54 protein-coding genes (1 of these 54 cut by a window edge) are annotated in these 56,638 nt (G+C 61.2%); 34 read left to right on the top strand and 20 right to left on the bottom strand.

The genetic code is table 11. From position 1 onward, the window contains the following. On the top strand, positions 1–416 hold the final stretch of the coding sequence (gene lon / locus NKI05_RS23355) for an endopeptidase La (RefSeq protein ID WP_023682304.1). 1,996 nt of this gene lie to the left of the window's left edge; 416 of the gene's 2,412 nt are visible here — the last part of the coding sequence; the start codon falls outside the window, past its left edge; its stop codon occupies positions 414–416. Between the two features lie 196 nt (positions 417–612). Beyond that, positions 613–885 carry an HU family DNA-binding protein gene (locus NKI05_RS23350; RefSeq protein WP_023669423.1) on the top strand — a complete coding sequence of 91 codons (273 nt, stop codon included), beginning with the start codon at positions 613–615 and terminating at the stop codon, positions 883–885. A 90-nt stretch (positions 886–975) separates the two neighbouring features. Here the strand turns inward: NKI05_RS23350 and NKI05_RS23345 are convergent, their stop codons facing one another. Further along, entirely contained in the window at positions 976–1,998 is a 1,023-nt protein-coding gene (locus tag NKI05_RS23345) for an aldo/keto reductase (protein ID WP_023669424.1), read from the bottom strand. Positions 1,999–2,182: 184 nt separating this feature from the next. Here NKI05_RS23345 and NKI05_RS23340 point away from each other — a divergent pair, with 184 nt between their 5' ends. Both NKI05_RS23340 and NKI05_RS23335 read left to right on the top strand, forming a co-directional pair. Continuing rightward, positions 2,183–2,749, top strand: coding sequence for an SIS domain-containing protein (locus NKI05_RS23340; protein ID WP_023689464.1), 567 nt, complete (start codon positions 2,183–2,185; stop codon positions 2,747–2,749). Between the two features lie 3 nt (positions 2,750–2,752). Further along, positions 2,753–3,496, top strand: coding sequence for a creatininase family protein (locus NKI05_RS23335; RefSeq protein WP_023689463.1), 744 nt, complete (start codon positions 2,753–2,755; stop codon positions 3,494–3,496). Positions 3,497–3,729: 233 nt separating this feature from the next. Here the strand turns inward: NKI05_RS23335 and NKI05_RS23330 are convergent, their stop codons facing one another. The 3 genes from NKI05_RS23330 to NKI05_RS23320 form a co-directional block, all read right to left on the bottom strand. Further along, a complete protein-coding gene (locus NKI05_RS23330; RefSeq protein WP_023669427.1) occupies positions 3,730–4,647 on the bottom strand; it encodes a carbohydrate ABC transporter permease in 918 nt (305 codons plus the stop codon). Between the two features lie 9 nt (positions 4,648–4,656). Beyond that, complete coding sequence (locus NKI05_RS23325; RefSeq protein WP_023689462.1) at positions 4,657–5,772, bottom strand: carbohydrate ABC transporter permease; 1,116 nt, start codon at positions 5,770–5,772, stop codon at positions 4,657–4,659. Positions 5,773–5,870: 98 nt separating this feature from the next. Further along, entirely contained in the window at positions 5,871–7,535 is a 1,665-nt protein-coding gene (locus NKI05_RS23320; RefSeq protein ID WP_023669429.1) for an ABC transporter substrate-binding protein, read from the bottom strand. A gap of 272 nt (positions 7,536–7,807) precedes the next feature. Between NKI05_RS23320 and NKI05_RS23315 the strand changes: the two genes are divergently transcribed. The 5 genes from NKI05_RS23315 to NKI05_RS23295 all read left to right on the top strand — a co-directional run bounded on the left by NKI05_RS23315 (position 7,808) and on the right by NKI05_RS23295 (position 12,134). Then, positions 7,808–8,863, top strand: a complete 1,056-nt coding sequence (locus NKI05_RS23315) for an ABC transporter ATP-binding protein (protein WP_023697414.1) — start codon at positions 7,808–7,810, stop codon at positions 8,861–8,863. A 42-nt stretch (positions 8,864–8,905) separates the two neighbouring features. Next, positions 8,906–9,358: an RbsD/FucU family protein gene (locus NKI05_RS23310; protein ID WP_023669431.1), complete on the top strand. Its 453-nt coding sequence runs from the start codon at positions 8,906–8,908 to the stop codon at positions 9,356–9,358. Positions 9,359–9,362: 4 nt separating this feature from the next. After that, positions 9,363–10,292 carry a ribokinase gene (gene rbsK / locus NKI05_RS23305; protein ID WP_023689460.1) on the top strand — a complete coding sequence of 310 codons (930 nt, stop codon included), beginning with the start codon at positions 9,363–9,365 and terminating at the stop codon, positions 10,290–10,292. A 231-nt stretch (positions 10,293–10,523) separates the two neighbouring features. Continuing rightward, a complete protein-coding gene (locus tag NKI05_RS23300) occupies positions 10,524–11,369 on the top strand; it encodes an alpha/beta fold hydrolase (RefSeq protein ID WP_023730893.1) in 846 nt (281 codons plus the stop codon). Between the two features lie 129 nt (positions 11,370–11,498). Next, positions 11,499–12,134 (top strand): SGNH/GDSL hydrolase family protein, encoded by a 636-nt coding sequence (locus NKI05_RS23295; RefSeq protein WP_023669434.1) that lies wholly within the window; start codon positions 11,499–11,501, stop codon positions 12,132–12,134. Between the two features lie 60 nt (positions 12,135–12,194). On the opposite strand, the gene NKI05_RS23290 is transcribed toward NKI05_RS23295, so the two are convergent. Next, positions 12,195–13,208, bottom strand: a complete 1,014-nt coding sequence (locus NKI05_RS23290) for an NADP-dependent oxidoreductase (RefSeq protein WP_023669435.1) — start codon at positions 13,206–13,208, stop codon at positions 12,195–12,197. 92 nt (positions 13,209–13,300) lie between these two features. On the opposite strand from NKI05_RS23290, the gene NKI05_RS23285 reads away from it, so the two are divergent. The 5 genes from NKI05_RS23285 to NKI05_RS23265 all read left to right on the top strand — a co-directional run bounded on the left by NKI05_RS23285 (position 13,301) and on the right by NKI05_RS23265 (position 18,316). Further along, entirely contained in the window at positions 13,301–14,233 is a 933-nt protein-coding gene (locus NKI05_RS23285; protein WP_023730894.1) for a LysR family transcriptional regulator, read from the top strand. A 195-nt stretch (positions 14,234–14,428) separates the two neighbouring features. Then, on the top strand, positions 14,429–14,833 hold the full coding sequence (locus tag NKI05_RS23280) for an MAPEG family protein (RefSeq protein ID WP_023682292.1): 405 nt from the start codon (positions 14,429–14,431) through the stop codon (positions 14,831–14,833). Positions 14,834–15,346: 513 nt separating this feature from the next. Further along, on the top strand, positions 15,347–16,393 hold the full coding sequence (locus NKI05_RS23275; protein WP_155927357.1) for an SMP-30/gluconolactonase/LRE family protein: 1,047 nt from the start codon (positions 15,347–15,349) through the stop codon (positions 16,391–16,393). A 68-nt stretch (positions 16,394–16,461) separates the two neighbouring features. Continuing rightward, positions 16,462–17,634: an alpha-hydroxy acid oxidase gene (locus NKI05_RS23270; RefSeq protein WP_032894240.1), complete on the top strand. Its 1,173-nt coding sequence runs from the start codon at positions 16,462–16,464 to the stop codon at positions 17,632–17,634. Continuing rightward, positions 17,627–18,316, top strand: a complete 690-nt coding sequence (locus tag NKI05_RS23265) for an RraA family protein (protein WP_023730897.1) — start codon at positions 17,627–17,629, stop codon at positions 18,314–18,316. The genes NKI05_RS23270 and NKI05_RS23265 overlap by 8 nt, the downstream gene beginning before the upstream one ends. Positions 18,317–18,329: 13 nt before the next feature. On the opposite strand, the gene NKI05_RS23260 is transcribed toward NKI05_RS23265, so the two are convergent. The 7 genes from NKI05_RS23260 to NKI05_RS23230 all read right to left on the bottom strand — a co-directional run bounded on the left by NKI05_RS23260 (position 18,330) and on the right by NKI05_RS23230 (position 26,730). Further along, positions 18,330–19,283 (bottom strand): response regulator, encoded by a 954-nt coding sequence (locus NKI05_RS23260; RefSeq protein WP_023669440.1) that lies wholly within the window; start codon positions 19,281–19,283, stop codon positions 18,330–18,332. 64 nt (positions 19,284–19,347) lie between these two features. Beyond that, positions 19,348–20,367 carry a chemotaxis response regulator protein-glutamate methylesterase gene (locus NKI05_RS23255; protein ID WP_023693323.1) on the bottom strand — a complete coding sequence of 340 codons (1,020 nt, stop codon included), beginning with the start codon at positions 20,365–20,367 and terminating at the stop codon, positions 19,348–19,350. A 22-nt stretch (positions 20,368–20,389) separates the two neighbouring features. Next, positions 20,390–22,663, bottom strand: coding sequence for a hybrid sensor histidine kinase/response regulator (locus tag NKI05_RS23250; RefSeq protein ID WP_023815638.1), 2,274 nt, complete (start codon positions 22,661–22,663; stop codon positions 20,390–20,392). Then, on the bottom strand, positions 22,660–23,364 hold the full coding sequence (locus NKI05_RS23245; protein ID WP_084569959.1) for a chemotaxis protein CheW: 705 nt from the start codon (positions 23,362–23,364) through the stop codon (positions 22,660–22,662). The genes NKI05_RS23250 and NKI05_RS23245 overlap by 4 nt, the downstream gene beginning before the upstream one ends. Continuing rightward, positions 23,364–24,605: a CheR family methyltransferase gene (locus NKI05_RS23240; RefSeq protein WP_023734098.1), complete on the bottom strand. Its 1,242-nt coding sequence runs from the start codon at positions 24,603–24,605 to the stop codon at positions 23,364–23,366. The genes NKI05_RS23245 and NKI05_RS23240 overlap by 1 nt, the downstream gene beginning before the upstream one ends. After that, positions 24,602–25,069 carry a chemotaxis protein CheW gene (locus NKI05_RS23235; RefSeq protein ID WP_023730900.1) on the bottom strand — a complete coding sequence of 156 codons (468 nt, stop codon included), beginning with the start codon at positions 25,067–25,069 and terminating at the stop codon, positions 24,602–24,604. The genes NKI05_RS23240 and NKI05_RS23235 overlap by 4 nt, the downstream gene beginning before the upstream one ends. 23 nt (positions 25,070–25,092) lie before the next feature. Then, positions 25,093–26,730, bottom strand: a complete 1,638-nt coding sequence (locus NKI05_RS23230) for a methyl-accepting chemotaxis protein (protein ID WP_023693326.1) — start codon at positions 26,728–26,730, stop codon at positions 25,093–25,095. A 1,102-nt stretch (positions 26,731–27,832) separates the two neighbouring features. On the opposite strand from NKI05_RS23230, the gene nanR reads away from it, so the two are divergent. From nanR to ligD, 13 genes are all read left to right on the top strand, one after another. Next, on the top strand, positions 27,833–28,540 hold the full coding sequence (nanR, locus tag NKI05_RS23225; RefSeq protein ID WP_352793247.1) for a transcriptional regulator NanR: 708 nt from the start codon (positions 27,833–27,835) through the stop codon (positions 28,538–28,540). Further along, positions 28,540–28,845 (top strand): putative quinol monooxygenase, encoded by a 306-nt coding sequence (locus NKI05_RS23220; RefSeq protein WP_023669450.1) that lies wholly within the window; start codon positions 28,540–28,542, stop codon positions 28,843–28,845. Before nanR ends, NKI05_RS23220 begins: the two co-directional genes overlap by 1 nt. Before the next feature lie 47 nt (positions 28,846–28,892). Next, positions 28,893–29,669: an HpcH/HpaI aldolase family protein gene (locus NKI05_RS23215; protein ID WP_023726880.1), complete on the top strand. Its 777-nt coding sequence runs from the start codon at positions 28,893–28,895 to the stop codon at positions 29,667–29,669. Between the two features lie 14 nt (positions 29,670–29,683). Continuing rightward, positions 29,684–30,736 (top strand): NAD(P)-dependent oxidoreductase, encoded by a 1,053-nt coding sequence (locus NKI05_RS23210; protein WP_023689444.1) that lies wholly within the window; start codon positions 29,684–29,686, stop codon positions 30,734–30,736. A gap of 120 nt (positions 30,737–30,856) precedes the next feature. Further along, the gene (locus tag NKI05_RS23205) at positions 30,857–32,512 is read left to right on the top strand and encodes an extracellular solute-binding protein (protein ID WP_023689443.1); all 1,656 of its coding nucleotides are present in this window, start codon (positions 30,857–30,859) and stop codon (positions 32,510–32,512) included. Between the two features lie 84 nt (positions 32,513–32,596). Continuing rightward, positions 32,597–33,538 (top strand): carbohydrate ABC transporter permease, encoded by a 942-nt coding sequence (locus NKI05_RS23200; protein WP_023700503.1) that lies wholly within the window; start codon positions 32,597–32,599, stop codon positions 33,536–33,538. Then, positions 33,538–34,386, top strand: coding sequence for a carbohydrate ABC transporter permease (locus NKI05_RS23195; RefSeq protein ID WP_023827582.1), 849 nt, complete (start codon positions 33,538–33,540; stop codon positions 34,384–34,386). The genes NKI05_RS23200 and NKI05_RS23195 overlap by 1 nt, the downstream gene beginning before the upstream one ends. A gap of 12 nt (positions 34,387–34,398) precedes the next feature. Next, positions 34,399–35,493 carry an ABC transporter ATP-binding protein gene (locus NKI05_RS23190; RefSeq protein ID WP_023669457.1) on the top strand — a complete coding sequence of 365 codons (1,095 nt, stop codon included), beginning with the start codon at positions 34,399–34,401 and terminating at the stop codon, positions 35,491–35,493. Continuing rightward, on the top strand, positions 35,490–37,469 hold the full coding sequence (locus tag NKI05_RS23185; protein WP_352762277.1) for a D-apionate lactonase family protein: 1,980 nt from the start codon (positions 35,490–35,492) through the stop codon (positions 37,467–37,469). The genes NKI05_RS23190 and NKI05_RS23185 overlap by 4 nt, the downstream gene beginning before the upstream one ends. Before the next feature lie 13 nt (positions 37,470–37,482). Next, positions 37,483–37,866 carry a DUF6894 family protein gene (locus NKI05_RS23180; protein WP_352762279.1) on the top strand — a complete coding sequence of 128 codons (384 nt, stop codon included), beginning with the start codon at positions 37,483–37,485 and terminating at the stop codon, positions 37,864–37,866. Positions 37,867–37,902: 36 nt separating this feature from the next. Then, the gene (locus tag NKI05_RS23175; protein WP_352762281.1) at positions 37,903–38,397 is read left to right on the top strand and encodes a YidB family protein; all 495 of its coding nucleotides are present in this window, start codon (positions 37,903–37,905) and stop codon (positions 38,395–38,397) included. A 55-nt stretch (positions 38,398–38,452) separates the two neighbouring features. Beyond that, a complete protein-coding gene (locus tag NKI05_RS23170; RefSeq protein WP_023669460.1) occupies positions 38,453–38,812 on the top strand; it encodes a DUF4112 domain-containing protein in 360 nt (119 codons plus the stop codon). A gap of 96 nt (positions 38,813–38,908) precedes the next feature. After that, positions 38,909–40,678: a DNA ligase D gene (gene ligD, locus NKI05_RS23165; RefSeq protein WP_352762283.1), complete on the top strand. Its 1,770-nt coding sequence runs from the start codon at positions 38,909–38,911 to the stop codon at positions 40,676–40,678. A gap of 81 nt (positions 40,679–40,759) precedes the next feature. On the opposite strand, the gene NKI05_RS23160 is transcribed toward ligD, so the two are convergent. The 5 genes from NKI05_RS23160 to NKI05_RS23140 all read right to left on the bottom strand — a co-directional run bounded on the left by NKI05_RS23160 (position 40,760) and on the right by NKI05_RS23140 (position 45,400). Next, the gene (locus NKI05_RS23160) at positions 40,760–40,882 is read right to left on the bottom strand and encodes a DUF3606 domain-containing protein (RefSeq protein ID WP_348529184.1); all 123 of its coding nucleotides are present in this window, start codon (positions 40,880–40,882) and stop codon (positions 40,760–40,762) included. A gap of 577 nt (positions 40,883–41,459) precedes the next feature. Further along, a complete protein-coding gene (locus NKI05_RS23155) occupies positions 41,460–42,497 on the bottom strand; it encodes a sensor histidine kinase (protein ID WP_031199112.1) in 1,038 nt (345 codons plus the stop codon). Then, the gene (locus NKI05_RS23150; RefSeq protein ID WP_352671936.1) at positions 42,497–43,984 is read right to left on the bottom strand and encodes an ATPase domain-containing protein; all 1,488 of its coding nucleotides are present in this window, start codon (positions 43,982–43,984) and stop codon (positions 42,497–42,499) included. The genes NKI05_RS23155 and NKI05_RS23150 overlap by 1 nt, the downstream gene beginning before the upstream one ends. Before the next feature lie 174 nt (positions 43,985–44,158). Next, the gene (locus NKI05_RS23145) at positions 44,159–44,362 is read right to left on the bottom strand and encodes a CsbD family protein (protein WP_023669466.1); all 204 of its coding nucleotides are present in this window, start codon (positions 44,360–44,362) and stop codon (positions 44,159–44,161) included. 273 nt (positions 44,363–44,635) lie between these two features. Further along, positions 44,636–45,400 carry a CGNR zinc finger domain-containing protein gene (locus NKI05_RS23140; RefSeq protein WP_155929636.1) on the bottom strand — a complete coding sequence of 255 codons (765 nt, stop codon included), beginning with the start codon at positions 45,398–45,400 and terminating at the stop codon, positions 44,636–44,638. Between NKI05_RS23140 and NKI05_RS23135 the strand changes: the two genes are divergently transcribed. Further along, positions 45,387–46,358 (top strand): DMT family transporter, encoded by a 972-nt coding sequence (locus NKI05_RS23135; RefSeq protein WP_352762287.1) that lies wholly within the window; start codon positions 45,387–45,389, stop codon positions 46,356–46,358. The genes NKI05_RS23140 and NKI05_RS23135 overlap by 14 nt on opposite strands. A 276-nt stretch (positions 46,359–46,634) precedes the next feature. On the opposite strand, the gene NKI05_RS23130 is transcribed toward NKI05_RS23135, so the two are convergent. The 3 genes from NKI05_RS23130 to NKI05_RS23120 all read right to left on the bottom strand — a co-directional run bounded on the left by NKI05_RS23130 (position 46,635) and on the right by NKI05_RS23120 (position 50,262). Next, positions 46,635–46,895, bottom strand: a complete 261-nt coding sequence (locus tag NKI05_RS23130; RefSeq protein WP_245260004.1) for a hypothetical protein — start codon at positions 46,893–46,895, stop codon at positions 46,635–46,637. Positions 46,896–47,926: 1,031 nt separating this feature from the next. Further along, complete coding sequence (locus NKI05_RS23125) at positions 47,927–48,817, bottom strand: adenylate/guanylate cyclase domain-containing protein (protein ID WP_023669471.1); 891 nt, start codon at positions 48,815–48,817, stop codon at positions 47,927–47,929. A gap of 416 nt (positions 48,818–49,233) precedes the next feature. Next, positions 49,234–50,262 carry a LacI family DNA-binding transcriptional regulator gene (locus NKI05_RS23120; RefSeq protein WP_023669472.1) on the bottom strand — a complete coding sequence of 343 codons (1,029 nt, stop codon included), beginning with the start codon at positions 50,260–50,262 and terminating at the stop codon, positions 49,234–49,236. Between the two features lie 355 nt (positions 50,263–50,617). Between NKI05_RS23120 and NKI05_RS23115 the strand changes: the two genes are divergently transcribed. The 6 genes from NKI05_RS23115 to NKI05_RS23090 all read left to right on the top strand — a co-directional run. Next, positions 50,618–52,231, top strand: coding sequence for an extracellular solute-binding protein (locus NKI05_RS23115; RefSeq protein ID WP_023700495.1), 1,614 nt, complete (start codon positions 50,618–50,620; stop codon positions 52,229–52,231). A gap of 81 nt (positions 52,232–52,312) precedes the next feature. Then, positions 52,313–53,173, top strand: coding sequence for a carbohydrate ABC transporter permease (locus NKI05_RS23110; protein ID WP_023700494.1), 861 nt, complete (start codon positions 52,313–52,315; stop codon positions 53,171–53,173). Continuing rightward, entirely contained in the window at positions 53,170–54,126 is a 957-nt protein-coding gene (locus NKI05_RS23105; RefSeq protein ID WP_023700493.1) for a carbohydrate ABC transporter permease, read from the top strand. Before NKI05_RS23110 ends, NKI05_RS23105 begins: the two co-directional genes overlap by 4 nt. Then, positions 54,123–55,214, top strand: coding sequence for an ABC transporter ATP-binding protein (locus tag NKI05_RS23100; RefSeq protein ID WP_352762291.1), 1,092 nt, complete (start codon positions 54,123–54,125; stop codon positions 55,212–55,214). Before NKI05_RS23105 ends, NKI05_RS23100 begins: the two co-directional genes overlap by 4 nt. A gap of 1 nt (position 55,215) precedes the next feature. Further along, positions 55,216–56,277, top strand: a complete 1,062-nt coding sequence (locus NKI05_RS23095) for an ABC transporter ATP-binding protein (protein ID WP_352793245.1) — start codon at positions 55,216–55,218, stop codon at positions 56,275–56,277. Between the two features lie 35 nt (positions 56,278–56,312). Continuing rightward, positions 56,313–56,638, top strand: a 326-nt coding sequence (locus NKI05_RS23090) for a Gfo/Idh/MocA family oxidoreductase (protein ID WP_352793243.1), incomplete at its 3' end; no start/stop codon positions are given.

Here is a 56,638-nt window from a genome sequence, read left to right as displayed (position 1 = left end):
ACGTCCACTTGCCCGAAGGCGCCACGCCGAAGGACGGTCCGTCTGCAGGTGCTGCCATGGCGACGGCCATCGTGTCTGTCATGACTGGTATTCCGGTCCGGGCCGATGTGGCGATGACTGGCGAGATAACGCTTCGCGGCCGCATCTTGCCGATCGGCGGCCTCAAGGAGAAGCTGCTCGCCGCACTGCGCGGCGGCATCAAGAAGGTGCTGATCCCGGAAGACAACGCCAAGGATCTGGCGGAGATACCGGACAATGTGAAGAACGGTATGGAGATCATTCCGGTCTCACGTGTCGGCGAGGTTCTGAGGCACGCGCTGGTGCGCATGCCGGAGCCAATTGAGTGGGTCGAGCCAGTCAATCCGCCGGCTTCCACCGATACCGTTGACGATGCTGGAAAGTCGCTTGCACATTAGAAACTACTAAAGTTGCAGTGCACAAAGAGAGAGCCGGGCCTTGAGCCCGGCTTTTTCATGTGAAAAACCCACCATTTCCGGGCTTTTTTCAACTTTTTTCCGGCTTTTTGACTTGGGTTTGCGAGCGCTTCTTTCTAAAGTCCCTCTCCTGCCGGATGAGTCGAAAGTTCCGGTTTTCTCATGGAAGGGAATTTTTATGAACAAGAACGAACTGGTTTCCGCTGTCGCTGAATCCGCGAGCATTTCGAAGGGTGACGCACAGTCGGCGGTTGAGGCGGTGTTCTCCGTCATCACTGGCGAACTGAAGAAGGGCGGCGATGTACGGCTCGTCGGCTTCGGAAATTTCACCGTCTCCAAGCGTGCGGCATCGACTGGCCGCAACCCGCAGACTGGCGCGGAAGTGAAGATTCCGGCGCGTACCGTGCCGAAGTTCTCGGCCGGCAAAGGCCTCAAGGACGCGGTCAACTAAAAATTTTTCAGAGAATGTTGAAAAGCCGGGTTCGCCCGGCTTTTCTTTTGCCTCGATGGCGGCAGGCCGTCAGCCCGCTGAGGCGAGCCTTCAGCCCACCGGCGCATCCGCGCGCATCAGGCCTTCCTGCTTGAGGTCCGCCCACAGCGCCGCAGGCAGCTTGGCATCGAGCAGGGCGCGGTTGCTTTCGACTTCACTCGGCCGCTGGCCGCCGGGGATGACCGACACCACGGAAGGGTGCAGCAGCGGAAACTGCAGCGCCGCCTCGATCAGCCTGACGCCATGGCGCTGGCAGACGGCCTCGATGCGCCCGACGCGATCCATGATGTCCCTTGGCGCCTCGGAGTAATTGTAATAGGCGCCTGGCTTCGGCCCGGTCGCCAGGATGCCGGAATTGTAAGGACCGCCGAGAACGATGCCGATGCCGCGTTGCTCACAGAGCGGCAGGAAGGTGGCAAGCGCTTCCTGTTCCAGCAGCGTGTAGCGCCCGGCCAGCAGGAACAGGTCGAAGTCGCCACGCTCCGCCAGCGTCTGGCAAACCTCCCATTCGTTGATGCCGCCGCCGAAGGCCTTGATCACGCCCTGGTCGCGCAGCGCAACCAGTCCGTTGTAGCCCGAGGCCATGAATTCCTCGATGCGCTGGTCTGACGCCTCCTTGCTGCCATGGGTGAAGATGTCGAGGTCATGGACGAAAAGGATGTCGATGCGGTCGACGCCAAGCCGTTCCAGCGACGCCTCGAACGAGCGCATGACGCCGTCGTAGCTGTAGTCGTAGACCTCCTTGCGCGTCGGTGTGTCGAAGAACTTGCCGATGCCGGTTCGTTCCTCCGGCGGGCAGGCGCGCAACAGGCGACCGACCTTGCTCGACAGCACATAATCGTCGCGCTTCCTGCCGCGCAGGAAGGCATTGAGCCGTGTTTCGGCAAGGCCCAGGCCATAGAGCGGCGCGGTGTCGTAGTAACGGCAGCCGGTCGCCCACGCCGCCTCCAGCGTGGCGTTGGCATCCGCGTCGGGGACGGCGCGGTAAAGGTTGCCGAGCGGCGCGCTGCCGAAGCCAAGCTCGGTGAAGTCGAGGCCGCCATTGCCGATGCGGTCGAAATGCCGTGTCTTCATGTCGTGCTGATTTCCTGGATTGATTGTCTGACATGACACTATCACGCCGCTGGCTCAGCAAAAGCCGCCATGGCCGTTGGACAGGCATTTTCGCGGTGATAGCATGAACAAAAACAAGCCTTTTTCCGAAAGCGCGCAACCCGAAATCACCGGCCACAAACCCAGCCGGACAGATGGGACTCTCATGACGAATGCCGGCTCGGATATGTTTTCGACCGCCCTGCAAGAGCTGGGCGCCGTACTGGCGCGCGTCGACGAAGCCGGCATCGACACCGCCTGCGAAACCCTGGCCCGCGCGCAAAAGATCGTCGTCTATGGCTGCGGCCGCGAGGCCTTGCAGCTCAAGGGTTTCGCCATGCGCCTCTATCACCTTGGCCTTGAGGTGTCGGTGGTCGGCGACATGAACACGCCACCGCTTCGCCCAGCCGATGTCTTCCTGGTCAGTTCCGGCCCGGGCGAGACGACGACGGTGCTTACCTTGATGCAAGTCGCCCGCCAGGCCGGCGCCACCGTGCTTTTGCTCACCGCCGAGGCAGGCAGTAGTGCGGTCGCGCTTGCCGACTTCACCTTGCTGATCCCGGCGCAGACCATGGCGCGTGACCAGGGGCCACAAAAGACATCGCTGCTGCCGATGGGCTCGGTCTTCGAAGGGGCGCTGTTCCTGCTGTTCGAGGTGATGGTGCTGAAGCTCAAGGCGCTGACCGGCCAGTCGTCCGAGGCCATGCGCACCCGCCACACCAACATGGAATAGATCATGCGCTACGAACTGATGTTGCCGCACCAGATCCGCAAGGCGATCGCCGAGAACTGGCCGGTCGCTCTCCCGCTCGGCGTGCTCGAATATCACGGCGAGCACATGGCTGTCGGCATGGACACGCTGGCCGTCGTCAAGACGCTGGAGCTCTACGAGAAGGAGGCCGACATCGTCATCCTGCCGGCTTTCTACTACGGTGCGGCGAGCTATGTGGTGGCAGCACCTGAAGGCAACGGCTCGGTGCAGGTCGGCGGCAACCAGCTGGCGCCGTTCGCCGAAGAATTGTTCTACAGCCTGCTGCGCATCGGCTTTCGTAACATCAACGCCATCATCCACCACCAGACCGAGAACTTTGCCGCCGGCATGCCGACCGATCTCGCCTTCAAGGCCGCCGGCCGCCAGGCGATTTTCCGCTTCCTCGAGAAGCAGCGCGGCGAGGGCTGGTGGGGCTCAGACGAGATGGCCGATTATTATGCCGGGCACGCCGCCGGCGAGAATTTCTTCAACTGGGTGCAGGTGCACCCGCTAATGTCGGCTGCCATGAACGGGAAGTATCCGTTCGATCACGCCGGTGTTGGCGAGACATCATTGATGCTGGCACTGTGTCCGGAAGCGGTCGATGCCGGGCGTTTTGGCGAGAATACCGCGTGGTATACGGCCAGTGCGCCGGAGGCCTCGGCGGAGCTAGGGCAGAAGGGCGTCGCGATGATCATGGATCACCTGAGGGCGATATTGGGGCGCTAGCAGACAAAGTCGCTCTGTAGCGATCCTTCACACCCCCTCTGTCCTGCCGGACATCTCCCCCGCAAGGGGGGAGATCAGATGTCATTTCCGCTTTCGCCAATCACCTACGTCGCAAGAAAAGCGATGCAGCCAAAGCTGCCGATCTCCCTCCTTGCGGGGGAGATGGCCGGCAGGCCAGAGGGGGGGTGCTGTCCCGCCGAGGTCAACAGTAGAGGGGCACGCCGCCTCTCGCCCTACTTCACCGCGCCCGCCGTCATGCCCATGATCAGATACCGCTCAAGCGCAATCCCGATGACCGCCAGCGGTGCGATCGCGGCGGTGGCAAGCGCCGCCATCGACCACCAGTTGATGCCTTGCGAGCCGGTCTGGCTCGCCACCATGACCGGGATGGTCTTGGCGTCGGTCGAGGTCAGCAGCGCGGCGAAAAAATACTCGTTCCAGCACAGCACCATCGCCAGGATGAAAGCGGCGACCATGCCCGGCAGCGCAATCGGCATGACGATGCGGAAAAAAGCGCCCCAGATCGAGAGGCCGTCGACCAGCGCTGCCTCCTCGAGCTCGACCGGGATCGAGTTGAACTGGTCGCGCATGATCCAGATGACGATCGGCAGCACCATCAGCGTGTAGAGCAGGATCAGGCCGATGCGTGTGTCGAGCAGACCGACTTCCCGGTAGAGCACCAGGAAGGGCAGGGCCAGCACCACCGGCGGCAGGATCAGCTGCGACAGGAAGAAGAAGGAGATGTCCTCGTTCTTGAACCAGGCGAACTGATAGCGGTAGCGGGTCAGCCCATAGGCGGCGAGGCTGCCGATGACGATGGCGAGGCTCGACGCGCCGACCGAGGTGATGACCGAATTCATGAAGCGCTTGAAAAACTCCTCGCGCACCGTCGAGGTCTGGAAGATCGAATCCGGCGACAGGCCGAGCGAGCGCCAGCCCTTCCAGTCCGGCTGGAAGTCGACGAACGGGATGAGGTGTCCTTGCGTGACGTCGACCGCGGTCTTGAACGAGGTGGTGATGGTCCAGTAGATCGGGAACAGGCAGATGAAGGCCCAGAACGCCAGCGCGCCATAGATGAAGATGCGATTGGCCAGAAAACCCAGCGGTGAGCGGATTTCCGAGGCAGCATAGTCGGTGGTCTGGACGCTCATTGTGCCTCGTCAGTTCACGTTGCGCACGAAGCGATTGGCGAATTTCAACAGCCAGGTCACGAACACGACGATGATGACGAGATAGGCCATCGCCAGCATGGTGCCGTAGCCGACATTCGAGCGGTCGCGGTATTCGCGGTAGATGAAGCTCGACACCGAATCGGTGGCGCCGCCAGGCCCGCCGGAGGTCACGGTGATGATGATGTCGGCGAGCTTCAACTTGAAGATGATGCGCAGGATCACCGCCGTGACCGACACCGGCAGCATCAGCGGGAAGGTGACCTGCCAGAAAGTCTGCCAGGGCGTGGCGCCATCGACGCGCGCCGCTTCCAGCACGTCGCGCGACATCGCCTGCAGGCCGGCAAGCAGCATGATCATCATGAACGGGATGAAGGTCCAGGCGTCGAGCACCATGATCGAGATGCGGGCGGTGATCGGGTTGGAGAAGAAGGCGGGGTTCTCCCAGCCGAGATGGCGCGCCAGCGTCGCCGCCGGCCCGAAACGGTACTCCATCAGCGATTTGCCGATCATCCAGGATACCGCGACCGGCGACAGCATCAGCGGCATCAGGAAGACGACTCGGAAGAATTTGCGCGCCCGGATCTGCGCGTTGAGCAGCAGCGCCAGGCCGAAGGCAATCACATACTCAACCAGCACGGCGAGCACATAAAGCACCATGTTGAACAGCGCGTTGCGGTAGTAGGGATCGGCCAGCATCTGCCAGAAATTGTCGAGCCCGTTGAACTTGCGGCCGGAAAAGGACGACAGGTTCCAGTCGGTCAGCGCGATATAGAAGCCGAACAGCGTCGGGAAGATCACCATGGCGATGGTGAACAGCAGCGCCGGCAGCAGGAACAGCGCGCGCTGGCCGTCCTCGCCGCGCGTCAGCACCTGGCCGATGCCGAGCGCCACGCCCCACAGAACATAGGCGTAGACGATCGGACGCCAGGTCTCGAAGCCGAGCGTGGTGATCTCGTTCTTGTAGAGGATCTCAAACGCGATCACCGCCAGCAGGCCAAGCGTGGCGGCCGCCATCAGGGCAAAACCCGCCCGCTTGCGGGCCGGCGAGATCAGATCGGCTGGGCCGGCGTTGGCCGGCCATGCATTGGTGGTCTGGTCTGCCACGCGTCCCCGTCCGTTTAAAAAATCAAGCCTGCGACCGGCCCGAGCCGGTCAGGTCCGGCGGCTTGCACCGCCGGACCTGTTGTCACGATAGGATCAGCCTACACGCCGAGCGAGGCCTTGTAGAGCTTGATCTGGTTTTCGCGGCCGATCTGGTCGGTCAGCTTCTCCCAGGCCGCGGCAATGGCGTCGGCGCCTTCCTGCGCCTTCATCTTGCCGGCGAATGTGTTGGCCAGAATGTCCTCGGCAGCCGAATAATACTGGAAGATGCCGGGGATGCGCGGCTCGATCGCCGCGTTCGGATGGTTGTAGCTGTCGGCTTCCGACTTCAGATACGAGGTGATGAACGCCTCGTCGTAGCCTGCCGCCACCCATTCGGGAATGTCGAAATGCGAGTTGCGGTAGGGCTGGAAGCCGGACGGATACATCGCCGTCCAGATTGACAGGTCCTTGCCGCCGAGATGAGCGGCGGCCGACCATGCCGCTTTTTTCTTCTTTTCGTCAGTATCGACGCGGGCCATGACGTAGACGCCCCAGCCGAGATAGGCGCAGTTCGGCGCATAGTTCGGGCCGCTGGCGAGTTTGTCCCAAGCGCCGGTCTTGGCATTGTAGACGTCGTCGGACCCCGGCAGGATCGAGAAGCCGGTGACGTCGCCGATGACCGAGCTATCATTGGTCTTGACGTTGGAGCCGACGTCGCCCCACCAGGTGACCATCGAACCGGTGCCGGCCAGGAACTGCTGGAAGGCTGTCGTGTTCGGGTCGGCGTTGATCTGGTCGGCGGGCTCCGACGGCAGCGCGTCGATGACGTCCTGGATGGCGCGCACCCAGGCCGGATTGTTGATGCGCGGCTTCATCGTGTCGGCATCGAACAGCCAGGCCTTGTCGTCGGGATGCTTGGCATAGGCGGTGGCGCGGCTGCCGAGGAAGTAGAAGCCGAAACCGCCCCAGGCCTTGGGCGCATCGAGATAGCCGAAGACGTCCTGATCCTTGAACTTCTTGCCCTTGAGGAATTTTGTGACGGCCTGGACTTCCTGCCAGGTCTTCGGCACACCCCATTCGGTGGCCGCGCCGCCGTCCTTCCACGCCTTGGCGAGGTCGGCATCGGCAAAAACGTCGGTGCGGTAATTGAAGTTGTGCGCATCGCCATCGACGGTGATCCGGTACTGCTTGCCGTCCCAGGTGCCGACCGGCGGCTGCAGATAGGCCACGACATCCTTCATGTCGATCTGCTCTTTGACCCAGTCGGGCATCTCGGACGTCAGGCCCTTGCCGCAGACATCGCCTTCGAAGGGCGCGCCCATCTCGATGATGTCGAAGTCGACGGTGCCGGTGGCGATCGACTGCTGCAGGCGGGCATTGTAGTCGGCCTGCGCCAGGTCGATCCAGCTGATCTTGGCGCCGGTATAGGCCTCCCACGGCTTCAGGAAGCCGCGGAACAGCACATTGTGCAGGTTCTGGTTGTTGAGGCCCATGAAGGTGAGCTCGACGCCGGCGAATTCGCCTTCCTTGACGTTGGCCTTGGTGGCTTCCAGGCAGAGTTCGCCGACCTTCTGGAAATCGGCATCCGTCGGCTGACCCTTGCCGACGCCGGGGATCTGCAGAATTTTGGAGCGTAGCTCGCTGGCGGCTTCAGCCGGGCGGGTGAAAGCGCCGAGCCCAGCGCCCGATGCGGCGGCGATCGCGGCCATCGAGGCCGCGCCTTTGAGTATGTCACGCCGGGTGGCACCCGCGCGGACGAGTTTTTCGTACAGACCGACTCTCATCTATTCCTCCCAGAACAACAGTCGTGAATTAAATGCCAATCCCTCCGACGCCGAAACGTCGGCGGTTCTCCTTTATCATACGGGGACGTGGGACCCCACCCTGCGTCGCCTGGAGCTCCGATTTTCGGATAAAAATCCGACTGCCGGATTGGCAACAGCTAATATTTGCGTAATCGATTACCTTGTCAACACGAATGGCTTTTTATCGATAACATACCGACTTGCCCTTGCCGTTGGCAATGGCTAGCTTCACCGCGAGAAAAGGGGGGACGATGGCTCAAGTCGCGATCAGCAATGTGGCCAAGGCGTTCGGAACCGTCAAGGTCCTGCACGAGGTCAGCGTCGATATCGCCGATGGCCAGTTCGTGGTGTTGGTAGGCCCGTCGGGCTGCGGCAAGTCCACGCTGCTCAGGATGGTGGCCGGGCTGGAGACCGTCTCCGGCGGCACGATCGCCATTGGCGAGCGCATCGTCAACAATCTGCCGCCGGCCAAGCGCGACATCGCCATGGTGTTCCAGAACTACGCGCTCTATCCGCACAAGACGGTGGAGCAGAACATGGCGTTTGCGCTGAAGCTGCGCAAGACCGATCCGGCCGTGGTCGCCGAGCGGGTCAAGCGCGCCGCCGACATTCTCGACCTCAATCCGTACCTGAAACGTTATCCGCGCCAGCTCTCCGGTGGCCAGCGCCAGCGCGTCGCCATGGGCCGCGCCATCGTGCGCAATCCGCAGGTCTTCCTGTTCGACGAGCCGCTCTCCAATCTCGACGCCAAGCTGCGCGTGCAGATGCGCACCGAGATCAAGGAACTGCACCAGCGGCTGAAGACCACCACCATCTACGTCACCCACGACCAGATCGAGGCCATGACCATGGCCGACAAGATCGTCGTCATGCGCGATGGCCGTATCGAGCAGGTCGGCGCGCCATTGGAATTGTTCGACCGGCCGGCCAATCTGTTTGTCGCCGGCTTCATCGGCTCGCCGTCGATGAACCTGCTCAAAGGCGTGGTGCGCAAGGGCGACAAGGTCGAGATAGCAGGCACGCTGTTCCCGATTGCTGCCGGCAGCGCCGCCAAGGAGGGCCAGGCCGTGGTCTATGGCGTGCGGCCCGAGCATCTCGAAATCCATCCCGACGGCGTGCCGGCAAAGATCTCGGTGGTCGAACCCACGGGTTCCGAAACGCTGGTCTTCGTGCGCTTCGGCGACAGCGGCGAGATGGTGGCGCTGTTTCGCGAGCGCCACGACTTCAAGCCCGGCGACACGCTCAATCTCAAGCCGCGCCTCGACCAGGTCCATCTCTTCGACGCCGAGACCGGCAACCGGCTCTGATTTCCAATCGACTTTGACCAAACCTGTTTGACGAGGACTGCCATGCTCAAAGGGATCAACCCATTGCTCAATGCCGATGTGCTCCAGGCGCTCAGGGCAATGGGACACGGCGACGATCTGATCATCGCCGACACCAATTTCCCCGCCGATTCGGTGGCAAAGCAGACCGTGCTCGGCAAGCTGCTGCACATCGACGCCTCGGCGGCCGATGTGGTCAAGGCGGTGCTGTCGCTCTATCCGCTGGACACTTTCGTCGACGATGCGGCCGCGCGCATGGAGATCGTCGGCAAGCCGGACGAGATCCCGCCGGTGCAAAAAGAGGTGCAAAAGGAGATCGACAAGGCCGAGGGCAAGGCCTGGCCGATGATCTCGGTCGAGCGCTACGCCTTCTACGAGCGCGCCAAGAAAGCCTATTGCGTCATCCAGACCGGCGAGCGCCGCTTCTATGGCTGCTTCGCCTTTCGCAAGGGCGTCGTGCCGCCGGACGCCGAGTAGGGCCATGGCGTCGGGCAAACCTGTCGTCATTCTGGGCGTTTTCGTCGCCGACACCGCCTACCGCGCCGATCGACAGCCGCGCATGGGTGAAACCATTCTTGGTAATTCCTTCAAGCTGGGACCGGGCGGCAAGGGCTCGAACCAGGCGGTGGCGGCAGGCAAGCTCGGCGCGGACGTCACCTTCCTGACCCGGCTTGGCGTCGATGCTTTCGCCGACATGGCCAAGGCGACCTGGGCAGAGGCGAGCGTCAAATCCGCCGTCATCGAGACGCCGCAAAGCTATACCGGCGCGGCCTATATCTTCATCGAGGAGACAACCGGCAACAACGCCATCATCGTCAGCCCGGGTGCGGCGATGCTGATCTCGCCTGAAGACATCGAGGCCAACGCCGGCCTGATCGGCGGCGCCGGCGTCTTCGTCACCCAGCTCGAGCAGCCGATCGACGCGGCACTGCGCGCACTCGAAATCGCGCGCGGTGCAGGGGTGACCACCATCCTCAATCCGGCGCCGGCGGCCAAGCTGCCGGACCGCATCTATACGCTTTGCGACTATGTCACCCCCAACGAGACCGAGGCCGAAGAGCTGACCGGCATCAAGGTTTCTTCGATCGACGAGGCTCGCCGCGCCGCCGACAGCCTGCTCAAAAAGGGCGTCGGCTCGGTCATCATCACGCTCGGCGAAAAAGGCGCGCTGCTGCACACGGCCGCTCGGTCCGACCATGTTCCCGTGGTCAGTGCCGGTCCGGTGGTCGAAACCACCGGCGCGGGCGATGCCTTCAATGGCGGCCTGGCCGCCGCACTCGCCAAAGGCGTGGAGCCGCTGCAAGCCGTCCGCTTCGCCTGCGCCGTCGCCGGCATTTCGGTGACAAGGCCGGGTACGGCGCCATCCATGCCGACGCTGCATGAGGTCGAGGCGCTGCTGGCCGAGGGGTGAGGTCGTTGCGGGAGAGATCGAGTTCAGATCCGACCGGATCTGAATTGCCTCATGCAAGACCATGATTCTAGACGATTATGTCACATTTCTCCTGAGGAGAAATGGCGCGAGTGACGGGGCTCGAACCCGCGACCTCCGGCGTGACAGGCCGGCGAAAACGCCTGATTCATCAACGAATGGTTTCAATTCCTCACGCTCTCGAATTTGCGGGAAAAAGCGCGAAATTGAAACTTGCTTATCAGAACTCCTCGTCAACTCCGCGAGATATTAACTCTGATCGACGCCTCCGCTGCTGCCAGCCTAGCGGCTGGACCGGGACAGACTGCTCCCGGCGACTTCTGGATCGGCTGGAGACGGCAGATCGATGCGCTCGCTTCCGCCGGATTCCGGGTCATCGTCCCCGACCAGAGGGGCTACAACACCAGTGACAAGCCGAAAGCCATCCGTGAATACACGCTCCCCAAGCTCGTCGGCGATGTCGTTGCCATCGCCGACGCGCTCGGCATCGGAAGGTTTCACCTCGTCGGTCATGACTGGGGCGGTATCGTCGCCTGGGCGGCAGGCGCAAAGCTGCCGCACCGTCTGGAAAGGCTCGTCATCCTGAACGCGCCCCATCCCGAGGTGCTGCTTGCCCATTCCTTGCGATCTCCGACCCAGTTCCTGCGGAGCAGCTATGCGGCCTTCTTCCAGTTCCCCTTGCTGCCGGAGGCTGTTCTGGGAGCAGGGCACTCGGCTCTGCTGGCACGGGCGCTCATCAAATCCAGCCGAACAGATGCCTTCACGGCGGAGGAAATCGCAGAGTATCGGCAGGCCTGGGAACGGCCGGGGGCGCTGACCGGCATGCTCAACTGGTATCGGGCGCTGCGCTTCCGCCCAAGCCTGAAGCAGCGGATCAGGACACCGACCCTTGTACTGTGGGGGATGCAGGACCAAGCTCTGGAATATGGCCTGGCCGAGCGCAGTCTGGCCTTTTGCAACGATCGGGGCCTGCAGACGTTCGAGAAGGCAACGCATTGGGTACAGCGCGAAGAGGCCAGCGCGGTGAATGCCGCGCTTCTGGCGTTCCTGGACGGCTGAGATGCCGTTCCGTTCTGCAGGTGGCCTGACTCGCCGTGATCTCCTGACCGTGCTCGCTGCCGCGGTCACAACCCACCACCTTACCTCCTCTGCTGATGCAGCATTGCAGAGGCCTCAACGGAGCATCCGATGCCACACGTCGTCCTTCTCGGGGATTCGATCTTTGACAACGCTGCCTATGTCGCGCACGGGCCCGACGTAGTGCGGCAGCTGCGGGAGCGCTTGCCGGAGGGGTGGCGTGCAACGCTAAACGCCGTCGACGGCGCCGTCACAAGCGGCGTCGAGCGGCAGCTTGAACGGCTCCCCCAGGATGCTAGCCATCTTGTCGTCAGCGTCGGTGGCAATGATGCTCTTCGTCATGCAGGGATTCTGGAGCAGGGGGCCTGTTCGGTGGCCGAGGTTCTGGACAGGATCAGCGATATCCGGGAGGAATTCGAGCACGACTACTGTACGATGCTCGAGGGGGCGCTGGGCCAAAACCTACCCACCGCTGTCTGCACGATCTACGAGGCGCGCTTTCCCGACCCACAGCGTCGTAGACTTGCCGCAACTGCCCTGACGGTCCTCAACGACGTCATCACCCGGGCGGCGTTCTCGCGCGGTTTGCCGCTCGTCGACCTGCGCTTGGTATCGAATGAGGACGCGGACTTCGCCAATCCTATCGAACCGTCAGTGCAAGGCGGCGCGAAGATCGCGGCAGCCATCGCGGCACTTGTAGTCGAGCACGATTTAGCCGGACGTCGGTCGGTGGTCTTCGTCGGCTGAACGGCGTAATCCCGCCCGACCGTCTGCACTCCCGATGGTCGGGCGACTGAAAGCAACAATTCAGACGGCCAGCACGATCTTGCCTTGAATACTGCCGTCGGCGGCGCGCTCATGTGCGCGCGACGCCTCGGCCAGAGGGAATGTGCTGTCGATGACGATACGCACAAGGCCGTCGTCGAGCAGGCGGGCGGCTTTTGCCAACTGCGCGCCATTGGATCGGACCTGTGCGGATGAGACCGTGATCCCCAGCCTCTCTGTCTCTTCGTGACCAGCGAAGCCCAGCGGGTTGACCAGGAACAGCGCGCCGCCCGGCTTCAGAACCTGGAAGAAGCGCTCCATGTCCGCGCCGCCCACCGCGTCGAGGACAAGGTCGACGTCTCGGACGACATCTTCCGCCCCGGTCGTCTTGTAGTCGATGAACTGATCCACGCCGAGACCGCGCATCAGCGCCTCGTTCTTCGCCGATGCCACGGCGATGACGCGAGCGCCCCGCCATTTCGCCAACTGGACGGCCAGATGCCCGACACCGCCTCCGGCACCATTGATGAGCACCGTCTTGCCGTCGAGGGGCACCGGCTCATGCGGTAAGGGCTGGAACGGATTCGGCTCGTCGTGGCCAAGTTCGATCAAGAACTGCCATGCCGTCAGAAGCGACATCGGCGCACCAGCCGCATGAATATGGTCGATGCCGGCTGGTTTCAACGCAACATGCGATGCCGGCACACTGACATAATGCGCGTAGGCATTGCTACCCGTCATCAAGTTATCGGGGAAGCGAACCATTGCGTAGACCTCGTCCCCGATGCTGAACTCAGCGACGTCAGCGCCAACCGCTTCAATGACGCCCGACACGTCCGTGCCGAGAATCAGTGGGAAGGACGCGTTGGGTCGCCATTCTGGCGGCAGTGCGCGATAGCCATCCCGCAGATACCAGTCGGGCGGATTAAGCCCGGCCGCCTGGACACGGACAAGCACCTCGCCGGGCTTCACACCCGGCCTAGGCGCGTCTTCGTACACCAGCATCTCGGGACCACCGAATGCGTGCAGACGGACTGCCTTCATCTTATCGCTCATTGGTGAAATCTCCAATCATCCATGTCATTGGAGCGAATCTAGCGGCATGACCGCCGGTTGATAATCGGTGCCGATGGCGGTTAAGTAATGCCATGGCGGAACATATCACTTTGGATCGGCTCACTGGCATCATCGCCTTCGCGCGTGCGGGATCGCTGGGCAGCTACACGGCAGCGGCGCGCGCGCTGTCGATTTCCCCGTCGGCGGTCAGCAAGAGCGTCCAGCGGCTCGAGCGGCATTTAGGAGTGTCGCTGTTTACCCGTACAACGCGCTCGCTCACCTTCACGCCCGAAGGGCGCGACCTGCATGAGCGCGCGCTGCGTCTGCTACGCGAGGCGGAGGAAATAGAGCAGGCGGCAATGACCGCGCGCTCCGAACCATCGGGCACGTTGCGCGTGGCCGCGTCGCTGCCGATCGGACTGCATCTGATCGCTCCGGCTTTACCGGCTTTCCGTCGGCTCCATCCGAACCTGATCGTCGATCTCAGGCTGGGTGACCAGATGGTGGACATGATCGAGGAAGGGATCGATGTCGCCATACGCATCGGTGATCTGGCTGACACCCGGCTACTATCACGCAAGCTCGCACCCCATCGGCTTTGCTGCTTCGCCTCGCCAGCCTATCTCGAGGAACGCGGCACACCGACCCATCCCGATCACCTGGAAGGGCACGACACCGTCAACCTTCGATATCAGAGCACAGGCCAGGCCTTTCGCTGGCCCTTCCGGATTGGCGACCGTGAAATCGAGATCGTGCCCAATTCCGGTGTGGTCGCCGATGCCAGCGATGCCGTGCTCATCATGCTGGCAGCCGGCGGTGGGATAGGCATAGGCGCCTCCTTCATGGCGGCTCCCTATGTGAAGCGCGGCGAACTGGTCCCAGTGCTGTCCACGTTCGCGGTCGAGCGAAACAATGTCACCGTGCTCTGGCCGGCAAGCCGACGCGCCAACCCCGCCGTGCGCGCCTTTCTGATCATGCTCGACGCCGCTTTCACTCTGCGAATGGCAGCTTCAAGCATCGACTGATCTGGCGCGGAAGGGTCGCTAAAGGGCGAAAGCGGTCAATCACTGCTAATTGGCTGAACGGCAGCTATTCCGGGCACAACGTCCAAAAGCTGCTATTCCGTTTCGGCCCCACTACAGGCCGCCCCTCCTCGTCGAATAGCATTAGACTAGTTGATCGGCTACAACGACCTAGAGTGCTAGCAACGGGGAGGGCACATGTCGGCGAGTGCTTACGCATTGACTGGCTTCATCTCGTGGGCGCTGGCCCTGCTGATCGTGATGGAAGTTATCCGGAGCTACCTGGTGATCTCTGGGCAAGTCCCGGCAAACGGCTTTACGCCAGATAACGGAGCCCTCTCCCCGTTTATGCGGAGGTTAGCCCGTGCCCACGCCAACTGCATTGAAGGGCTTCCAATCTTCGGAGGTCTGCTCGGAGTCGCGATCATCATTTCAAAGACAGATGTCACGGATCCCTTGGCCTCCACGATGTTAGGCGCACGTATAGTGCAGTCGGTGATCCACCTCGTCTCAACCAGCCAACTCGCGGTCAGTCTCAGGTTCACCGCGTTCGCTGTGCAAATGGTGATTGGTGCGTATTGGTGCTGGTTGCTGTTGATCTGAAGAGTGGCGGAGCCCCGACGCAAAAGTGGGCCACCTCGATTCCGGGAGCCTTGGCAAACCCACTCCGGATCGTGACCCGAAAGACTGTCCCTTTTGACAGGCGAGCGAACCGCAAAACTGGCAGTGGCAAAACCGCCGTTGAGGCATGATATTGCTGTTGGATTTTGGGGCTACTCCCCAGCTTCGGAGAAGGATCGGCGTTCAGAGAGCAATTTGCACGCCTGGGCGCTGCGGCGCTCCCCAGCTTTTGGCCACACGCACGCCCTGCAAACGCTCGGCTCAAGAGCGCCTGGCAGCGGAGCAGAGAATTGTTGGACTTTGTGAGTGTTAGAGGGAGAGGAACTGAGATTCAACCTTCTCCACCTGCACTTGTTCATTGCACGCTGGCCTCAGCAGCACCTAATCCTGCCACGCAACCTGGAGGAGCAAGCCAGTGCTACCGAGCTGTGTAGACACCGATCGGCTCGCGCTGTAGCCATAGGCCTCCGCCCGTCGGGGTTCACCGGCGTCGGGGTGGGGGCCGGCCTAGGGGGGCCCAGCAACGCGCACGTCAGCCTGGCTATCTTTCGAGTCGCCGGGTCCGGTGACCGCCAGATCGTCAGGCTGGATTATACCCGACAAATCTTGATAGGCTGCCGTTCTGGGGGTCGCACGATGAACGAGGTTGAAAAGCTGGCCGTCGAGGTTGTCGCGACCGGCCTTGGCTGGCCCGAGGGCCCGACGGTGCTGCCCGGTGGCCGAATTGTCATCGTCGAAAGCTATCGCAGCCAGCTGACGGCCATAGATCGCGACGGAAGTGCTCGCCAGTTCGCGTATGTTGCAGGAGCGCCCAACGCCTGCGTTCTCGGATCGGATGACCTGCTCTATGTCTGCCAGAACGGCGGCACGACAGGACCTTGGCGGGCCGCGGAGATGACGACACCGTCCATCCAGCGGGTTGCCGAAGGCGGAAAGCCGGAAATCCTGCTGACCGAAGTTGCAGGCATCCGGCTCAATGGTCCAAACGATCTCGTATTTGCTGCTGATGGCCGGCTTATCTTCAGCGATCCCGGCACATACAACCCGGGGAACCCGGACCCCAGCTACATCTTCGCCGTCAACCCCGATGGCAGTGCGTACCTTGCTCTCGGTTTCGACGAGCCGACCTTCCCGAATGGTGTGGCGATCGAAGCCGACGGCTCGGTCATTTGGGGAGAGTCCTATACGGGGCGCGTTAAGCGGCAGCGTCCGGATGGTTGCGTCGAAGACCTTGGCCGCTTGCCTGGGGTCAATCCGATCCCGGACGGGCTGAAGGTCGGTGCGGACGGCCGCCTTTACGTAACGGATATTGCCGCCAACGGCATTCATGTGCTCAGGCCGGACGGAACAGCGGAAGGTTTCTTCGTCTGCGGCAAGGCAACGACCAACTGCGTCTTCTTGGGCGAGACGCTTTGGGTGACAAATGCCGGCGTGCTGGCGACCGGCAGCGATCCATCCTTTGAGGGAACAGTCTCCCGCGTGCGTGTTCCGGGAGGCGGTGGACCGACGCATCATGGTCGCATCGGCGGAAAGCAACCGTGAGTAGCTCCTCGTCAGCCTCAAACACAGGCGACGACCGCGGCGCCGGCGGTGCGGCATCGTCTGCTTCGATGGCGGCGTTGAAGCGCCTGTACAGCGTGGCCGCGGTCCGCGTCGCCGCGCGGCGGACTTTGCCACGCCCGGTGTTCGACTTCGCCGATGGCGGTGCCGAGGATGAGCGAACGCTGCGCCGGAACGAGCAGGCTTTCAGTGAGGTTGCCATTCTGCCGCGACCACTCAACGGTGCAACGACGCGAGACCTTTCCCTTGACCTCTTCGGCGCGAAACTTGCCATCCCGCTGGGCATCGCGCCAACCGGCCTGGCTGGGCTGTTCTGGCCCGACGGCGAGCGCGCAGCCGCCCGAGCCGCAGCGGCCGCAGGGACATTCTACTGCGCCAGCCACGGATCGGTCTGCACGCTGGAGGATATAGCAGCCACCGGAAGTAGCCCACGGTGGATGCAGGTGTTCGTCTATACCGATCGCGGCTTCACCCGAGAAATGGTGGATCGGGCGCGTGCCTCAAGCTACGACGCGCTGGTGCTCACCATTGATAACCAGATGCTTGGCAACCGTGAACGCGACATCCGCAACGGTTTTGCCATCCCGCCGCGCTTCGGTGTGGCCGGAACCCTCGCGGCCGCCACCAAGGCGGCGTGGCTTCTTCGTATGCGCACCCGACTCCCGAAACTGACTTTCGGCAACTACGCGCGCCCCGGAGATACGGCGACGGTCGGTGCATTGGCGGGCCGAATGGCCGCAATGCTCGATCCCGGACTCTCCTGGGCCGATGTCGACTGGCTGCGCACTGTCTGGTCCGGACCGTTGTTGCTGAAAGGCGTCCTGCATCCCAGCGAAGCCGCCGAGGCTGTAGCCCGAGGAATCGACGGCATCATCGTATCCAATCATGGGGGACGTCAGCTTGACGGCGCCGCCGCATCCCTGGACGCGTTGACGGCGGTTGTCGCGGCTGTCACCGGCCGCGTACCAGTGCTTATCGACGGCGGCATCAGGCGAGGCTCTGACGTCGTCAAGGCCCTGGCGCTCGGCGCCTCCTGCTGTCTGATCGGGCGGCCGCAGTTGTGGGGGCTCGCGGTCGCCGGCGAGGAGGGGGTACGCCACGTGCTCGAACTCTACCGCAAGGAGATCGACCGCGTCATGGGACTGATGGGCGCGCGGAGCCTGCGCGACCTCGGGCCGGACTGTATTTCGTTCGTTCAGGGAATGGGGCCGCTACATGATTGAAGACCCACCACTGCTCACCATCAAGCGCCGTTTCGAACGGCCCGCAGCAGAAATCATCAGTGCTTTTGCGGGCGTGCCGGTTAGCCAGGTCGTAGACGCGATGGGGGGACGCGGCGCCTTGCATTATACGATCAAGCCACTGTCGCCAGCTACTGCGACGATGGTCGGCGTCGCCGTGACCTGTCACTGCGGTCCCGCCGACAACCTCGCCCTGTTTGGAGCACTGGATGCCGCAGCAAGTGGCGATGTCATCGTCGCGGCCACCGACAGCTTTGCCGGTACCGCGGTAACTGGCGATCTCGTGCTCGGCATGGCGCGCAACAAGGGGGTCGCCGGCTTCATCACTGACGGCCTGGTGCGCGACGTTGTCGGGATCGAGGCGGTCGGGTTGCCGGTTTACTGTGCCGGGGTCATTGCGAATTCGCCTGCGCGAAATGGTCCAGGCACGGTCGGATTCCCGGTGGTGCTGGGAGGAGTGACTATCTCGCCGGGAGACATACTGGTGGGCGACCGCGACGGTGTCGCCGTGGTGCCTCGCCTGGAGGCTGAGACTGTGCTGGCCCGGCTCTCCGCCATCAGGGCGGCTGAGAAAACTCTTGATGGCCTGGTGCGGCAAGGTCTCGAGATGCCCGACTTCGCCAAGGTCGTCCTCAAATCGAACAGGGCGCGCTTCGTTGACTGAGATGTGAGCTTCTCTAGCTGCGGGACATATGAAGCGCAACACGATTTCGTCCTTCCGATTTGGCACGAAACAGAGCCAAATCGGCGGCATTGACGAAATCGTTTGGCGTCTCGTTCTCGGTGGGCACCGCTGTTGCGACGCCGACGCTGATGGTCACGCGATCCGGGCCGTGGGGTATGTTCAACTCTCGCACGCTCTGGACGAGCCGCTCGGCGATCGCACTGGATTGTTCCAGTATGGTGTCGACCAGCACGATGACGAACTCTTCGCCTCCGTACCGCGCAGCGAGATCGGTGGAGCGGCCCGAACCGCTCTGGATTACGCGGGCGATTTGCTTCAGCACATCGTCGCCGGCCATATGGCCATAGGTATCGTTGTATCGTTTGAAGTTATCGGCATCGATCATCAACAGCGACAGTGGGGACTGTGCGCGAAAAGCGCGTTTCCATTCAGCCGCCAGATATTCGTCAAAATAGCGCCTGTTACCGAGACCTGTCAGGCCATCGATCCGCGTCAGACGTTCAAGCTCTAGATTTGCACTGATCAGCTGTCGCTGGCTTTCCCTCAGCGCTCGGTGTGCCGAGTCTCGCTGGACGTGATCCAGATAGGCCCGCGTGTGATATCGAATGCGTGCAATCAACTCGATACGATCCGGCAGTTTGACGAGATAGTCGTTCGCGCCCGCAGCGAAGGCTTCGCCCTTGGTGGCTGGATCTTCCTTGCTCGACAGCACAATGACTGGAACCGCGCGTGTCGACGCATGCTTCCTGTATTCTCGCACCAGATGTAGCCCATCCACCCCGGGCATGACGAGATCCTGCAGGATGACGGTTGGCTTTACCTCATCCGCGACCGTCATCGCTCTCAACGGGTCGGTGCAGAAGTGCAAGGAAATATCGGGCTCGTTGGCTAGGGCGCGCCTGACCGCCTCGCAAACCATGATCTGATCATCGATGAGCAGAACCATGGATGAATAGTTATCTGCGAGTGGCGGGACCAACTCTGGTTCTTGCGTCATCGGAAGGGGCCTTTCACGTGGAGCGCTCGCAGGCTTCGATTATACGTGAGCCGATCGCACCCAAAGGAAGAATATCAACAGCCGCGCCGATGTCGGCGGCGGCCTTCGGCATGCCATAGACGGCACTGGTTGCTCTATCCTGCGCGATTGTGAGATGTCCCTTGTCACGGAGCTGTCTCAGCCCGCGCGCACCATCCCTGCCCATGCCTGTGAGCAGAACACCAATCACCGAGCCAGGCCACCATTGCGCCGCACTTTCGAAGAACACATCTACCGACGGCCGATAAACATTGTCCTTGGGGCTGGGCGTATAGCCAAGTTGCTGAGCTGACTTGAAAACCAGATGATCCGCAGAACTGGCAACGAGAACGGTGCCCGCTTGAGGACTATCCCTTTCCCCCGCCGGACGGATCGGGAGACGCGTATGCTGCCCTAGCCAATCAACAAGGCCTGGAACGAACTGAGCATCGAGATGCTGGACGAGCACAATCGCGCCGCCAAAATCAACGGGAAACGCGCTCAGGACTGCGGCAACGGCAGCCGGCCCGCCCGCAGAGGCGCCGATTGCTATCAGGCGTCGAGTTGACGGCTCAGCCGCACGTGACATCCGCCTTTTTGCCTGGGTAGGCGCATCACCGATCAACTTGCCTATCGTTCGTATCTTGTTCGTCAAAAGCCGGGCGGATTGCGAGGACGCGTTGCCTTCGATGCCCACCGACGGAATATCGACTGCGTCAAGCGCGCCATGACCCATTGCTTCGTAGACGCCGGCGAGGTTGGCTTCGATACTGGCGGTCACCAGCAAGATTGAGCACGGGGTTTCCGCCATGATTCTGCGCGTCGCTTCCACGCCGTCCATCTCTGGCATCGCTAGATCCATGAGTATCAGATCCGGCAGATCACGTCTGCAGACCTCGACCGCCTCACGCCCATTGGTCGCGATCCACGCGACCTGATGTTCGCCGGTCGACAGGACCAGTCGACGCAGAAGTTCAACCGCCATCGGCATGTCGTTGACTACGCCGATTCTCATTCGCTGGCTTCCAATCTCGATCTCATCCAGCCGCCTCGCCAATCATGTCCACGACGGCATGGATCAGCGCCTCGTCCTGAAAACTACTCTTGGTCAGATAATAGTCCGCACCTGCGTCGAGCCCGCGCGCGCGATCTTCTTCCCGATCCTTGTATGAAACGATCATAATGGGTGTGTTCTTGAGATCAGCGTCCTTTCTGATCAAACTCACTAGCTCGATGCCATCCATGCGAGGCATGTCGATGTCGGTGACGACGAGATCGAAAGGACCAGACCGGACGGCATTCCACCCGTCCATGCCGTCTACCGCCACTTCGACCTCATAACCGTAATTGCCGAGCATCTTGCGCTGGAGTTCGCGAACCGTCAGTGAATCGTCAATAACGAGCACGCGCTTGCGCCTGCTCGCTTCGGGACCGCCCGCGGCGCGCCGAAGAGCTCGAAATCCGCTGGACGATGCAAGCTTTTCCACCGATCGGATCAGATCGTCGACGTCGAAGATCAGAACAGGCGAACCGTCTTCCATCAGGGCCGCTGCGCTGATGTCCTTGATCTTGGCAAACCGTGGATCGAGAGGTCTGATCACTAACTCGCGTTCCCCGAGAAAACGGTCAACGATCAGGCCGTACGAATCGCCCCGACCCGCATCCACGACGACGACCGATAGTTCGTTCGGTTCCGATCCGGGCTCACCTCGATCGAGCACCTCGCGAGCGGTGACCAGCCCGATCTGTCGATCGTTCAATCGAAAATGCGGCCGGCCCTGCAGGACGTTGATCTCCGTCCGCTGCAGTTTCAAAGTCTTGGAAATGGCAGCGAGTGGAAAAGCATAGGGCTCTCCATCGACATCGACGAGCAGCGTGCGCAGGACCGACAGTGTCAGCGGCAATTGCAGTTGAAATCGGGTTCCGTGGCCAAATTCTGAGGAGACGCTTGCGACTCCCCGGACTTCCTTCGTCATGGCTTGTACTGCATCGAGCCCCACACCGCGACCTGAGACGTCGGTAAGGCCCGCTTTCATGGAAAAGCCTGGCAGAAACAGAAACGCGAGCAATTCGCTTTCGCTGAGTGTTTCAGCACTTTCCCTGGTTGCAAGTTGCCGGGCGACGACGGTCTCGCGCAGCTTCGAGAGCTCTATCCCCCTGCCGTCGTCCACCACGGCTATCTGCAGCAGCCCGGCATTGTGCCTCGCTTCGAGCCTGATGAGCCCCTCTTCGGGTTTGCCCATCGCGAGGCGCTCCTCAGGCGGTTCAAGCCCATGGTCTACAGCGTTGCGCAGAAGGTGCCCCAAAGGGGCATCGAGCTGCTCGAGGATATCGCGGTCGATGCCGGTCGAGCCGCCTACGATCTCCAGTCGCACCCGCTTGCCAAGGGTACGACCGAGGTCGCGGATCATTCTCGCATAGTGTCGCACGCCGTCCTCAAAGGGCCGCATCCGGCTCGCCAACGTTTCGTCGTACAATCTGTTGGCAAGATCGGTCGCTTTCCGATCCACTGAATCCAACTCATCGAAACGCTCCGCCAGGAACGCTTGGCTCAACCGAAGCTTTCGCTGCGCTTCAGCCAGCGCCTCCACCACCGCCGCATCGTTTGAAACCGGCGGCAGCACTGCATGAAGATTGTCGAACGCACTTGCGAGGTCCGATTGAAGTCGCTTCAGCCGTAGCAGCCCGTCAGCGAATGGCCTGAGCCGCCGAGCTTCCATCAGCGACTCGCCAGCCAGCCCGAGCAATCGGTTCAGGCTGTCTGCCGTCACCCGAACCATTCTATCAGAGCCGATGCTGCCGTGGGCTTGCGGTACCGCCTCAACGAGGAGGTTCGCTGAAGAGGTCGTCGCCAGTTGCTCCTGGGCATGATCTGGAGTTGCGAAATCAGCTGCAGAATCTTGGGGCCCGGGCTTTGCCTGGGGGAGGGACAACCCCTCGAACTTCGCGAGAAAGGTTTCGACTTCTGAGTTGGCGCTCTCGCTCGATGATCCCGATGCGATCAATTTCAAAAGGTCAGAACCTTGCAGAAGCGCATCTATATGCTCCCGTCGCACCCTCAGATGCCCGCGTTGCGCTGCGACCAGGCAGTCTTCCATCGCATTTGCAACTTTGACTGCGGGCATCAGGTCGATGATGCGGGCAGCTCCTTTCAGAGAATGCGCGGCACGCATGCATGCTTCCAGAGCGTCGGCGGCGATAGGATCGCGTTCGAGTGCCAGAAGTCCAGAGGTTAGAGCCCGTGACTGCGTCTCCAGTTCGGCCTGGAAGAGGCTGAGCATCGAAACCTGGCTGAAGTCTTCATCTGTCATGCGATGCTCCGATCCAGCATCGTGAGCAGTTGTCGTGGATCGAGACAGCCAACAGCTCGTCCTTGCCATGGCAGCACGGCAACCGTAGCGGCCGACAGTGCCTTGCCAATCATGGCCGGAACAGCGAGAGTGTCGCGTTCCTGGTACCGATGTAAGCCGTGGATCTCATCAACCATAAAAGCAACCCGCTTGTCGCGCTCGCCTACCACGACAAGGCGGCGAAATACCTTGGTTCGTGTGCCTTGTTCCCCTTCCTTGCGCTCGTCTATCCCGAGCAATTCGGCCAGGGACAGGCAAATGAGCAATTCACCACGGACATTCGCAATGCCGAGCAGTGCACTGTTCCTGCGATGTGGAAGTGAATGAACGCGACGAGATTCAGCCACTTCATGAAAAATACCGACCGGAAGTGCCAGCCATTCCTCCCCCAAACGGAAGAGAACGGCCGTCTGCAGCGCGTCGCTGTCTGCCGAATCGATCCCTGCACGACCAGCGTTGTCAGGCCATTCGTCGCGAGATGCCGAGGGAGCTGCACGGTCGAGGAGGCGTCGTGCGACCTTCTTGTAGGTCGGGCAATTGCGGCAGTGGAGATGCTGCTCTAGTAGCGGACATGACTTGTCACCCCGTACGCCTATTTGCCGCCAGCAGTCGTTGATTTCGATCTCCTCCACCGGCTGAGCGATCCTTGTCGAAGCCGCCATCAACTGCCGCTCCTTTTCTGGACCCGACCCAGCCGGCCGGCCAGCGCCTCGGCGCCGTTATGGTCGCCTTGCTTGCTAAGCAGCAAGGCCAGATGGACAAGAGCTTCTCGATGATTTGGCGCGAGATAGAGCGCCTTGCGATAACTTTGCGCGGCTTCGGGTGCAGAACCATCCGCATCCTGGACGAGGCCCAGCAGGTAGAAGATTTCTGCGGAAGGACCGAACTCCCTGAGATGCGCCAGGGCGACCTCCTGTGCCTCCTTTACGCGTCCTGCATTGGCGATCCGTTCAACCGCGATGAGGCTTTCCGAGGCGCGTGCAAGCGGCTTGGCCGGAGCCTGCCCGCGGCCTTCATTGCCAATTGTCGGTCGGAACGGACGAAGAGGCTCGCTCTTGTTGACCTTAGGGCTTGGCGTCCGCACCGGGACGGCGGCCGAAACCTTCGGCGCCGTGGTCTTGACGGGCTCCGATTTCAGAAAGGCGAAGGCCAATGGCCATTCAGCGGAAAGAAAGCCATGCACCCTTGGAAGAGCTGCTTCCGCCGGACCGACCAGAAGAAGTCCATCTTTGGCCAGCAGGTCCTTCAGGCAGATCAATGCGCGATCCTGCAGCTCTCGATTGAAATAGATCAGCAAATTGCGGCAAAGCAGGATGTCATAGACCTCTTGCCCGAAAGGCGCGTGAGAACCGAACAAGTTTCCTACCATGAACCGAACCTGTTTCAGCACCCCAGCAACAGGCCGCAACCCGCCCTCGGCCGCTTCGAAATAGCGATCCTTGAATTCTAAATGGCTGCCGCGAAACGAATTGCGGCCATAGATGGCGTGTTCAGCCGTCGCGATATTGCGGCTGCTGACGTCCACGCCATCGATCTTGAACTCATGCGCCTCAAAGCCGGCATCGAACATGGCCATGGCGACCGAGTAAGCCTCTTCGCCGGTTGAACATGGCAGGCTCAGGATTCTTATCGGCTGAGCAGGCTTGTGCGCGCGCGCATGCCGCGCCAGCATCGTGAACGCTTCTCGGTCGCGAAAGAACCAGGTCTCTGGGATCACCACCGCATTGATCAGCTCCTGCAGCTCCTGCGAGGAACCGGCCAAGTGTTGCCTATAGGCCTGAGGGTTGGTTATCCGGCATGCTTCCATCCGTTCTCTGACCGCCTGACGAACCACTGTCGGACCAACGCTGGCACTGTCCAGTCCAATCGTTTCCGTCAGGAGCTTTTCTATTGCTCCGGTCATTGATCACCTATTGCCGCCTGGCGGAGCAATGCGGTACGAATCTCTTCCGAAAGCAGCGCTTCCACTTTGACCCACTGAATGATCTCCAAACCATCGGAAGCCACCGGCCCAAGATAGGGCGGGGTTCCTGGTTCCAGTCCGAACGGCGCGAAATCGGCCGGGTCTCGCTCGATCGTATCCGTCACCCGTTCCGCGATCAGCCCCAGCAGGCGTCGCTCGCCATCATCCGCCGGATAGCGCGTCACAACGATCCGGGTGCTCAACAGGCGCTCCGATGGTCGGCCAAGCGCAAGAAGGGTGACATCGATCAGGGGGATGGGTATTCCGTTATAGCTGACCAAACCCACCACACCAGTTGGCGCACCCGGAAGAACTTTCACGTCGATATAGGGCAGCACCTCTTCAATTTTGTGGACATCGATCAAGTAGCGATCCGGACCCATGTTGAAGGCGAGGAATAGCATTGTCACCTCCTACTGCCGGCTCGCTATGCTCGTAGCTTGAACCTCGATATGCTACTTCGCATGCCGCCTGAGACTTGATTGAGCTCGTCGATCGCGAGCGTCGATTGCTGAAGGGACTCGACTGTTTGCTGAGCTGCCTCGCTTAGCTGGGTTAGCGTGTCGCTGATCTGCCCCGCGCCGGTCGCCTGTGCTTGCATGCCTTCATTGGCGACTTCGAAACGTGGCACCAGCCCCTGAACCTGCTGAATGATCTCGAAGAGTTGCCCGCCGACCTGCTGGATGTCCTGCATACCCCGACGGACCTGCTCGGAAAACTTGTCCATGCCCATCACCCCGGCCGCGACTGCCGACTGGATGTCCTTGACCATTTGCTCGATATCGTAGGTGGAGACAGCTGTCTGGTCCGCGAGCCTTCGGATTTCCGTCGCCACCACTGCAAAACCCCGGCCATATTGGCCTGCCTTCTCCGCCTCAATGGAAGCGTTGAGCGACAACAGGTTCGTCTGATCGGCCACTTTGGTGATGGTCGTCACCACCTGATTGATGCTGCCGGCTTTCTCGCTCAGGATCGCCAGTTTGGAATTGATCGCGCCAGCCGCTTCCATGACCTGCTGCATGGTTTCTTCCATACGGGTCAGCCCCGCTTGCCCCCCGCCAGCCACGGCAGCGGTTTGTTCGGCAACTATGGAGACCTCGTTCATCGTGCGGACCAGTTCGTTTGATGTGGCGGAGATTTCCTTGGCTGTCGCTCGGATTTCTGTTGTGGTCGCTGCGATTTCAGTCGCAGTTGCCTGCTGTTGCTTGGAGGTGGCGGCGATCTCAGTTATCGACGTGCCGACCTGTATGCTGGACCTTTGAACCTGACCAATGAGGGTTGTGAGATCGTCCGCCATTGCGTTGAAGCCGTCGGCAAGCACGCTGAATTCGTCTCGGCGCCTCAGATCGAGCCGTTCGCTGAAGTCGCCTTGCCGCATCAATTGAACCGCGTCGACCAAACGGGTGAGCGGACCTGTAATGGCGCGAAACAGCTGGTAACCCAAAAGAAGGGCTAGCCCGAGGGCTATCAACAAGCCAACGCTCAAACCGACTTCGGCCGTTCTGACGATCGAGCTGATCCGCTGCGTCGCGCTGTTTGCCTCGCCTCTGTGATCCTCAACCATGGCCTGCAGAGCGGACTGCAATTTTACAAAGATCGGCTCTACTTCGTTCTTGATAGCTGGGCTTTCATTGGGAGTTTCACCTTTCGACAAGGCAGCCCGGCTTGTTTCCAGCACAGCAGTTTCAGCCAGACGGAATTGGTTGGCGAGTTGTTTGACGGCTGCATAATTCTGCTTGTCGATATCGGAGACGATCGTTGCCTCATAGTCGTCCATCGACCGCTGCACCTGGTTGCGATTGGTCGTGATCGCGTTTGCAACCGTGCTTCTGTCTGCCGGGTTGTCCTGAAGGGCATATTCCTGAAGCAGACTATGGGCCGCCATCTGGCCCGTCATGATCTCGGTACTGTGATAAAGGTCCGGAAGGATGCCCTTCTCGACCTCAGTCGCCTCTTCCCCCGCCTGAAGAAACCAGGCGTACGCGATGAGGGCTATCACGGACATGACCACCAGAACGGCTGCGAAACTGACGAGGATGCGGTGGCGTATTGTCAGACTCTTCATGGAACCGGTTCACCAATGGGGGGCATCGTGGGCTGCGCGACAAGCGCTCGTTCCGACATATTCGAAAAGGTGCGTCGAAAAGCGGTAGTCTGATGCTGAATGGTTTCTTTTCCGTTCCATAGCTAATGATGGCGAGGCGGCTCGCCAATCGGCGCCGCCAGAAGCGGTGGTCAAAGGACGACTGCCGTCCACGCACATCAGCCCGAGATCGGCTGGATGGCACGCCGCGTCAGGAGGAGCGTGGACGAGCTGCTTGAGGCCACGAATTGAATGACTGCTTAGGCCAGGTCGAGGCAAGAAAGCCGACGTCCTGCTTGCTGCCCCTAAGCTGCCAGGCGGGAACGCGCCTCATATCAGCCGTCCAGCATGATCGTCGCACTGAAAGCGGATCGCCGAAACCACATGTCGCAACTGGCCAGCGCGTAGATTGGCGCCGAGTACGGGTTCGACATGCGCAGGTGACGATAACTAAATGGCAAGCGCCCCCGCCTGAGGCCCCTCAGGACTAAAATGATCTTGAGACAGTTTCAAATGCGCATCCTCAAGCGGCGGCCGCCAACCGCACAAGGATGAGCACAACGTGACGAGCGCTCTGGAGCGTAGAGGGGACTAACCCGACAATCCCTTCCTTTGCGACATTGCGGCGGGGAAAAAGATTACGAGATGGAGCAGGCGTATTGCCAAAGGGGTCCAGCAGCGAGAGTTCGCGTTTTCCGCCTCGGCTGTGAACCCGCTTCCATTCGCTGATCTTGCTCAGGTCGAGGTCTACTTGCCATCGAGGGCTCATGTCCCAGCTCATAAGCAGGCGGTTCGGTAGGTCTCGGCCAGCACACGGCCCGGTGGCACTCCTGGGGTCCACACCGCAGGTTCAAACTGACCACCGACCCAGGGTTCGAAGACCGTTCCCGATCGGAACACCGAGCAGATTGTGCTCGCTCTCCTCAAGTTACTGAAATCTTCGTGAAGACATTGAAGGCGTCGCAAAGGACGCCTCGACAACGACGGAGTCGCTTTAAGGGCCCGGCCACCGGATGCTTAGATCTCGTTGACAAGGGGTGCTATGGGATCATAACGTACCTAATTGGTATAACAGGTATGCCACATGATCGGAGTTCTGATCAAACAGCGGAAGCTTTCGGACGAGGTGGCAGCGCACCTCGAGCGGATGATCCGAGAGGGAGAGTTGGCCGAAGCCGACCGTCTCCCATCTGAACGGGAACTCATGCGGCAGTTCGGGGTAGGGCGGCCTTCCATCCGTGAGGCCCTGCTGCATCTGAGCAAAATGGGCCTTGTCGAGATAAAATCGGGGGAGCGTGCCCGCGTCACTCGACCCACTCCTCAATTCGTGATCGACGCCCTTTCAGGGCCGGCTCGGCACATGATTTCGGCGCCGGGAGGGGTTCACGACTTCCAGAGCGCGCGGCTGTTTTTCGAGGTCGGTCTTGCCCGCAACGCCGCTGTGCATGCTACCCCGGAAGACATTGACAGCCTCAAGGAGGCGCTCGAACTCAACCGGCAGTCGATCGGCGATCTGGCGCGCTTCGAGCGCACGGACGTAGACTTCCATTATGTGCTGGCGGTAATCACCCGCAATCGGATCTTTACAGCTATTCACGCGGCCTTGGCTGAATGGTTGCTCGAACAGCGTCGCACCACATTGGCCAAGGGTGAAGACCGCAAGGCTTACCAGGCTCATCGCGAAATCTTCGAGGCCGTCGCCGCGCGCGATCCAGACGCGTCAGAGACGGCCATGCGCAGCCATCTCGAATATGTGGCCAAGCGGTATCTGCAACTTGCGAGGCCCAAGTGATGACCGGATTTGTCGTCTGGGTCGATTTCCGCCTGAGGCCTGGTGCCCGGGACAGATTCCGAGAACTTGTCGACGCCAATGCGACCGCCTCGATGCGCACCGAGGCCGGCTGTCGCCGCTTTGACGTGACGGAGGCGCGCGGCGAACTGGATCGGGTCCTGCTCTATGAGATTTACGATAGCGAGGCCGCATTCGAGGACCACTGCCGCACCGCTCATTTCGACGAATTCAATACGCAGAGCGCGCCGCTCGTCGTGACCAAGTTAGTGACGACCTGCGACCTCGTTCTTGAAGCCACGCATTGAAGCGAACATAGGCGGATTGGCCCATTGGGGCGAACGGGAGGAAGTGCATGTCGGAGCCAAGTCTCAGGGCGTTAGCTTCTCACAGGCGGGTCAAGCTCGGTACGCTCGTCGCCGAGTTCGCCACGCCGGGAATCGGTCACATCCTGAAGTCCGCTGGCTGCGATTTCGTCTTTTTCGACATGGAGCATTCGGGATTTAGCTTGGAAACGCTGAAGAGTGCGATCCGTTATTTCGAGGCGGCCGATCTGCCGGTCATGGTGCGTGTGCCGTCGCAGGACTACCATTTCCTCGCCCGCGCCATGGACATGGGCGCCGAAGGCCTGATCGCGCCGATGGTGAGCAGCGTCGAACAGGCGCAGCACATCATCAACTCCATGAAATACCACCCTGCCGGCGCCCGCGGCGTGGCGCTGCAGATCGCTCATGACCGTTACCGTCCGGGCTCGGTCGCTGACAAATTCGAGGCCGCCAACAAGCGCTCGACGTTCATCTGCCTGATCGAGACCGCCGACGGCGTCAAGAACATTGACGGCATCGCGGGACTGGACGGGGTCGATTGTCTGTGGGTCGGACATTTCGATCTGTCCGTCTCGCTCGGCATTCCTGGCGACTTCGCCCACCCCACTTTCACTGCTGCAATGGCCAAAATCGTTGCCGCCGCCAAGAAGCACAACAAATCGCTTGGACGCTTGGTGCCCAACGTCGCCCAGGGACACGAGTTCTACGCACAGGGCTTCGATTTCATTTGTTATTCAGGCGACGTTTGGGTCCTGCACGACGCGATCGCCGACGCGGTTTCCAAGATCCGGGCCGGGTGCCAATAGGAACGGAGGAGACGATGGACAGCGTGAAATTCAGGGTGGCGCTTTCCGGTGATTTCCGCAGGCCGGACGGCTCGCCGACCTACCCAGATTTCGATCTGGAGCCGCTGCGCAATGCGACAGCTGTCGAGATGGTGTTCCTGGAGTCAAACAGTCCGCTTCGCGCCGACCAACTTGAGGATTTCGATGCGCTGATCCTCCTCGCCCATCGTTTCGATGCCACGAGTGTCCCGAGGAGCGGCCGCCTGGCCGTCGTAGCCCGCTTCGGGGTCGGCTACGACACTGTCGACGTTGAGGCATGCACCGCAGCCGGTATTGCCTTGGTCATCACGCCCGATGGCGTGCGACGGCCCGTCGCCGTATCCGTCGTCACCTTCATGCTGGCGCTGACCGGCAAGCTGCTGACAAAGGACGCGCTCACCCGCAAAGGGTCTGTTGGTTTTGAGAAGCGCTCCGAACATATGGGGGTCGGCCTCGTCGGGCGTACGCTTGGGTCGCTGGGCATCGGCAACATCGGTGCCGAGGTCTTCCGCTTGGCGAAGCCCTTTGACATGCAATTCATTGCCCATGACCCGTTTGCCGACAAGGGGGTCGCTGCCGACCTGGGCGTCGAGCTGGTAGGGCTGGAGGATCTGTTTCGCCGCGCCGACGTGCTGTCGGTGAGTTGCCCCCTGTCGTCCCAGACCCACCACATCGTCAATGCCGAGCGGATCGCCCTGATGAAGCCGACAGCTTACCTGATCAACACCGCGCGCGGCCCGATCGTCGACCAGAAAGCTCTGACGCAAGCACTGCAGGAGCGCCGCATCGCCGGCGCCGGTCTCGACGTGCTGGAACAAGAGCCTCCCGACGCAGACGATGCGATCCTCAAACTCGACAATGTCATCCTGGCGCCGCACGCGCTTTGCTGGACCGACCAGTGCTTTGCCGGCAACGGTGCCGCGGACGTCAAAGCGGTAATGGAGGTGCAGCGCGGTCGCGAGCCGCGCGGCGTGGTCAATCGCGAGGTGCTTTCGAGCGAGCTGTGGAAGACCAGGCTGTCTGGGCTCGCCGCCCGCTTTGGAACCTAGGAGGACACTGATTTTCGGCGCGCCGCCGCGGCCTGTTTGCGGCGACCTTACGGGAGGAAATGCTTGACCGCTGCGCCGGCGGACGAGTGAAGCAAAAGGAAAATGGGAGGACCAAGCACTATGAACGATCGTGAAAAACGTGACTTTCAGGCAGGTCTCGAAGCAGAGGTCGACGCCTTCATGCGCGGCGAAACCACCCGCCGAACTTTCATCACCCGCTTCGGTCAGATGACCGGCATGTTGGCCGTGTCCGGCCCGCTGCTGGGGATGATGACCGATTGGGCGCTGGCGCAGCAAACATTGGAATTGGCGGACGGCACGTCGCCGCTCGGCCAGGCGCAGGCCGCAGCCCTGAAAGCATCGAAGGAAGGGCCTGCGGACGGTTCCGCCTTTCGCGCGGCGGAGGCGGCCAAGGCGCATTCGGGCGTCACCCTCAACATGACCTACGAGGCTGGCCTGCAGGCACTCGACCCGCGCAATTTCAGCGGGCCGATGTGGGAGCAGCTTACCGGGATGAAGTCGAATGTCGTCGAGCTGTCGAACCCGGACCAGTACTCCAAGGCGGTCGCCGAGCACATCGCCGGCTCGGGTGCCTATGACGTCCTCGACATCTCGCCGGCCTGGACGCCGTCGCTTGCCGATGGCGGCGTTATCGCCCCGCTAGACGACTACATCGCCAAATACATGAACCCGGCAGACCTCGAGGACTATCATCCCCTGTACAAGGCGCTGCCGACCTACAAGGGCAAGATCTGGGGGTTCTTCGACGACGGCGACATGTTCGCTCTCTACTACCGCAAGGACATTTTCGAGGATCCGAAAATGATGGAGGCTTACCAGGCGAAGTTCAACACCAAGCTTGGACCGCCCAAGACATGGGAAGAATATGCCCAGATCGCCCAGTTCATCACCGACCAGATGGCGCCAAAGGTCTATGGCGCGGGACATTTCCGCAAGGCGGGCAGCCCCGGCAATCAGTTCGACTTTCTGCAGCAGTACCGGGCCAACGGCGGAAAACTCTTCGGCGACGACATGAAGGCAGGTTTGGTTTCGGATGCCGGCGTCAAGACGCTGACAAACATGCTCGCCGCAAACAAGGCCTCGATCCCCGGCAACAACGAGCTCGACGCCGTCTCCTTGTGGGCGGCTTTCCTGACCGGCAAAGTCGCGATGATCTATTCCTGGCCTCCTAGCGGCCGTATGGCGGCGAACTATTCGCAGTCGGCCACGGCAATCAACTTCATTCCGCAGTCCCAAATCGCCGGCAAGGTCGGCTATGCCGTGGTTCCGGGAAATCCGGAACATGCCACCGGCTACAACAAGGCACTGTCGGCCGACTCGCCCAACCCTGAGGCGGCGTATCTGTTCATGCAGTGGGTATGCTCGCCACCCGTCTCGCTGGCACGTTGCATGCTGCCCTACGCGCTACGCGACCCGTACCGCATCTCGCACTTCAAGTCCGAGCTCTACGGCGCGCTCTTCCCGAGTGCCAAGGAGTACCTTGCCAACCTCAACAACTCGGCAAACGTCGGTCTGCTCGACCCGATCATGCCAGGCGCGCAGGACTACTTCTTGAGCATCGATCGCATGTGCACGGCGGTGTGGGCTGGTGCGGATCCGAAGGCGTCGCTTGAAACGGCGGCCGCCGAGTGGAACGAGACGACCGACCGACTGGGTGTGGATTCGCAGAAGGGCTTCTACACCGAGTTCTTGAAACTGCCTGGCGCCACCGCCGACAACACGGTGGAAAAACTTGGCATGGCGGTCACCCTCTGAAGGGAGGCGGACTCTCTGGAGCAATTGGTGTTGCGGGCGCTTGGCTCGCAACACCTCCCCGCTAAGCGGCGATAGGATACGCCTATGCAGCCCACCGCCACGATCCGTCATTTGAAGGCCGCCGGCGCACCGCCCCGGCTGTCTGCCTTTGCCCAATGGGCAGACCGTCATTTCAAGTGGCTGCTGGTCGGCCCCGCTGTGCTGCTGATATTGGCACTGTCGATCTATCCGCTTCTGTTCTCGCTGGTGGTATCCTTCATCAACTACGACTTCCAGGTGCCGGGCCACGCCTTTGTCGGATTGAAGAACTTCGAGCGGGTCGTGTTCGATCCCGTAGCACGTTGGTCCCTGTTGCTGACAGCATCGCTGTCGGGCATCAGCGTCGCTATAGAATTCGTTCTCGGCCTCCTGGTGGCGCTGACAATGGTGCGCAGCTTTCCGGGCCGCGGTGTGATCATGTCGATCCTGATCGTGCCGCTGTTCATCAGCCCGGTCATCGTTGGCCAAGCCTGGACGCTGCTCCTACAGCGGCCTTTTGGACCGACCAACTATGTCCTGACGCAACTATTGGGGCAGGAGGTTACGATCGGCTGGATGACGGAGCGCCCGTGGCTCTACGTCTCGCTGATCATCGCCGATGTCTGGCAGTGGACGCCGTTCATGTTCGTCATCCTGCTCGCCGGGCTGACCGCAATCCCACCCAATCTCTATGAGGCGGCAGAACTCGACGGCGTCAACGCCTGGCAGGTTTTTTGGGCGATCACGCTCCCGCATCTCGGGTCGATGATGCTGCTGGCGCTGACCTTCCGTCTGCTCGACGCAATCCGTATGTTCGATACCATTTTCATCATGACAGGGGGTGGCCCAGGAACACAAACCTACACGGCCTCCTATTATCTTTATACCATAGGCTTCACGCAGTTTCATCTGTCGCAGGCAACAGCAGGAAGTTGGCTGTTCCTGATCTTTACGGCGCTCATCGTGACGTTGCTGGTGCGTCGGCTCTTGAAGGTGGAACCGGTCTGATGGCCGCCGTCGCGCCCGCCCGCCGCAGGAAACGCCGGTCGTTGCCGATCGGCCGAATTCTGCTGCTGGGGTTCTTCCTGGTGTTCGTGCTGTGGCCGCTCTACTGGATGTTCAACACCTCCATCAAGCCCAGCGACGACTACCTCACCGTACCGCCTGTCTGGTTCCCCGCCGCTCCGACGCTTGTCCACTACAAAGCTGCGCTGTTCGCCTATCGTGGTCTCGACGGGCTCATCAACAGCCTGATTATTTCGCTTTCGGCCACGGTGCTTTCGGCGCTGCTCGGCACGCTGATGGCCTATAGCCTGGCGCGCTACGACACCGGCGGCAAGCATCTGTCTTTCTGGGTGCTGTCGCAGCGCTTTTTGCCGCCGATCGGCATCGTGCTGCCGGTGTTCCTGATCTATCGCCAGGTCGGGCTCTACGACACTCATGTCGGCCTGATCATCGCCTATACGGTCTTCACGCTGCCGGTCTCGGTGTGGATGATGTTCGCCTATTTCCGCGGCATGCCGAAGTCGATGGAGGAGGCGGCCCTCGTCGATGGCTGCACGAGATGGGAGGCGTTCTGGCGCGTTGCCGTGCCGCTCGCAGCACCGGGCATCGTCGCGGCGGCTGTCTTCGCCTTCATTGCATGCTGGACGGAGTTCTTCTTCGCTCTGATCTTGACCAGCCGAACTGCCTTTACACTGCCAACGGTCTTCCGCGCCTTCATCGGCTTCCAGGGCGCGCAATATGGCGAAGCCGCGGCCCTTGCCATCGTCTCCCTTGTGCCATCGATCGCCCTTGGGGTCCTTGCTCAACGTCATCTGGTGCGCGGGCTGACGCTCGGCGCCGTTCGCGGTTAGGAAAGCTCCCGCATGGCCGAAGTCAAAATTACCGGCTTGCACAAGCGCTACGGCGCGTTCCATGCCGTGCGCGGCATCGACCTGGACATTCGCGACGGCCAGTTCACCGTTCTGGTTGGACCGTCCGGCTGCGGCAAGTCCACGCTGCTCCGGACCATCGCCGGCCTGGAGGAGATATCGGAAGGCACGATCGAGATCGGCGGCGAGGTGGTCAATGATTTCCGGCCGCGCGATCGCGACGTGGCAATGGTGTTTCAAGATTATGCGCTCTATCCGCATATGAGCGTGGCCAAGAACATTGGCTTCGGCCTCAAGGCTCGCAAGATGCCGAAGCCAGAGGTCGAGGTGCGCGTGGCCGAGGCGGCACGCATGCTTGGCATCACTCCCTTGCTGGGGCGTTTTCCGCGCCAATTATCCGGCGGCCAGCGCCAGCGCGTCGCCATCGGCCGCGCCATAGTCCGCAACCCGCGCATCTTTTTGTTCGACGAGCCGCTGTCCAACCTCGACGCACAGCTTCGCGACGAAATGCGCGGCGAAATCAAACGCCTTCACCAGGACATTGCGACAACGATGATCTACGTCACCCATGACCAGATCGAAGCGATGACGTTGGCTGACCGCATCGTGCTGATGCGCGACGGGTTGATAGAGCAGCAGGGCGCGCCACTCGAGTTGTTCGAGCACCCGGCCTCAACGTTCGTCGCTGGGTTCCTGGGTTCGCCGCGGATGAGCTTCCTGCCAGGTACCCTTGCCTTGGACGCAGGCGCCGCTGCCATCCGGCTAGCGGATGCACTGCTGCCTTTAGCGCGCGGCAGGGGGCTGAAGGGCGTCGCGGACGGACAGCAGGTGCTGCTCGGGTTGAGGCCAGAACACCTCACTCGTGCGCACACTGCAACGCCGGAGCAGGGCACGTTTCGCTATGAGGCAACGATCGACCTGCTGCAGCCGACCGGCTCGCGCAGTTACGCGACATTCCGACTGGCCGGCGCGCCGGTGATGGCTGAGCTGCAGGCGCACGATGTCAGCCGTCCGGGCGAGAAGCTTGCGATCGACATCAACATGAACCGGGCCTCGATCTTCGACGCCACGACGGAGCGCGCAATTTGACCTCGGCAGCTTCCCTGGCAGTCCGCTTGTGTGGCACCGAACAGCTCGAGGCACCGCTGCGCACGCTGCGCGCGGGATCCTTGTCGGTCGCGTTCGACAATGGGGCGTTGCGTTACATCCACGTTGGGACGATCGAGGTCTTGCGCGGAATCTCGTTTCTTGTACGGGACGAAAACTGGGGAACATGTACCACCGTTCTCGATGATCTGCGGATCGACGAGAGGCCGGATGCGTTCGCCATTGAATACCGTGCAACATGTGCCGCAACATCCGGCCGCCTGATTTACCGGGCGCGCGTCTCAGGCAGTGGCGATGGTGCGCTGTCGTTTGTGGCGGAGGCAGAGCCCGAGACTGACCTTTTGACGAATCGGACCGGCTTCGTGGTCCTTCATCCGATCGAGGGCTTAGCCGGCAAGCCGATAAAGGTGCTGCATGAGGATGGTCACGACGAGCTATCGTTCTTTCCGGACCACATCGATCCAAAATGTCCGTTCACCGACATCCGGGCGTTGTCGCACGAGATCGCGCCTGGGATCTGGGCGACATGCACCATGGAGGGTGATGCCTTTGAGATGGAGGACCAACGCAATTGGTCTGACGCCTCGTATAAAACATATGTCCGCCCTCTGCGTCGCCTGTGGCCTTACAGACTGCCCAAGGGCCAGAAATTCACGCAGGCCGTCCGGCTTCACGTGTCAGGAACGCTCCCTGCCGGGACGTCTGAAAATCGCAATCCACTCATCAACCTGACGATCGGCGGACCGGTCGGCCGAGTGCCCCGCACTGGCGTCGGCGTCGCCGCCGACGAGGCAAAGCACGCGCTCGAAACCCCCGAGCTCCTACGACGAATGGCTCCGCAGTGGATGGTCTGCCAGGTCGATCTCCGGATCGCACACGGCCAGGACGAACTAGAAAGCTACGCCGCCCTCGCACGGCTGACCGGCGCTGGCGTGGTCCTCGAGATTGTCACCAAGGGCACGCGCGATCCATTCGGCGAATTGGCGCCGGTCGCGGATGCTGTCCACTCACTCGGCCTCAAACTAGAAGCTGTCTCCGTATTTCCGGCGCAGGACATGACATCCGTACAGCCGGGAGCACCGTGGCCGACTATGCCCAGCTTCCACGAAAGCTACTCCGCCGCTCGCCGGGCTTTCCCGGGCATCGCGCTGGGCGGCGGCATGGCCGCTTACTTCACCGAACTCAACCGCAAGCGTCCGCCAGCCGAAGCGCTCGACTACGTGACCTTCACCACCTGTCCAAGCGTGCACGCCGCAGATGATGTCTCGGTGATGGAGACACTTCAGGCAATCCCCCATCTAATCCGCTCCGCGCATGCTTTCATGGGGGAACGCTTGCCACTGCGTATCGGTCCCATCCAGCTCGGCTGCCGTGAGAACCCATACGGAAAATCCACTGCGCCGAATGAAGCGAACGCTCGCGTCTGTCTATCGCGCATTGATCCTCGTCAGCGCGGGCTGTTTAATGCGGCTTGGACTGTCGGATATTTCGCGGCCTGCGCTCGCGAAGGAATCGATGCCGTCGCGTTCGGTGACTTCGCCGGCCCCTTTGGCCAAATCCATAGGAAGGCTGATTTCGTGCAGCCATGGTATGACCAGCAGGATGGCCCAACGGTCTATCCCGCTTTCCATGTCTTGGCTGGTCTCTCAAAGCTCGGCGGAGCCACCTTGCTGTCCGTAGGAACTTCCGGCTGTGACGGCGTCGTGACGATCGCGGCTGAAAAAGATCGCCGCGTGACCCTGTGGGTCGCTAACCTTACCGCCAAGACGCAATCTGTGAGGCTTTCGGATTCGCCGAGCAGCGCCCGCATTGCTCTTCTCGGCGCCGAGCAGTTCGAGCGGGCGGCAACCGATCCCGACTTCATGGAAAGTTCCGCAAGACCGCTGGATGATCAAAGCATCTCGCTTGGCGCCTACGCCGTCGCGCGAGTCGACCTCGATCGATCGTCTCAGGCCTAGCCGATGTTCGCTGTTGGCCAAACCCCCGTCAAAGATGAGGGTGGTAGTTCCATACTCTAAGGCAGCGCGCGGGATCCATCTCGCTTATACGTTCTACTATCGCGACGGCGACCAGGCTCGCCAGGTTCCGCCTGCCGAGACGCCAAGTTTTGAGGCCGCTCGCGCCGAAGCGATCCGTTGCGTAATCGGCCTGTTGGCTGATCTGGGCGATGACGATATGACCGGATGGTTAGTGCGCATGCGCGATCAGGCAGGCAACGAGCTTTGCACGATCAGCGTCTGCGAGGCCGAAGCCGCACCGCAAACGGAAACAAGCCGGTTAGGCAGCACCGCTCACGTCTGTGTCGATACGCCAGCCCTTATTCAATTAGATCGTCGCCGGTCGGAACTTTTGTGATGTTGAGCCCTTGTCCATTGAACAGTGGAGGTACCAATGGCTAACCTGGGAAAATTGGCGATCGCGATGCTCGGCGTCTTGGCATACCAAAATCGCGACAAGATCGGCGACATGATCCGTGGAGCGGATGATCGCAACCCAAATGATCCGCAAGGCGGGATTCTGGATCAGCTTTCAAAAGGCGTTTCGGGGACCGCGCTTGGCGATATTCTCGACCGGTTCAGAGGGGCAGGCGCCGGATCGAAGGTCGATTCGTGGGTAGGCACCGGGCCGAACGAGCCGATCCAGCCAAGCGAGGTGGAAGCAGCCATAGACGAAGAAACCCTGACTTCCCTCTCGATGCAGACCGGCCTTTCGCGCGAGGAACTCATAAGCCGGATCACGCGAGATTTGCCTGAGGCCGTCAGCAAGATGACGCCTACTGGTGAATTGCCCGTTGAGGCGCCGAAAAGCTCCGGTGAGACGACCTTGCTCGACGACGTGCCATCGCACAGGACGCAAGCGAATTCAGGCGGTCAAAGCGATATCTAAGGTGACGGCTATCCATCAGGGAGAGATACTAAATCGTACTGGCGCGCGAGTTGGCATGATCGGGCAGGGCGGTCACGGTGGTCATACAGCAAACGTACTTGCCGAGTTGGATCTATTGGCCGCGCTACTCGATTCCCGCTGGCGCATTCCAGGCACATCAATTCGTTTTGGACTGGATGCGCTCGTAGGTCTGGTTCCCGTACTCGGAGATGCGGCGACGGGCATTATCTCGGCCTACATCGTCTTGCGAGCTCGAAACGTCGGTGCCGGAAATGGGTTGGTCGCCCGCATGCTAGGCAACGTGCTGCTGGATACGCTCGTAGGAAGTGTCCCAATTCTCGGCTCGATCTTCGACGTCTATTTTAAGGCGAACAATCGCAACATCAGACTGCTGCGCCGTCACATCAACAAGTGAGGCGGATAAGCAATCGTCGCGATGCAATTCTTCTAAAAGGCTCGGAACCGACAGGGGCGCTGGGGCTTGAGTCGCGATTCCTGGAGTCGCGAACATATGACCAGTGCCATTGACCGGCTTTCGTTCATCGAGTTCCAATTGCCCACACTGGTCGAGAAAGCTCCCGAAGGCGGAGATTGGCTTCACGAGATCAAATATGACGGCTACAGGACGCAGCTGGTCGTTGAAGGCGGAAAGGCGCGAGCATTCACGCGTCGCGGCTACGATTGGTCCCACCGTTACAAGAGGATTGTTCAGGCCGCGGCAAGCCTGCCGGTCAAATCCGCTATCATCGATGGTGAAGCTGTCGTCCTGGGCGACACCGGCCTGCCGGACTATCAAGCCATGGAACGTGAGCTGGGCAACCCAAGTTCGCTGCGGATGACTCTCTACGCTTTCGACCTCCTGTACCTCGATGGCCGTGATCTACGGGAACAACCGTTAGTGAAGCGCAAGGCTGCGCTGAAGAAGCTGCTGACCGAAACCGAGCCAACCCTGACTTATGCCGAGCATCTGGAGGTGAACGGCAAGGATATGTTCGACCATGCCTGCCGGATGGGCATAGAGGGAATCGTATCGAAGCGAGCGGATGCTCACTACCGCTCGGGCGTCCAGACCAGTTGGGTCAAGGTCAAATGTGTCAAGAGCGACACTTTTCCAATCGTGGCTTTCGTCGAGAAACTTGGCGCGCAGCCGCGCCGCATCGCATCGTTGTACATCGGCAGGCGAGAGGGCGACCGGCTGCTTTATGCCGGGAAGGCCCAGACCGGCTATACGCTGGACGCAGCCCGGCGCGTTAGGGAGCGGCTTGATCCGCTTGTAACCGCCAAGTCACCGCTGTCGGAGCCGATCAAGAAGCCCAAGGCGACATGGGTCGAACCAGACGTTCTTGCCGAGGTGCAATTCAGTGGCGTGTCGGACCGGGGCATCTTGCGTGAGGCGGTCTTCAAGGGACTCCGCGAGGACCTTCAGGCAATCCCGCCCAAGCCTCCGTCGCCGTCCAAGCGGAGGTCGGAAGGACAACACGGCGTCCCGCGCGAGAACATTCTCCAGCTGCTACCCGATGCGGTTGCACCTTCCAAGGAAGAGCTGGCAGACTATTGGCGGCGGGTCGCTGATCAAGCTCTAGTTGATCTGGTTCGGCGACCGCTGAAGCTGGTCCGCCACGCCTCCGGCGCAACCTTCTATCACAAGGGACCGCTACCTCGGATACCGGCGTCCGTACATCAGCTCCGGGTTCAAAAGCGCGAAGGCGGCGAAGGCATTCGGGTATGGATAGATGACATGGATGGTCTGCTTGGCTTGGTCGAGATGGATGCCGTTGAGCTTCATCCGTGGAACGCGACGATTGATGACATCGAACATGCGGACCGGCTCGTCCTCGACCTCGATCCCGGAGAAGGCGTTCCATGGGACGATGTGATCGAGGCCACGCTGGCGCTACGGGGCATCTTGGAAGCGGCAGGCTTGGAGAGCTGGCCAAAGGTCACTGGCGGCAAAGGCATCCACTTGATGGCCCCGCTCGTTGCGAAGATGACCCATGACAGCGCCCGGAAACTGGCCAAGTCGCTCGCCCACCGTCTGGTTGATACCGATCCTGACCGATACCTGTTGTCAGCTGACCCCGCAGCCCGAGGAGGCCGGATCTTTCTCGACTATCTCCGCAACGGACAGGGCAATACCGCAATAGGCGCTTTTTCCCCGCGAGCGCGGCCCGGCTTCCCAATTGCCCACCCGGTCACATGGAAGCAAGTCGAGGCGGGCATCCGGCCAGACGTTTTCACGCTCGCGCAGCCTTTCAGACCCGCTCGTCGAAAAGCCGCGTGATGCGTCGCGACCATCAGCCGGTATCAGCGAGTTTCCTTGCCTCGCGTCCGAGCCTCTTCCGGTCGTTGCCGTGTTCTCTGATTAGCTCGCGCGTTCTGGCGTGATACGATGCTGTTTGGCGAAATAGCCAACCTCATAATCTTCATCGACTGATACACGGTTGCGATCTCGAAAATCACGCTTGCTCTTATCGTCTGCCATCATCTTTCCTCCTGATCAGAGAAACAACGACCGACGTTGTATGTTCCCGGCGCCTCACTTCGGCCGCCAGAGGCGCGGGCTGTCCGACCGTACTGGGGCCGCAGCCATTGCGAAGGTGATCTGGCGAAAGTTGGTTGGCCAAAGGCAAGGGTGATTTCGTTTGCTGTTCGGGATAGCTGACCGTCGATCGAGCCTGTCTGCGGGCCTCTTGGTTTTTTACGACGCCAGTCGGAACCCAGACGGGTCGCAGATGATTCAGATGCGCATCCGGGCTATCAACGAGGATCGTGAGCAAAATGGCGGGGGGTGACCACGAAGGCGACAAAACTGCGCTCCGGGAGCCCAAGGTTTCGTCTAGGACGCATGACCCGGGTCACAGCGCCGCGGCACGAGTTCGACTTCATCACCAAGGTCGGCCGCATAGACCACGCCGGAGCTCTCGCAATGTTGCAGAGGCATATGGGAGATATAGAGGCGGTCTTTTTCGGAACTGATGTTTTGGCTAAAGCGCTAGACCAGCCTGCCGAGTGACGCTCAGTTAATCCCTATCGCGGCGCCCAGCCAGCCTTTCCGTTGCCGCTCAGTAAGCCGGCACAAGGCGCGTGTTTCGCAACGGCAAGGCCATGGTGAACTGCAAGCCGTCACGATGGTAGTTCAATTCGATCTTGGCGTTGCATTGCACGGTCACGACTTTTTCCAGAAGTGTCGTGCCAAACCCCCGGCGACTGGGCTGCTCGACTTTCGGCCCATCTCGTTCCCGCCAGTCAAGATTGACGATCTGTGTATCGCCGGACCCGCCTAACGACCAGCGGACATCAAGGCGGCCTCCCGTTTGCGAAAGCGCGCCAAACTTCGACGAATTGGAGGCCAGTTCGTGGAAAGCCATCCCGACAGGGACCGCAATGTCGGCGACTAGCGCTACGTTCGGGCCTTCCAGAACGATACGCGGCCTGTCGCGCGTCTCATAGTGGTCAAGCTCGCTTTCGAGCAGCTTGTGCAGGGAGGCAGTCTGCCAATAATCGTCGGTAAGCATCGAATGGGTCTGGGCCAGGGAAACGAGCCTGGCTGAAAAATCGCGTACGAAATCATCGACGTTGCCGCTCGACTTGGCCGTCGCGCCCATCATGGCGCGAACGTTGGCCAGCGTGTTCTTGACGCGGTGATGCAGCTCGCGGATGAGCAATTTCTGCCGATCGGCGACCTCCCGCTTCTGTTCGATGTAGGACTGGACCTCACGCTGGCGGGCGCGGGCACGCAAGGCGGAGCGCACCGAGTTGGCGAGGCTCGAAGCCAGAAATGGCCGTTCAAGCACGATCAGATAGCGGTCCAGAAATGCCATCCGCGTGTCGACTTCGTTCCCCCGCATCGTCAGAAGCACGATCGGAAAATCCGACCATGCGGGTTGGGCTTCAAGCCAGGCCGCAAACTGCGTTCGATCGGAACTGAGCAGGGCCTCCTCGGCCACGACAAGGCACTGAGCCTCGTCGAGAAGCGGCACTGCCTCTTCCAAGCTGCCGCACACACGCGAGGCAATCTGGTTTGTAGCCAGGATGGAGGCCGCGATCCTCGCGTCACGGCCAAGCGGCGCCAGCACGAGAACGGCGGGGCTGGACGACATCACAGCGCCTTATCCCTCAGAAGGTCTGTCGGCTTGCCTTCAAATTCCGGAGATCCCATCAGGATGCCGCGGAATTGTTCCAGTGGCTCACCTACGGCCACGCCGTTACCGCCGATTTTAAACTCACGAATCGTCTCTTCGTGGGGGCCGACACGTTTCTTGACAACGGAAATCGCGCGTCTCAACTGACCTGCGTTCTCGAAGAAGCGCAGAAGCATGATGGAATCGCAGAGATAGGTCATGTCGACCGGCGCTGCCGTTTGCCCAAACAGCCCGTGATTGGCCAACAGCAGGATCGTCGCCACTGCCTTCTGATTGAGATAGGTGAGGATCTCGTGCATCTGAAGCACCAGATGTTGTTCTTCGGACATGGCATTGAGATAGCCAGTTAGGCTGTCGATCACGACGATCCGCACATTGGATTCTTCGACGGCCGCTTGGATGCGCGAAGACAATTCGCCTGGTGAAAGCTCAGCCGGATTGACAGATTCAAGCATCAGCGTGCCGTCCTCGGCAAACGGCTCCAGGTCCATGCCGAGCCCGGCGGCGCGCGCCAAGAAGATGCGCTTTGTCTCGTCAAACAACAGCACCAGCACACGCTCGCCACGCTCGAGTGCGGCATAGCAATAGGTGCAGGCAATGGTAGACTTGCCAACGCCAGACGGCCCCATCAGCATCGTGCTGGTACCACGGGCCAGCCCGCCGCCAAGCAGGGTGTCGATCCGGTTGTTGCTCATGGCCGGCGTATCATGCTCGGCCACCTCATGCTCGGCTGCAACGAGCCGCGGATAGGCGATAACGCCGCCTGGGCGAATGACGAAATCGTGAAAGCCGCCCCGGATCTGCACGCCGCGCATTTTGATCACGCGTAGCCGCCGACGCTCTCCACCATAGACGGGCGACAGCTGCTCCATCCGAATGACGCCGTGACTGATCGAATGCAAATTGAGGTCATCCTGCTCAGCGGTCAGGTCGTCGAGCATAAGCACCGTCACATTGTTGAGCATGAAGAAGCTCTTCAATGCCAACACCTGGCGCCGATACCGCAGTGACCCTTGCGATAAAAGTCGAATTTCAGAGAGCGAATCGAACACCACGCGATCGGGTCTGACGCGTCCGATCTCGGCCATGGCAGACTGCACGGTTTCGCCGAGTTCCAATTCCGAGGAATGGATCAATGTCTGTAGCTGCGCAGGATCGAAACTGAGCTCCGGCGGCACAAGTTCAAGAATTTGCACCCCCTTCAGATCCCAGCCGTGACGGCCAGCAACCGAGAGCAGTTCGCGCTGGCTTTCTGACAAAGTGATGTAAAGGCATGTCTCGCCATTCTTGGCGCCCTCGATCAAAAACTGGAGGCCAAGAGTGGTTTTTCCAGAACCTGGTTTCCCTTCGATGAGATGGGAGCGGTTCCTGGCGTAGCCGCCACGAAGAATGTAGTCGAGGCCGCTAACTCCAGTTGTGATCGCCGAGGCGTCGTCTCTGTCCAACTAATCCCCCAATGTAATTTCGAGAACCAGATAACGACGGGCACCTTTCGCGGTTCCACGTCTCTCGGTGAGCGCCCTTGTCGTGAGACTCACGAAAAGGCGACAAGAGACGCGGCAAAAAAGGGCGCCGTACCTCTCGGAGCCCTTTTTCAAGTTCAGTTTGGAACCGGCGACCTACCAGCCTTGCCGGCCATACCAGTCATCGATGTCGCGCCGAGCGCGGTCCTTCTCAATGCCGTAGCGCTCCTGAATCTTGCCTTCCAACTGATCGCGGTTACCGGCAATACGGTCCAGATCATCGTCTGTGAGTTTGCCCCACTGTTCCTTGACCTTGCCCTTTACCTGCTTCCAATTGCCTTCGACACGGTTCCAGTCCATGGCACCTATCCTTGTTTGTTTCGGACTGAGAAAAACGCCGTAACGCTACCGGAGTTCCCGTCAAGTTTGAGCAGATCGACCGATCGAAGCGTGGCGAGGTAGGCGGCCCCGAAGCAACCCGCTCTGGAACGCGATGATGGCTTGCCGCGCCGGCTGTGTTCTCCACACTCTTGGCCACAGTCGCTCGCGAGACCAGCTTCGTTGGACAAACAGCGACAGGGATAGCGTGAAGCCAACTATGCTGCGTTGGTCATCCAAGCCTGGCGTCAGATACTAATTCTTGCTGTCGGGAGCCATGTTCCCTGCGGCTTTTGCCCTGAAGCGCCTTACCCGGCTGCGTGTGCCGCAGCTCTCATCCGAGCACCACCGTCTGCGCCCGCCACGCGAGGTGTCGATGAAAAGCCAACCGCAGTTCGGCCCGGTGCACTCGCGCACGCGGCGGCGGTCATTCCTGGACACCAAAAACTCGGCTGTCTCAAAGGCCACGCGGTGGCCGATCGTGTTCAGACTGGCTGCGTCGGTCCACTGCCAAGCGAGGCGGTCGCCGGACGGGAAAAGCGAGCGCTTCGGCAGGGCTAGGGCGACTGCATCGCGCACGATTTGCAAGGCATCGTCCGGCACCCGGGCGCCTGCCGCCTCGGCCTGGAGAGCCGCGTAAACGGCCTCGCGCAAAATCTTGGCCTTTTCCAATGCCGCCTCCGCAAGGAGCGGGCGGGCGGGAGCCTCCGCGAGCAGTGCTCGCGCCTCATCGACGTCGATCAAATCGGCACGTCCAGCCCAGACGACCAGGTCGGCATAGGTCTGCAAGAGGTCTGGCCCCCACACATCGCGTCGCGCGTCGACCGTGTTGACGAAGTCCAAGCAGGGGTGACCGCCAACCATGCGCATGTCGACGATAGTCTTCGCACCATCCATCCCGGAAACATCGGTTGGCGGAACCGTATTGGCAAGAGGCCGTTGTAACGAAATAAACGTCTTTTGGCCGTTACGACGAACCAACAACGCCCAGCGAAGGCTGCTTCCGATGAACCGCAACACAGCGACATTTCTGGTTTTATGTGTGATCTGGGGCACCACGTGGATCGGTATCAAGGCAGGGATCGCCACCGTGCCGCCTATGATGTTCGCAGGCACGCGTTTTACAGTAGCCGGCTTGCTGATCCTCAGCGCGACGCGCCTAAGGGGCGCTGCTCTACCACGGGTGGCGAAAAGGAGTTGGCCGCGTCTTTTCGTTGTTACGTTGTTCATGATTCCGCTTTGCTATGGCCCACTCTTTTGGGGCATGCTCTACGTCGATACGGGCACCGCGGCTGTTCTTGAGCTTTCGCTGACCCCCGTCACGCTGCTTGGGTTTGCGTTGCTTCTGGGGGACGAACGCTATGACGGCCGCAGGCTCTTTGCGATTTTGCTCGGTGCGGCCGGTCTGTGCGTCCTGTTCGGGCCCGAAGCCTATGCTAGTTGGACACACGCAGACCAGCAGGGCAGGGGGCTCCGGCTGCTGGCGATGACAGCGGTGGCGTCGGCAGCTTTAATCTATGCATGGGGTTCGGTGCTCGCGCGGCCGCTTCTTGAGGTATATTCATCGGACTTCATCGCCGGCTTCACCACCCTTTTCGGGGGCGCATTCCTAATTCTCATCTCACTCGTTGTGGAGCCAGGCGCGACCGCGGCTCTAAAAGGCAATTGGGGCTGGCCGGCCTGGGTCGGGTGGCTGTTCCTCGTGCTGTTTGGTTCGTTCATAGGCTACACTCTATTTATCCGGCTCCTGCACGAAATCGGCGCCTCGCGCGCCGGAGCATTTGCCTTCGTCTCACCCGTCATTGCCGTCGTGCTTGGCATCATCACCTACGGCGAGGAGGTTAGCCTGATCGACATCATCGGCATGGCTATCATGCTCTTCGCAGCGTTTATTGCGCTACGCGAGCGCAAACAGGAAACATCATCCGCTTCCCCGCCGTTGATTCCACGCTCCGCGCGGGCTGATGGCAGAATATGAAAGACGGCGCGCGCATCCAGCCGCCAATCAGCCTTGAGACGGAAAAGCACAAGGTTCGCGTCTATGCGAAAAGAGGGCTGTCCCGGCAGCGTATCCCGCCTTCCACCGGCGGCGAGGAAAGCTCCAGCTCATATGACAACACTAGTCGGCGAGGGATTTTGCCGAGTTGCTGTCAAGATTGCAGGCGGGATTTGATGGAAAAATCGCGAGGCTGCAATCAGCGACCTATTCGTTCCGATCGCGATGCAGGCTATCCGCCAACGCGTCGACAAAGTGTCAGCCGCATCGCTTCAGTTCCGCCACCTGAACGCCGAGACGGAATGCCTGACCATCGGCATAAGAACGTGCATAGCTTTCTGCTTCGAACGGAAACGTCAGGGTGCTGCCGTAGGCGGTGATGCGGACCGTCCACTTCTTGTCGCGAACGAGTTCGACCGAATTGTCGGGCGACGTCATGATTTCCTCCGGCACCAGCAAGGCGAAGGCACGGATAACGTCGCAAAGGTCGTTTGAATGCAAACAATCCGACACGCTCATGTCGCTTGTTCTATACGCCCAGACTTTCTCTCGATTAGAGCAGCGCCCGGCTGCAATGTCGGTGGCGTTAAGTCCCCTAGCTGCCAAGACCTTTCCCATTGGGTCGGTCCCCTTGCGGCCTCACGCAGCGACCTTTCTGAACCCAATCGCCGAGATCGTCAGCCCGCAGTGTCTTCGAGAGAATAGCCGGCAAGCCGCAGGGTGCGAATGGCAACTCTGCGACGACTGCTTCAACAACTTTCGCGACTGGCTCATGTGAACGTCGACCACCTGGGCGCTCACACTGGCTTTCTGCGACCAGCCAGCTGCGATGAATTCATCACGGCTGATCACCTTTCAGGATTGTCGAGCATGTGGCGCACCAACTTGAACTCGATCGGCCCAAGAGGAATTTTCCCCGGTGCTGCAAAGACGGTGGTATCGAGCTCCATCTCGACGCCGCGATATGTCAGTGGTCTGCGCTTCTGGGCCAATTTTCGTGACGGTAGCCCAATCGCGAGCCTTCGCAGGTGTTCGAGGAGCTATTGCGGCGCAAATGGTCTGATGAAGCGTTCGTCGACCCCGGGCTGCAACAGCCGGTGCTGACCTTCAGCACCTGGGGATATCAAGGCGACACAGGGCAGGGAATTGGTCCGGGCATCCCGCTTCAGCCGGCCGCTCCCGTCGCCAGCTCATTGTCTGGCCGACAGTCCAGCACAATTCCCACGCACCGGCCTTTTCGCGGCAAGACCTAGCGCGTCATCGATCGAGCGGGCCAGCTTGCTGCCGAAGCCATCCACCTGCCGAATGTGGCTTAGGAGCAGATAGAACTCCGCATGCTGCGAGGGAGATGCACCGGCCCGCGGCTCCGTCGAACTCAGCGAGGGAAACGGAGGTCAGCTCTTCGCAGTCCAACTTCGAGAGCAGACGTTCCTGGATTGGCCTTGGCACATTTGTGAACGGTCGATTCCAATGGCTGTCAAAGAGTACGGCGCGACATTGAGGGCGCAGCGAACCACCTCGAAACCGGTCGAGCTAGTAGCCGGGCCGGGTCAATCCGAGACAATTTCGTAGTGAAGAAGCTGGGCTTCGTCGAGTGCCGACTTCACTCCAGGCGAGATGACGCCGCAGCCGAAGAGGATAATATCTTCACGGCGTACGAATACTTCATGGCCCAGTCCCATGGACACAAATGTGCCCGAAGAGCTTCGTTCGAGAAGCCGAGCTCTGCCATTCAATATGGTGAAGGCGGCGTGGCGCCTCGATACCCAGGGCCGCTCGACGATGATATCGCATTCCGCCGATCTGCCGACTGTCACGGATTCGCCGTTTCGACAGGATCGCAGCTGATCTCTGTAGCGGATGACCAGATGAATCTGCCGCGGCAGGACCGAGCGTCTATCTGTAGTGGCGCCATGGCTGGTGATCTGCGTACCGGGGCCCCCATCGTCGCTCCACAGGGTATAGACATCGAAGAACTCTTGCTTCCCCTTCAAGGCCATTTTGTCGAGGAGCCGCAGGCCCTTGCGGCTTCTCGGGGAAAGGGCTTCGCAGAAGCTCTGGCTGATCAGCACCTCTCCGGGGTTCGCCGTGGTGGACAACCTTGCGGTGACATTGACAACGTCACCGAATATCGCGCCCCGCGCGCGAATGACCGCCCCGAAATGCAATCCGATACGGGCGCTTAACGGACCTTTAGTCAGTTGGTGGCTGATTTGGCAGACGGCCGTCAGCGCCATTTCCGGGCTCTCGAAGAGGCTGAGTATGTCATCGCCCTTCGAGTAAATGAAATCACCACCGTGTTTGGCGACGATCTCGCGCATCGTGTCCAGGCAATCCGAGACCTGCTGTAGAGCGGCATCGTCTCCGATCCGCTCATAGAGTGGCGTGCTGCCCACGACATCAGCTAAGAGGACTGCGGCAAGAAGCGTTTCCTGGTCCATCGATCTCGTGTCCGACCCAAAAAGTCAGCGTGCGTGTATAACACACGAGGTTGCCTGCGACATATCTGCTCGTGCGCCTGGGGCCGGGGCGATGCCTCAGGTGATCGTCGCGGACGGACGGGCGTATGCCATTCGTCGGCTTCGTGCCGACATCCAGAACCCTCTTCGCCCCAATCGTTCGCGACTTCGGTGCTATGAGTGGACTTGGTCTTTTTAGGTTCGGAAAGGCTGACCGAGTTGCAACGGGCGACGGCCTTCTCATGCACCATCAACCACGACCCGATCTCGGCCCTCCGACTTCGCACGGAATAGTGCCAGATCGGCGGCTTTGACGAGATCATTCGGGCTCTCGTTCGTATTTGGGACCGGTGGCGACGCCAACGCTGTGCTTTGCGATACGATCACGGATCCATTGATCAGATTTCAGGTATATTCTCTTTGAAGATCACCTGAAGTCGTGGTTGATGCGGTTCATAGTTCAGGTGCCTGACAGAGTGGCTTAAAATGTTGAGCGCTTCCCGCGCCTCGACGCGCGGATTTTGATCTATGACCGCATCGAGCGTCCCATCCAACAAAAGTTCCTTGGTGCCGTCTGTCACCTCGTGGCCGAGAAAGAGAATGTCTTTGGCGCGTCCACGCTCCTTGAGCGCCCGAGCGATGCCGGTGTTGCCGGCGCCGACATTGTAGATCGCGGCAAGATCGGGGTGCCGGTCCAGAAGCGCTGATGCTTCCGAATAAGCCTTCTCTCGGTCATCCAGCATTTCGCGCATCTCGACGATCTTGAGGTTGGGCGACTCCTCGGTCAAGATGTGCCGGAATCCCATCTCGCGTTCCTCATGGCCGCGGTAGGACAGCGAACCGGCGAACAGCGCCACCTTGCTTGGGCGTTCGGATCCCATGAAGCGGTTGAGCAGATAGCCGGCCAGCCGCCCCGCGGCGCGGTTGTCGATGCCGATATAGGCCACTCTCGGAACATGCAGGATGTCGGAGGCGATGGTCACCACCTTGACGTCATTGGCTGACAGCGAGCGGATCGCCTCGCGCACCGTTGGATGATCGAGCGCGATCACGCCGACGCCTTGTGTCTGTCCACGCAATTCTTGCAGCAGGCGGGCGAGCCGGTCGGGGTTGAAGCCCTCTATGGTGGCGATGTGGACGTCAAGATCGGGGCGCGCTAGGGCCTGCGCCTCGATGTGTCGATGCAGCATCTTGATGAAGGAATTGGTGCCGGCCGGCAGGGCGAAGTCGAGACGGATGACCTCTCCAGGTGAGGGCCTGGGCGGCGCTCCGTTCGGGCCTTCCGCGATGTAGCCGAGGCGCTGCGCCATTTCGAGCACGATCTCACGCGTGCGCGCCCGCACACCGGGCCTGTTGTTCAGCACGCGGTCGACGGTGGCGGCGGAAACGCCGGCTTCCCGGGCTATGTCAGTCAAGGTGGAACGCACCGTCTTCATCTCCTCAATGCATCAGATCGCACAATGCCGCTAGCCCGTCCGACGGCCACAGCTGCCAGCCATCAGCGATTCTGATGGGAAATGATGTATCGAGCCTTAGCCGATGCGCAAGGAGGTTGGGCTAAATCGCGTCGCCCGGCGTGATAGTCGCGTGCCAGAAAGGCAGATTTCCCATCAAATCGAGGCATTGAGCCCGTGTGTCGACCTTTGCATGACGTATTTTCTCCGCGGTTGCGGTGTTACGATGTATTTTGAGTATTTATGATGTTGACAGCCTTCCGGTGCTGCCGTCAATATCCCTCAACGGGCTCGTGGAGGAAACATCGGCCCTGAGGGAGGAATTCCAATGTCTGATTTGATCCGCATATCGCGACGCGGCTTGTTGGCGTCCGGAGGGAAGGCGGCGGCGTTCGTGGCTGCGGCCGGTATCGCACCGCAATTCATCCGTCCCGGCCGTGCCGTTGCGGCCGACGCGCTGGCGCCAGGCATGGTAGGCGGTCCCACCGGTTTCGAGGGCGCCGAGCGCTATCAATATGGCGCCGACACGCCGGAAGCCCGTGCCGTTGAGGCGGCCAAGGCCTTGAAGGGAGCTGGCAAGGCACCGGCCAAGATCGTGCTTGGCCTGTCGGATGGCTCGATTGGCCAACTCACACAGCCTTTCCCTGCGGGTGCGCCGTCGATCAAGGAGCTGTGGGAAAAGGAAACCGGCATCCAGATCGAGATCGTCGGCCTGCCGAACGGCCAGGAATTCACCAAGACGATGCAGGACATCTCCACCAAGGGTGGGGCCTATGACATCTACTCGACGGAATGGAACCGCCTCGGCGACCTTGCCGAGACCGGCGGCATCGCCAAGCTCGACGACTTCGTCGCCCAGTACAAGCCCGAATGGGACGATCCCAAGACCGGCTATGTCGACGGCGCCAAGGGCGTGTCGCTGCTCAACAAATATCGCGGGTCCAACTATGGCGTGTCGCTGGACGGCGACTTCCAGACCTGGGTCTACCGCACCGACCTGTTCGGCGACGCTGCCGAGCAGAAGGCGTTCAAGGACAAATTCGGCTACGATCTGGCGCCGCCGAAGACCTGGAAGCAGCACAGTGACATCGCGGGCTTCTTCCAGCGGCCCGACAAGGGCCTGTTCGGCTCCACCGACCTGCGCAACCAGGGCTGGGGCTACACCAACTGGTATCAGCGCTATGTCTCGATGGCATCGCCCAACCAGTTCCTGTTCGGCGACGACGGCAAGCCGCTGATCAATTCCGAGCACGGCATTGCCGCCACCAACGAATATGTCGGCTCGCTGGTTCATCACTCGCCGGACGCGATCTCCTGGGGCTGGCCGGAGCAGTATGGAAATTTCGCCAAGGGCGGCGCGGCGATGACCTGCGCCTTCTCGAACCTGCCGAAATTCCTCGACAATGCCGGCAACAAGGATTCTGCCGTCACCGGCAAGATCGGCTCGATGCTGCCGCCCGGCCGCGAAGTCGACGGCAAGCTGATCAGCCGTTCCGTGCTGTGGTTCTCGCTGACCGGCATGGTCTCGTCGCAGTCGAAAAACCAGGAGGTCGCCTACCTTTTGCTGCAGTGGCTGGGCTCCGCCCGCATCTATGCCTGGATGAGCGCCAATCCGGGCGGCTATCTCGATCCGTTCCGGCTCTCGGATTTCTCCGATCCGCTGGTGCGCCAGACCTACCACGCCTACCACATCGACGTGGTGCGCGAGACCGTCGCCCGCACGGTGCCGACGATCAACTATCCCGGCGCCACCGCCTTCCACAACGCATTGGACGAAAATCTAATGGCGTCGCTGACCAAGGCCAAGACAGCGGAACAGGCGATGGCCGACACGGAAGCGGAGTGGAAGAAGATCGCCCGCCGCATCGGCGAGGACAAATTGCTCGAAGCCATCAGGACGAACAAGGAGGCCTGGCCGACGGTTCTCGACCCGATCAGCTGATCCGTCTCCCTGGATCAGCGCTGGAGGGGAGGAGCATCTGTTCCTCCCCGCCGCAGTCAACGCCACCAGCAAAGCAGCCAGATGAACCGTTCCGTCCCCTTCGAGATATTCCGCTACGCCGCGATCTTCGCGGCGATGGCGGTGACGCTGGTACCGATCCTGTGGATGGTGTCGATGGCCTTCAAGCCGATCGCCGAATGGTCGGCGACCGGCGCCGACCTGACATGGTGGCCGAAGAACCCGACGCTCGGCAATTTCCAGTTCGTCTTCGGCGAGTCCAACAACAATCTGATCGTGGCGCTCGACCGCACCGCGCTGAAGCCGATCCTGTCGTCGCTGCTGTCTTCGGTGTTCGGCACGGCGATCGCAATGTCGGCGGGCACGGCTGCGGCCTACGGGCTGTCGCGTTTCGGCTCCGGCCAGAACCTGCCGCTGGCGCTGATCCAGCTCAGGCTGTTTCCGCCAATGGCGGTGATGATCCCGGTCATGATCATGTGGGCCTTCCTGAACTTCACCGACAGCTGGTTTGGCCTGGCCCTGATCTACGGCATCGTCACCCTGCCGTTCGCTTTCTGGCTCATGAAGACCTTCTTCGACGACATGCCGCGCGAGATCGAGGAAGCGGCGCTTGTCGAAGGTTGTTCGCGGCTGCGCGTCTTCACGCGCATCACGCTGCCGATGATGCGCGCACCGCTGGCCAGCGCCGCCCTCTTCGTCTTCATCCTCAACTGGTCGGACTATCTGATCGCGCTGCTGCTGACGACGCGTGAATGGGTGACGATCCCGGTCTACATGGCCTCGCTGTCCTCCTCGATGACCGGGCAGCTCTATGGCGCCAAGGCCGCGCTCGGTCTTATCGCCGCGGTGCCGCCGGTCATCATGGGCATCGCCATCCAGCGCCATCTGGTGCGCGGACTGACGTTCGGCGCGCTCAAGCAATGAGCGCGGTGACCGTGACTGTCTCAAAGGACGCAAAGGCCGCGCTTGGCAAGCCCGCGCTGCGGGACGAGGGAGCGCGGCTGGGATTCCGGCTGACGCTGCCGGCCCAGGTTTTGGTGCTCTTCATCTCCGTCTTCCCGCTGCTGATGCAGCTCTACATCAGCGTCACCGACTGGTCGCCGCTCTCCGGCCTCGGCTGGTGGAACGCATGGGAGATGTGGAACAGCTTCGCCAACTACACCGACCTTGCCGCCGATGCGCGCTTCTGGAGCGCGCTGAGGCGCACGGCCATCGTCATGGTCGTGTGCGTGCCCGTCGAATTCCTGCTTGGCCTGGCATTGGCGACGCTGTTCGCGGACGATTTTCCGGGCAAGCGGGTCTTCTATTCGATCCTGCTGATGCCGATGATGGTGGTTCCGGCGGTGGCCGGCTACATGTTCTTCATGCTGTTCCAGTCGGGCGGGCCGCTGAACGACATCCTGTCGGCACTCAGCGGTTCCCGCGTCACCATCGCCTGGCTGTCTGACCCCACACTGGCGCTGATCGCGGTGATCATCGCCGATATCTGGCAGTGGACGCCGCTGATGTTCCTGATCCTGCTTGCCGGCCTGGTCGGCGTGCCGCAGGACCAGATCAAGGCGGCGACCCTGCTCGGCGCCAACCCGTGGCAGCGCTTCGTCACCATCGTGCTGCCGAAGATGAAGACGATCGTCATCATCGCGCTGGCGATCCGCGTCATCGAGAACTTCAAGATCTTCGACACGCTCTACATCATGACCGGCGGCGGCCCCGGCGTCGCCACGGAGACGATCTCCGTCTACATCTACAAGGTCACGACGCAGGACCTGATCTGGGGCTATGTGGCGGCGATCGCGCTGGCCATCCTGGTCGTGCTTTCGATCGTTGCCGTATTCGCCATGAAGCGCATGGCGCGCGCAAGGCTGGTGCCGGCATGAGCGCGATCCAGCTGCGCAACCTGGTCAAGACCTTTGGCGAGTTCACGGCGCTGAAGACCATGGACCTCGACATCGCCGATGGCGAGTTCATGGCGCTGCTCGGGCCTTCGGGCTGCGGCAAGTCGACGACGATGAACATGATCGCCGGCATGGAAGAGCCGACCAGCGGCAAGATCCTGTTTGGCGAGCGCGACATGGCCGGCGTGCCCATGGGCCGCCGCGGCGTCGGCTTCGTTTTCCAGAACTACGCCATCTTCACCCACATGACGGTGCGCCAGAACCTTGCCTACGGGCCGCGGATGCGCGGTGCGGCGACAGCCGAGATCGACCGCCGCGTCGGCGCCGTCGCCGAGCTGCTGCAGTTGACGCCGCTGCTCGACCGCAAGGCCGACCGGCTCTCGGTCAACATCCTGCAGCGGGTGGCAATCGGACGCTCGGCGATCATGGAGCCGGCGATCTTCCTGCTCGACGAGCCGCTGTCCAATGTAGACGCCGCCTTCCGGGCGGTAATGCGGACCGAGCTCAAGCAGCTGCAGCGCCAGTTCAGGCAGACGATGGTCTACGTCACCCATGACCAGCTCGAGGCCATGACCATGGCCGACCGCATTGCCGTCATGGATCACGGCGTGCTGCAGCAGGTGGGAACGCCCCTGGAAGTCTACAACAATCCAGCCAATGTCTTCGTCGCCCGCTTCATCGGCGCTCCGGGCATGAACCTGCTGAAGGGAAGGCCGGCGGAGAGCGACCGGGGCCTGGTGGTCGATCTCGGGCCACTGGGGGTCACGCCGACGCTGCCGGATGCGCTGGCCGCCACCTTGCGCGGATCGCGCTCTGAGGTGCTTTACGGCTTCCGGCCCGAACAGGTGTCGCTGGTGCAGAGCGGGCAGGGCCTCGCCATGCCGGTGAGCTTCGTCGAGCGGATCGGCGCGAGGACCATCGCCCATCTCGGCGATGGCGAGACCGCCGTGAAGGCGGTGTTCGACAATGCTGTCGGACTGTCGATCGGCGAGCTTGCCGTCGTCGCCCCCGTGGCATCGTCCGTGCGTGTCTTCGATGCCCGCAGCGGCATTGCGATGAAGGCAGGTTGACATGGCCGATATCGTCTTTCGCAATGTCAGCAAGCGTTACGGCACGACGCTCGCCGTCGTCGACGCCTCGTTCACCGTCAATGACAACGAATTCTTCTGCTTGTTCGGGCCGCCGCTGGCGGGCAAATCGACAATCCTGCGCCTGGTTCTCGGGCTGGAGACGCCTGACGCCGGAGAGATCCTGATCGGCGGCAAACCGGTCAACACCGTCTCGCCGGCCGAGCGCAATGTCGCCATGGTGTTCCAGAACCTGGCGCTGTTCCCGCATATGAGCGCGCGCGAAAATGTGCGTTTCCCGCTGGTCGAGCGCAAGGTCGCCGAGGCCCAGATCGAAACGCGTGTCGCCGATGTGGCCGCCAAGCTCCACATCGGCCATATTCTGCACAAGCCGCCGGCGCAGCTTTCCGGTGGCGAGCGGCAACGCGTGGCGATAGCCCGCGCCCTGGTGCGCGACCCGAACGCCTATCTGATGGACGACCCGATCTCTGCGCTCGATGCGCGGCTGCGCGAGGAAACGCGCGTCGAGCTCAAGCGCATCCAGCGCGAACTCGGCAAGACGCTGATCTACGTCACCCATGACCAGGAAGAGGCGATGTCGATCGCCGACCGCATCGCGATTCTGGAGAATGGCAGGATCCGACAGATCGGCGCCCCGTCCGAGATCTACGACCGCCCGGCGAACACCTATGTGGCGCGACTGCTTGGTTCGCCGATGATGAACATCCTCAAATCCGTTCGCGGCGAAGATGGCCTCGAGGCCGCCGAAGGCACGGTCAGCATCGACGATCGCGCTGCTCCGGCCGACGCGATCGAAATCGGGCTCAGGCCGGAGGACATCAAGGTCGGGCCCTGGGTCGAAGGGGGCGCTGGCCGCCCGGCGCGCGTATTCGAGGTCGAGCCCCTTGGCGGCTACACGGTGGTAACGCTCGCCGCCGGAGAGGCGCGGCTGAAGGCGCTGCTGCGCGGCCAGCCCGACATCAGGCCGGATGCGGTGGTAGCGATATCCTGCGAGCCGGCCCGGGTGCATTATTTCGGGCAGGACGGAGGCGCGTTGGCGAGATGATCGCGGCTGCGAAAACAGAATTGCGGGAGGAAGACATGGCGAGCGAAGGCTTCGAGCCGGACGTGAAGGTCCGCACGAAAGAATACCGTATCGGCTGCATCGGCGCCGGCATGATCATGGCCGAGTGCCATCTGGCAGCCTATCGCGAAGCGGGGTTCAACGTGATGGCGATCACCTCACGGACCCGTTCCAATGCGCAGAAGGTCGCCAAGCGTTGGGACATCCCGACCGTGCACGACACGCCGGAACAGCTGATCGAGGATTCCGAGGTCGAGATCGTCGACCTTGCCTTTCCGCCCGACCAGCAGCCGGCGCTGATCCGCCATGCGCTGAAGCAGCCTCACATCAAGGCGATCCTGGC

The sequence above is a fragment of the Mesorhizobium sp. M0771 genome (assembly GCF_040320155.1).
Classification (GTDB): Bacteria; Pseudomonadota; Alphaproteobacteria; order Rhizobiales; family Rhizobiaceae; genus Mesorhizobium.
This window is presented reverse-complemented; position numbering and strand designations above follow the sequence as displayed.

What these genes read in the sequence shown, in the direction of transcription:
- NKI05_RS23235 (WP_023730900.1), bottom strand. Translation starts at nt 25,069, where the DNA reads ATGCTATTCCTCGCCTTCAACATGGGTCCGGATCGCTACTTGATCGAT.
- NKI05_RS23270 (WP_032894240.1), top strand. Translation starts at nt 16,462, where the DNA reads ATGGCGGCGTTGAAGCGCCTGTACAGCGTGGCCGCGGTCCGCGTCGCC.
- NKI05_RS23315 (WP_023697414.1), top strand. Translation starts at nt 7,808, where the DNA reads ATGGCTCAAGTCGCGATCAGCAATGTGGCCAAGGCGTTCGGAACCGTC.
- NKI05_RS23280 (WP_023682292.1), top strand. Translation starts at nt 14,429, where the DNA reads ATGTCGGCGAGTGCTTACGCATTGACTGGCTTCATCTCGTGGGCGCTG.
- NKI05_RS23190 (WP_023669457.1), top strand. Translation starts at nt 34,399, where the DNA reads ATGGCCGAAGTCAAAATTACCGGCTTGCACAAGCGCTACGGCGCGTTC.
- NKI05_RS23170 (WP_023669460.1), top strand. Translation starts at nt 38,453, where the DNA reads ATGATCGGGCAGGGCGGTCACGGTGGTCATACAGCAAACGTACTTGCC.
- NKI05_RS23245 (WP_084569959.1), bottom strand. Translation starts at nt 23,364, where the DNA reads ATGGCGGCTTCGACAAGGATCGCTCAGCCGGTGGAGGAGATCGAAATC.
- NKI05_RS23330 (WP_023669427.1), bottom strand. Translation starts at nt 4,647, where the DNA reads ATGAGCGTCCAGACCACCGACTATGCTGCCTCGGAAATCCGCTCACCG.
- NKI05_RS23345 (WP_023669424.1), bottom strand. Translation starts at nt 1,998, where the DNA reads ATGAAGACACGGCATTTCGACCGCATCGGCAATGGCGGCCTCGACTTC.
- NKI05_RS23220 (WP_023669450.1), top strand. Translation starts at nt 28,540, where the DNA reads ATGACCGGATTTGTCGTCTGGGTCGATTTCCGCCTGAGGCCTGGTGCC.
- NKI05_RS23110 (WP_023700494.1), top strand. Translation starts at nt 52,313, where the DNA reads ATGAACCGTTCCGTCCCCTTCGAGATATTCCGCTACGCCGCGATCTTC.
- NKI05_RS23135 (WP_352762287.1), top strand. Translation starts at nt 45,387, where the DNA reads ATGAACCGCAACACAGCGACATTTCTGGTTTTATGTGTGATCTGGGGC.
- NKI05_RS23285 (WP_023730894.1), top strand. Translation starts at nt 13,301, where the DNA reads ATGGCGGAACATATCACTTTGGATCGGCTCACTGGCATCATCGCCTTC.
- NKI05_RS23145 (WP_023669466.1), bottom strand. Translation starts at nt 44,362, where the DNA reads ATGGACTGGAACCGTGTCGAAGGCAATTGGAAGCAGGTAAAGGGCAAG.
- NKI05_RS23335 (WP_023689463.1), top strand. Translation starts at nt 2,753, where the DNA reads ATGCGCTACGAACTGATGTTGCCGCACCAGATCCGCAAGGCGATCGCC.
- NKI05_RS23295 (WP_023669434.1), top strand. Translation starts at nt 11,499, where the DNA reads ATGCCACACGTCGTCCTTCTCGGGGATTCGATCTTTGACAACGCTGCC.
- NKI05_RS23095 (WP_352793245.1), top strand. Translation starts at nt 55,216, where the DNA reads ATGGCCGATATCGTCTTTCGCAATGTCAGCAAGCGTTACGGCACGACG.
- NKI05_RS23105 (WP_023700493.1), top strand. Translation starts at nt 53,170, where the DNA reads ATGAGCGCGGTGACCGTGACTGTCTCAAAGGACGCAAAGGCCGCGCTT.
- NKI05_RS23210 (WP_023689444.1), top strand. Translation starts at nt 29,684, where the DNA reads ATGGACAGCGTGAAATTCAGGGTGGCGCTTTCCGGTGATTTCCGCAGG.
- ligD (WP_352762283.1), top strand. Translation starts at nt 38,909, where the DNA reads ATGACCAGTGCCATTGACCGGCTTTCGTTCATCGAGTTCCAATTGCCC.
- NKI05_RS23240 (WP_023734098.1), bottom strand. Translation starts at nt 24,605, where the DNA reads ATGACCGGAGCAATAGAAAAGCTCCTGACGGAAACGATTGGACTGGAC.
- NKI05_RS23195 (WP_023827582.1), top strand. Translation starts at nt 33,538, where the DNA reads ATGGCCGCCGTCGCGCCCGCCCGCCGCAGGAAACGCCGGTCGTTGCCG.
- nanR (WP_352793247.1), top strand. Translation starts at nt 27,833, where the DNA reads ATGATCGGAGTTCTGATCAAACAGCGGAAGCTTTCGGACGAGGTGGCA.
- NKI05_RS23160 (WP_348529184.1), bottom strand. Translation starts at nt 40,882, where the DNA reads ATGATGGCAGACGATAAGAGCAAGCGTGATTTTCGAGATCGCAACCGT.
- NKI05_RS23340 (WP_023689464.1), top strand. Translation starts at nt 2,183, where the DNA reads ATGACGAATGCCGGCTCGGATATGTTTTCGACCGCCCTGCAAGAGCTG.
- NKI05_RS23265 (WP_023730897.1), top strand. Translation starts at nt 17,627, where the DNA reads ATGATTGAAGACCCACCACTGCTCACCATCAAGCGCCGTTTCGAACGG.
- NKI05_RS23260 (WP_023669440.1), bottom strand. Translation starts at nt 19,283, where the DNA reads ATGGTTCTGCTCATCGATGATCAGATCATGGTTTGCGAGGCGGTCAGG.
- NKI05_RS23290 (WP_023669435.1), bottom strand. Translation starts at nt 13,208, where the DNA reads ATGAGCGATAAGATGAAGGCAGTCCGTCTGCACGCATTCGGTGGTCCC.
- NKI05_RS23250 (WP_023815638.1), bottom strand. Translation starts at nt 22,663, where the DNA reads ATGACAGATGAAGACTTCAGCCAGGTTTCGATGCTCAGCCTCTTCCAG.
- NKI05_RS23230 (WP_023693326.1), bottom strand. Translation starts at nt 26,730, where the DNA reads ATGAAGAGTCTGACAATACGCCACCGCATCCTCGTCAGTTTCGCAGCC.
- NKI05_RS23255 (WP_023693323.1), bottom strand. Translation starts at nt 20,367, where the DNA reads ATGAGAATCGGCGTAGTCAACGACATGCCGATGGCGGTTGAACTTCTG.
- NKI05_RS23205 (WP_023689443.1), top strand. Translation starts at nt 30,857, where the DNA reads ATGAACGATCGTGAAAAACGTGACTTTCAGGCAGGTCTCGAAGCAGAG.
- NKI05_RS23130 (WP_245260004.1), bottom strand. Translation starts at nt 46,895, where the DNA reads ATGAGCGTGTCGGATTGTTTGCATTCAAACGACCTTTGCGACGTTATC.
- NKI05_RS23350 (WP_023669423.1), top strand. Translation starts at nt 613, where the DNA reads ATGAACAAGAACGAACTGGTTTCCGCTGTCGCTGAATCCGCGAGCATT.
- NKI05_RS23200 (WP_023700503.1), top strand. Translation starts at nt 32,597, where the DNA reads ATGCAGCCCACCGCCACGATCCGTCATTTGAAGGCCGCCGGCGCACCG.
- NKI05_RS23100 (WP_352762291.1), top strand. Translation starts at nt 54,123, where the DNA reads ATGAGCGCGATCCAGCTGCGCAACCTGGTCAAGACCTTTGGCGAGTTC.
- NKI05_RS23320 (WP_023669429.1), bottom strand. Translation starts at nt 7,535, where the DNA reads ATGAGAGTCGGTCTGTACGAAAAACTCGTCCGCGCGGGTGCCACCCGG.
- NKI05_RS23155 (WP_031199112.1), bottom strand. Translation starts at nt 42,497, where the DNA reads ATGTCGTCCAGCCCCGCCGTTCTCGTGCTGGCGCCGCTTGGCCGTGAC.
- NKI05_RS23215 (WP_023726880.1), top strand. Translation starts at nt 28,893, where the DNA reads ATGTCGGAGCCAAGTCTCAGGGCGTTAGCTTCTCACAGGCGGGTCAAG.
- NKI05_RS23175 (WP_352762281.1), top strand. Translation starts at nt 37,903, where the DNA reads ATGGCTAACCTGGGAAAATTGGCGATCGCGATGCTCGGCGTCTTGGCA.
- rbsK (WP_023689460.1), top strand. Translation starts at nt 9,363, where the DNA reads ATGGCGTCGGGCAAACCTGTCGTCATTCTGGGCGTTTTCGTCGCCGAC.
- NKI05_RS23310 (WP_023669431.1), top strand. Translation starts at nt 8,906, where the DNA reads ATGCTCAAAGGGATCAACCCATTGCTCAATGCCGATGTGCTCCAGGCG.
- NKI05_RS23125 (WP_023669471.1), bottom strand. Translation starts at nt 48,817, where the DNA reads ATGGACCAGGAAACGCTTCTTGCCGCAGTCCTCTTAGCTGATGTCGTG.
- NKI05_RS23115 (WP_023700495.1), top strand. Translation starts at nt 50,618, where the DNA reads ATGTCTGATTTGATCCGCATATCGCGACGCGGCTTGTTGGCGTCCGGA.